The organism is Chitinophagales bacterium (assembly GCA_013816805.1).
Classification (GTDB): Bacteria; Bacteroidota; Bacteroidia; order Chitinophagales; family UBA10324; genus MGR-bin340.
This window is the reverse complement of the sequence record JACDDS010000012.1, coordinates 57672-115342: the sequence shown is the minus strand read 5'-3', so window position 1 is coordinate 115342 and position 57671 is coordinate 57672. Positions and strand designations below refer to the sequence as shown.

Annotated in this window: 54 protein-coding genes and 2 tRNA genes (2 of these 56 cut by a window edge); 27 read left to right on the top strand and 29 right to left on the bottom strand. The window is 38.5% G+C overall.

The genetic code is table 11. From position 1 onward, the window contains the following. The 4 genes from H0W62_11435 to H0W62_11420 form a co-directional block, all read right to left on the bottom strand. Positions 1-145, bottom strand: the 5' end (the start) of a protein-coding gene (locus H0W62_11435; protein MBA3649141.1) for a glycosyltransferase. Its footprint begins 2726 nt before the window's first position; 145 of the gene's 2871 nt are visible here — the first part of the coding sequence; it begins with the start codon at positions 143-145; the stop codon falls past the left edge of the window. A gap of 78 nt (positions 146-223) precedes the next feature. After that, complete coding sequence (locus H0W62_11430) at positions 224-1138, bottom strand: D-glycero-beta-D-manno-heptose-7-phosphate kinase (GenBank protein MBA3649140.1); 915 nt, start codon at positions 1136-1138, stop codon at positions 224-226. Between the two features lie 106 nt (positions 1139-1244). Further along, the gene (locus tag H0W62_11425) at positions 1245-2438 is read right to left on the bottom strand and encodes a pyridoxal phosphate-dependent aminotransferase (protein ID MBA3649139.1); all 1194 of its coding nucleotides are present in this window, start codon (positions 2436-2438) and stop codon (positions 1245-1247) included. Between the two features lie 202 nt (positions 2439-2640). Further along, positions 2641-2714, bottom strand: a tRNA-Met gene (locus H0W62_11420). Positions 2715-2840: 126 nt separating this feature from the next. On the opposite strand from H0W62_11420, the gene H0W62_11415 reads away from it, so the two are divergent. The 6 genes from H0W62_11415 (at position 2841) to H0W62_11390 (ending at position 7910) form a co-directional block, all read left to right on the top strand. Then, a complete protein-coding gene (locus H0W62_11415) occupies positions 2841-4307 on the top strand; it encodes an HD domain-containing protein (GenBank protein ID MBA3649138.1) in 1467 nt (488 codons plus the stop codon). 63 nt (positions 4308-4370) lie between these two features. Beyond that, positions 4371-5063 (top strand): hypothetical protein, encoded by a 693-nt coding sequence (locus H0W62_11410; protein MBA3649137.1) that lies wholly within the window; start codon positions 4371-4373, stop codon positions 5061-5063. Positions 5064-5135: 72 nt separating this feature from the next. Beyond that, positions 5136-6041 carry a tRNA (adenosine(37)-N6)-dimethylallyltransferase MiaA gene (gene miaA, locus H0W62_11405; protein MBA3649136.1) on the top strand — a complete coding sequence of 302 codons (906 nt, stop codon included), beginning with the start codon at positions 5136-5138 and terminating at the stop codon, positions 6039-6041. A gap of 172 nt (positions 6042-6213) precedes the next feature. Then, entirely contained in the window at positions 6214-6543 is a 330-nt protein-coding gene (locus H0W62_11400) for a winged helix-turn-helix transcriptional regulator (protein ID MBA3649135.1), read from the top strand. 71 nt (positions 6544-6614) lie between these two features. Then, positions 6615-7457, top strand: a complete 843-nt coding sequence (locus H0W62_11395) for an arsenite methyltransferase (GenBank protein MBA3649134.1) — start codon at positions 6615-6617, stop codon at positions 7455-7457. Between the two features lie 96 nt (positions 7458-7553). After that, positions 7554-7910 carry a hypothetical protein gene (locus H0W62_11390; protein MBA3649133.1) on the top strand — a complete coding sequence of 119 codons (357 nt, stop codon included), beginning with the start codon at positions 7554-7556 and terminating at the stop codon, positions 7908-7910. A 186-nt stretch (positions 7911-8096) separates the two neighbouring features. On the opposite strand, the gene H0W62_11385 is transcribed toward H0W62_11390, so the two are convergent. Next, a tRNA-Arg gene (locus tag H0W62_11385) sits at positions 8097-8170 on the bottom strand. A 182-nt stretch (positions 8171-8352) separates the two neighbouring features. Between H0W62_11385 and H0W62_11380 the strand changes: the two genes are divergently transcribed. After that, a complete protein-coding gene (locus H0W62_11380) occupies positions 8353-8904 on the top strand; it encodes a YqgE/AlgH family protein (protein ID MBA3649132.1) in 552 nt (183 codons plus the stop codon). Between the two features lie 39 nt (positions 8905-8943). Here the strand turns inward: H0W62_11380 and pdeM are convergent, their stop codons facing one another. After that, positions 8944-9606: a ligase-associated DNA damage response endonuclease PdeM gene (gene pdeM, locus H0W62_11375; protein MBA3649131.1), complete on the bottom strand. Its 663-nt coding sequence runs from the start codon at positions 9604-9606 to the stop codon at positions 8944-8946. 59 nt (positions 9607-9665) lie between these two features. Beyond that, complete coding sequence (locus H0W62_11370) at positions 9666-12137, bottom strand: ligase-associated DNA damage response DEXH box helicase (protein MBA3649130.1); 2472 nt, start codon at positions 12135-12137, stop codon at positions 9666-9668. Between the two features lie 58 nt (positions 12138-12195). Between H0W62_11370 and H0W62_11365 the strand changes: the two genes are divergently transcribed. Next, positions 12196-12615, top strand: coding sequence for a clan AA aspartic protease (locus H0W62_11365; GenBank protein MBA3649129.1), 420 nt, complete (start codon positions 12196-12198; stop codon positions 12613-12615). Positions 12616-12641: 26 nt separating this feature from the next. Here the strand turns inward: H0W62_11365 and H0W62_11360 are convergent, their stop codons facing one another. The 6 genes from H0W62_11360 to H0W62_11335 all read right to left on the bottom strand — a co-directional run bounded on the left by H0W62_11360 (position 12642) and on the right by H0W62_11335 (position 18692). Next, positions 12642-13376: a carbohydrate binding domain-containing protein gene (locus H0W62_11360; GenBank protein MBA3649128.1), complete on the bottom strand. Its 735-nt coding sequence runs from the start codon at positions 13374-13376 to the stop codon at positions 12642-12644. A gap of 14 nt (positions 13377-13390) precedes the next feature. Continuing rightward, positions 13391-14395: a glycoside hydrolase family 16 protein gene (locus tag H0W62_11355; protein ID MBA3649127.1), complete on the bottom strand. Its 1005-nt coding sequence runs from the start codon at positions 14393-14395 to the stop codon at positions 13391-13393. Positions 14396-14460: 65 nt separating this feature from the next. Next, positions 14461-16047 carry an ATP-dependent DNA ligase gene (locus H0W62_11350; GenBank protein ID MBA3649126.1) on the bottom strand — a complete coding sequence of 529 codons (1587 nt, stop codon included), beginning with the start codon at positions 16045-16047 and terminating at the stop codon, positions 14461-14463. A gap of 60 nt (positions 16048-16107) precedes the next feature. After that, positions 16108-17154, bottom strand: a complete 1047-nt coding sequence (locus H0W62_11345) for a ligase-associated DNA damage response exonuclease (protein MBA3649125.1) — start codon at positions 17152-17154, stop codon at positions 16108-16110. Positions 17155-17307: 153 nt separating this feature from the next. Further along, a complete protein-coding gene (locus tag H0W62_11340; protein ID MBA3649124.1) occupies positions 17308-18195 on the bottom strand; it encodes a hypothetical protein in 888 nt (295 codons plus the stop codon). A 23-nt stretch (positions 18196-18218) separates the two neighbouring features. Next, positions 18219-18692, bottom strand: coding sequence for a redoxin domain-containing protein (locus tag H0W62_11335; protein MBA3649123.1), 474 nt, complete (start codon positions 18690-18692; stop codon positions 18219-18221). A 97-nt stretch (positions 18693-18789) separates the two neighbouring features. On the opposite strand from H0W62_11335, the gene H0W62_11330 reads away from it, so the two are divergent. Next, entirely contained in the window at positions 18790-19455 is a 666-nt protein-coding gene (locus H0W62_11330) for an aquaporin family protein (GenBank protein ID MBA3649122.1), read from the top strand. An 11-nt stretch (positions 19456-19466) separates the two neighbouring features. On the opposite strand, the gene H0W62_11325 is transcribed toward H0W62_11330, so the two are convergent. The 3 genes from H0W62_11325 to H0W62_11315 form a co-directional block, all read right to left on the bottom strand. Further along, the gene (locus H0W62_11325; protein MBA3649121.1) at positions 19467-21971 is read right to left on the bottom strand and encodes a T9SS type A sorting domain-containing protein; all 2505 of its coding nucleotides are present in this window, start codon (positions 21969-21971) and stop codon (positions 19467-19469) included. 192 nt (positions 21972-22163) lie between these two features. Further along, positions 22164-22907 (bottom strand): TerC family protein, encoded by a 744-nt coding sequence (locus H0W62_11320; protein MBA3649120.1) that lies wholly within the window; start codon positions 22905-22907, stop codon positions 22164-22166. Between the two features lie 40 nt (positions 22908-22947). Continuing rightward, the gene (locus H0W62_11315; protein ID MBA3649119.1) at positions 22948-24243 is read right to left on the bottom strand and encodes a hypothetical protein; all 1296 of its coding nucleotides are present in this window, start codon (positions 24241-24243) and stop codon (positions 22948-22950) included. 123 nt (positions 24244-24366) lie between these two features. Between H0W62_11315 and H0W62_11310 the strand changes: the two genes are divergently transcribed. Next, positions 24367-24777 (top strand): thiol-disulfide oxidoreductase DCC family protein, encoded by a 411-nt coding sequence (locus H0W62_11310; GenBank protein ID MBA3649118.1) that lies wholly within the window; start codon positions 24367-24369, stop codon positions 24775-24777. Between the two features lie 33 nt (positions 24778-24810). Here H0W62_11310 and H0W62_11305 read toward each other — a convergent pair whose 3' ends face one another. The 3 genes from H0W62_11305 to H0W62_11295 all read right to left on the bottom strand — a co-directional run bounded on the left by H0W62_11305 (position 24811) and on the right by H0W62_11295 (position 27303). Continuing rightward, positions 24811-25425 carry a bifunctional nuclease family protein gene (locus H0W62_11305; GenBank protein MBA3649117.1) on the bottom strand — a complete coding sequence of 205 codons (615 nt, stop codon included), beginning with the start codon at positions 25423-25425 and terminating at the stop codon, positions 24811-24813. Positions 25426-25445: 20 nt separating this feature from the next. Then, positions 25446-26423: an electron transfer flavoprotein subunit alpha/FixB family protein gene (locus H0W62_11300; GenBank protein MBA3649116.1), complete on the bottom strand. Its 978-nt coding sequence runs from the start codon at positions 26421-26423 to the stop codon at positions 25446-25448. 139 nt (positions 26424-26562) lie between these two features. Continuing rightward, entirely contained in the window at positions 26563-27303 is a 741-nt protein-coding gene (locus H0W62_11295) for an electron transfer flavoprotein subunit beta/FixA family protein (GenBank protein ID MBA3649115.1), read from the bottom strand. 83 nt (positions 27304-27386) lie between these two features. Between H0W62_11295 and H0W62_11290 the strand changes: the two genes are divergently transcribed. Beyond that, complete coding sequence (locus H0W62_11290; protein ID MBA3649114.1) at positions 27387-27704, top strand: tetratricopeptide repeat protein; 318 nt, start codon at positions 27387-27389, stop codon at positions 27702-27704. A gap of 38 nt (positions 27705-27742) precedes the next feature. After that, entirely contained in the window at positions 27743-28087 is a 345-nt protein-coding gene (locus H0W62_11285) for an MmcQ/YjbR family DNA-binding protein (protein ID MBA3649113.1), read from the top strand. 263 nt (positions 28088-28350) lie between these two features. Here the strand turns inward: H0W62_11285 and H0W62_11280 are convergent, their stop codons facing one another. After that, entirely contained in the window at positions 28351-28509 is a 159-nt protein-coding gene (locus H0W62_11280) for a hypothetical protein (protein ID MBA3649112.1), read from the bottom strand. A gap of 129 nt (positions 28510-28638) precedes the next feature. Between H0W62_11280 and H0W62_11275 the strand changes: the two genes are divergently transcribed. Next, positions 28639-29184, top strand: coding sequence for a cupredoxin domain-containing protein (locus H0W62_11275; protein ID MBA3649111.1), 546 nt, complete (start codon positions 28639-28641; stop codon positions 29182-29184). 48 nt (positions 29185-29232) lie between these two features. Here the strand turns inward: H0W62_11275 and ppk1 are convergent, their stop codons facing one another. Further along, the gene (gene ppk1, locus H0W62_11270) at positions 29233-31338 is read right to left on the bottom strand and encodes a polyphosphate kinase 1 (protein MBA3649110.1); all 2106 of its coding nucleotides are present in this window, start codon (positions 31336-31338) and stop codon (positions 29233-29235) included. A gap of 168 nt (positions 31339-31506) precedes the next feature. On the opposite strand from ppk1, the gene H0W62_11265 reads away from it, so the two are divergent. From H0W62_11265 to H0W62_11250, 4 genes are all read left to right on the top strand, one after another. Further along, a complete protein-coding gene (locus tag H0W62_11265; protein ID MBA3649109.1) occupies positions 31507-32106 on the top strand; it encodes a hypothetical protein in 600 nt (199 codons plus the stop codon). 175 nt (positions 32107-32281) lie between these two features. Further along, on the top strand, positions 32282-34459 hold the full coding sequence (locus H0W62_11260) for a T9SS type A sorting domain-containing protein (protein ID MBA3649108.1): 2178 nt from the start codon (positions 32282-32284) through the stop codon (positions 34457-34459). 86 nt (positions 34460-34545) lie between these two features. Continuing rightward, positions 34546-36720, top strand: coding sequence for a hypothetical protein (locus H0W62_11255; protein MBA3649107.1), 2175 nt, complete (start codon positions 34546-34548; stop codon positions 36718-36720). 116 nt (positions 36721-36836) lie between these two features. Further along, entirely contained in the window at positions 36837-39014 is a 2178-nt protein-coding gene (locus tag H0W62_11250) for a T9SS type A sorting domain-containing protein (GenBank protein MBA3649106.1), read from the top strand. Between the two features lie 405 nt (positions 39015-39419). On the opposite strand, the gene H0W62_11245 is transcribed toward H0W62_11250, so the two are convergent. Both H0W62_11245 and H0W62_11240 read right to left on the bottom strand, forming a co-directional pair. Next, positions 39420-40964 (bottom strand): hypothetical protein, encoded by a 1545-nt coding sequence (locus H0W62_11245; GenBank protein ID MBA3649105.1) that lies wholly within the window; start codon positions 40962-40964, stop codon positions 39420-39422. A 187-nt stretch (positions 40965-41151) separates the two neighbouring features. Further along, on the bottom strand, positions 41152-41565 hold the full coding sequence (locus tag H0W62_11240; GenBank protein ID MBA3649104.1) for a BrxA/BrxB family bacilliredoxin: 414 nt from the start codon (positions 41563-41565) through the stop codon (positions 41152-41154). A 180-nt stretch (positions 41566-41745) separates the two neighbouring features. Between H0W62_11240 and H0W62_11235 the strand changes: the two genes are divergently transcribed. The 3 genes from H0W62_11235 to H0W62_11225 all read left to right on the top strand — a co-directional run bounded on the left by H0W62_11235 (position 41746) and on the right by H0W62_11225 (position 46582). After that, entirely contained in the window at positions 41746-43086 is a 1341-nt protein-coding gene (locus H0W62_11235) for an adenosylhomocysteinase (protein MBA3649103.1), read from the top strand. A gap of 150 nt (positions 43087-43236) precedes the next feature. Beyond that, positions 43237-43980 carry a pyridoxine 5'-phosphate synthase gene (locus tag H0W62_11230; GenBank protein ID MBA3649102.1) on the top strand — a complete coding sequence of 248 codons (744 nt, stop codon included), beginning with the start codon at positions 43237-43239 and terminating at the stop codon, positions 43978-43980. Positions 43981-44149: 169 nt separating this feature from the next. After that, the gene (locus H0W62_11225; GenBank protein ID MBA3649101.1) at positions 44150-46582 is read left to right on the top strand and encodes a GAF domain-containing protein; all 2433 of its coding nucleotides are present in this window, start codon (positions 44150-44152) and stop codon (positions 46580-46582) included. A gap of 28 nt (positions 46583-46610) precedes the next feature. On the opposite strand, the gene H0W62_11220 is transcribed toward H0W62_11225, so the two are convergent. Next, positions 46611-47735, bottom strand: a complete 1125-nt coding sequence (locus H0W62_11220) for a mechanosensitive ion channel family protein (protein ID MBA3649100.1) — start codon at positions 47733-47735, stop codon at positions 46611-46613. A 466-nt stretch (positions 47736-48201) separates the two neighbouring features. Here H0W62_11220 and bshB1 point away from each other — a divergent pair, with 466 nt between their 5' ends. Then, on the top strand, positions 48202-48918 hold the full coding sequence (gene bshB1 / locus H0W62_11215; GenBank protein MBA3649099.1) for a bacillithiol biosynthesis deacetylase BshB1: 717 nt from the start codon (positions 48202-48204) through the stop codon (positions 48916-48918). 49 nt (positions 48919-48967) lie between these two features. On the opposite strand, the gene H0W62_11210 is transcribed toward bshB1, so the two are convergent. From H0W62_11210 to H0W62_11195, 4 genes are all read right to left on the bottom strand, one after another. Next, positions 48968-49579: a T9SS type A sorting domain-containing protein gene (locus H0W62_11210; protein MBA3649098.1), complete on the bottom strand. Its 612-nt coding sequence runs from the start codon at positions 49577-49579 to the stop codon at positions 48968-48970. A gap of 120 nt (positions 49580-49699) precedes the next feature. Continuing rightward, on the bottom strand, positions 49700-49933 hold the full coding sequence (locus tag H0W62_11205) for a hypothetical protein (GenBank protein MBA3649097.1): 234 nt from the start codon (positions 49931-49933) through the stop codon (positions 49700-49702). A 224-nt stretch (positions 49934-50157) separates the two neighbouring features. Then, a complete protein-coding gene (locus tag H0W62_11200; protein MBA3649096.1) occupies positions 50158-51822 on the bottom strand; it encodes an SBBP repeat-containing protein in 1665 nt (554 codons plus the stop codon). A gap of 246 nt (positions 51823-52068) precedes the next feature. Next, positions 52069-52482 carry a hypothetical protein gene (locus H0W62_11195; GenBank protein MBA3649095.1) on the bottom strand — a complete coding sequence of 138 codons (414 nt, stop codon included), beginning with the start codon at positions 52480-52482 and terminating at the stop codon, positions 52069-52071. A gap of 63 nt (positions 52483-52545) precedes the next feature. Here H0W62_11195 and H0W62_11190 point away from each other — a divergent pair, with 63 nt between their 5' ends. Continuing rightward, complete coding sequence (locus tag H0W62_11190) at positions 52546-52839, top strand: hypothetical protein (GenBank protein MBA3649094.1); 294 nt, start codon at positions 52546-52548, stop codon at positions 52837-52839. Positions 52840-52925: 86 nt separating this feature from the next. On the opposite strand, the gene H0W62_11185 is transcribed toward H0W62_11190, so the two are convergent. Then, positions 52926-54116 (bottom strand): winged helix-turn-helix domain-containing protein, encoded by a 1191-nt coding sequence (locus H0W62_11185; protein MBA3649093.1) that lies wholly within the window; start codon positions 54114-54116, stop codon positions 52926-52928. Positions 54117-54199: 83 nt separating this feature from the next. On the opposite strand from H0W62_11185, the gene H0W62_11180 reads away from it, so the two are divergent. The 5 genes from H0W62_11180 to H0W62_11160 form a co-directional block, all read left to right on the top strand. Next, positions 54200-54604 carry a ribonuclease E inhibitor RraB gene (locus tag H0W62_11180; GenBank protein MBA3649092.1) on the top strand — a complete coding sequence of 135 codons (405 nt, stop codon included), beginning with the start codon at positions 54200-54202 and terminating at the stop codon, positions 54602-54604. Positions 54605-54732: 128 nt separating this feature from the next. Next, positions 54733-55455, top strand: coding sequence for a hypothetical protein (locus H0W62_11175; protein ID MBA3649091.1), 723 nt, complete (start codon positions 54733-54735; stop codon positions 55453-55455). Between the two features lie 49 nt (positions 55456-55504). Next, entirely contained in the window at positions 55505-55885 is a 381-nt protein-coding gene (locus tag H0W62_11170; GenBank protein MBA3649090.1) for a DUF4288 domain-containing protein, read from the top strand. Between the two features lie 159 nt (positions 55886-56044). Beyond that, complete coding sequence (locus H0W62_11165; GenBank protein MBA3649089.1) at positions 56045-57013, top strand: histidine kinase; 969 nt, start codon at positions 56045-56047, stop codon at positions 57011-57013. Then, on the top strand, positions 57006-57671 hold the 5' portion of the coding sequence (locus H0W62_11160) for a response regulator (protein MBA3649088.1). Its footprint extends 78 nt past the window's final position; only the first 666 of its 744 coding nucleotides appear in the window; it begins with the start codon at positions 57006-57008; the stop codon falls past the right edge of the window. The genes H0W62_11165 and H0W62_11160 overlap by 8 nt, the downstream gene beginning before the upstream one ends.

Sequence of the window (57671 nt, the reverse complement as noted above, 5' to 3'; positions counted from 1 at the left end):
CATAATCGAAAGAACATTTCAATTCAAATTCCTGTAACCCTGAAATCATATCTTTTATACGCTGTTCTTCATTGTAACAAGGTATAATCAGCGATAATTTTCCGGAGAATTTTGATATGCCGGATGGTTTTTTCTGAACAGCCATAGCGTTTTTAAATGATCGCTTGTGTAGATCAGTTAAGTTATAAGATCAGACGATTTCATTAGAAGTGTATTAAATCAATTAACTGTTCCATTGCTCTATCAGCATTTCCCGTGTTATGGGTATCACACCCACATGTTCACATACTAAACCCCCTGCAATATTTGCAATGGAAGCAGCATATTCCAGTGGCATCCCTGCTGCCAGAGCAAGTGTTGCAGTTGCAATCACCGTGTCACCAGCGCCGGAGACATCTGCTATATCACGCATGTGCGCTGCAAGAATAGATCCCTTAGCACCGTTATGATAATATATTCCATCTTCCGATAATGTGATCAGCGTAATTTGCTGATGTAATTGTATTTTTAGAACATCCACTGCCTTATCCAGTTGATTCGTATCAGTCTCCAGGTGATCCATCTTCAGAGCATCTCTCAGCTCCCGCAAATTAGGTTTGAAGACATTAACATTCTTATAAGAAAAAAACCTTTTTTTCTTTGGATCAACTGAACAAAGAACTTTACTTTTCCTGCAGAAACCGATAACTTCATTTATAATAGGTTCGGTTAATACACCCTTATTGTAATCTTCAAAGATCAGTGCATGAGGTTTTTCCCGCATAATAGTATTTCTGATAATATTTAATAATTTCTTTTCATCGCCACTGTTTAAATCAGCCTCTGTTTCAGAATCAAATCGCATCATTTGCTGGTTACGGCTGATGATACGCGATTTTACGGTAGTTACTCTGGTATTACTAGAAAAAATGCCTTCAGTTCCAATTTGATAGGCATTAAGCATCTTTAAGAATGATCTACCCGATTCGTCATTACCAATAACAGAACAGAGAAAAGGAGTAGCTCCAAGCAGTTTAACATTTAGGGCCACATTTGCAGCACCTCCGGGTCGTTCATCTTTTTTTTCTATAGACACCACCGGCACAGGCGCTTCAGGGGAAATGCGGTTAACCTGCCCCCATAAATAAGTATCCAGCATCACATCGCCGACTACTACAACTTTCAAAGGCTTTATTTTCTTAAAAAAATCAATTGCTTTCAATAGAATAAAAATTTACAATTGTACTTTTAAATCTTACAATTGTTTAGTTAAGCATAGCAAGCGCTTTTTTAATCCGCCTGAGTGCTTCAGTTATTTTTTCTTCAGAAGTAGCATATGAAATACGAATGCATTCAGCGTCTCCAAAAGCTTTGCCGGTAACGACACTTACGTTGGCCTGTTCAATAAGATAGAAGCTTAAATCATCTGCATTGGTAATAGTGATGTGTCCGTTTGATTTTCCAAAAAAAGAACTTATATCAGGAAATACATAAAAGGCCCCGTGTGGATAGTTGGCTTTGATGCCTGGAATATCATTAAGTAATTGTAATACAAGATCTCTTCTTTTTTGAAAGGCATCCCGCATTTCCCAGGTTTTGTGCTGGTCAGAAGTTATAGCGGTAAGGGCAGCCCTCTGCGAGATAGTACAAGTTCCGGATGTAATTTGCCCTTGCATTTTATCGCATGCTTTAGCAATCCATAAAGGGGCCGCCATGTACCCGATGCGCCAGCCTGTCATCGCATAACCCTTGGAACAGCCATTAACCACCACCACGCGGTCTTTTAACACCTCAAACTGAGCAATGCTTTCATGTTTTCCTATATAGGAAATATACTCATAGATCTCATCAGCAACAACAATTATCCCCGGGTGTCTTTTAAGCACTTGAGAAAAATCCTTTAATTCCTGTTTTGTAAAGACGGACCCCGTGGGATTACACGGAGAGGAAAAGCAAAATATTTTTGTTTGTGGCGTTATTGCAGCCTCTAACTGTTCTGCAGTAATCTTAAAGTTGGATTCGACAGAAGATGGTATTGCTATCATTTTTCCTTCCGCCAGTTTAATTATCTCCCGGTAGCTCACCCAGTATGGGCTTGGAACAATTACTTCATCACCGGGATTAAGCAGAACCATCATCACATTTGCAAGAGATTGTTTGGCACCTGTAGATACAATTACCTGTTCAGCTGTAAAGCTCAGGTTATTGTCGCGCAAAAATTTATCGGAAATAGCCTGCCTCAAATCAAAAAAGCCGGCCACCGGTGAATACTTTGTATACCCTTCATCTATGGCCCTTTTTGCGGCATCCATAATATGCTGAGGAGTTTGAAAATCAGGCTCACCCAGTGAAAGATCTATAATGTCAAATCCCTTTGCTTTATATTCACGACTAAGCTTCGCCATCTGCAGCGTCTCCGATTCAGCAAGCTGAATAATGCGTTGGGAAGGATGCTCCATACAATAAATTAAAGCGACGAAAATAAGCAAATAAAATACTCTGTTTTTAGAGGAGCAAAGTGCAATGGGCTAGTTAAGTGCTTTATCGAACGCTTATGATTATTGTCTCAAGCACTGTATACACAGGCATTTAGCCATAGCCTTTGACAATAAGCTTGTTGCTTATATGGTGCTGTTTACTTTAAATAATAGCTAAGCAATGTAGCGAGAGAGGGAGTTGAACCCTCGACCTCCGGGTTATGAATCCGACGCTCTTACCAACTGAGCTACCTCGCCATAATTAAAAGAGAGCGCAAATATAAGGACACTTTCTATTTTGAATTCACAGTCAGCTTATGAAGTTTCAGGGTAACTTTGCACAGAACCTATATCTCAGAGCAATTCGCTGAAGAACAGTAACAAATGGAAATCAATAAACACCGCGTTTCACTTCCTTTTTCTTCTGAGGAAAGTGAAATTTTAGAAAAGATTTCATTGGCTGCAGGTCAACTGAAAATGGAGGCCTTTCTGGTGGGGGGCTATGTGCGTGATAAAATATTGAAACGCGATTCAAAGGATATGGATGTTACCGTAATTGGAAGTGGAATTGAACTTGCAGAAACGGTAGCCATGCAATTCACGCCATTGCCACCCATTGCAGTGTATAAAAATTTTGGTACTGCTTTACTTAAGTATAAGGATTTTCAGATTGAGTTTGTGGGAGCGAGAAAAGAATCGTACCGTGCAAATTCCCGAAAACCCATTATTGAAAATGGTAACCTGCCAGATGATCTCTCCAGGCGTGATTTTACTATAAATGCTTTGGCAATACCGCTGAAGCGCAACGGCGAAACAATAGTGCTTGACGCATTTAACGGGTTAGAAGACCTGCATAATAAAGTGATTCGTACACCACTTGATCCTGACATCACTTTTTCTGATGATCCTTTAAGAATGATGCGCGCCATCCGTTTTGCAACACAATTAAATTTCAAAATTAATTCCAGCACTTTTTTTTCAATTTCCAGTAATAAAGAACGCATACAAATTATTTCTGCGGAGCGTATTTCCGAAGAATTAAATAAAATATTACTGGCTCCGAAGCCATCTATAGGTTTCGATCTCTTATTTAAGTGCGGATTACTGGAGATTATTTTTCCTGAATTTGTAAAGTTGTTTGGGGTGGAAAACTATGAAGGTAAAGGCCACAAGGATAATTTTTACCATACTTTGCAGGTACTTGATAATGTGGCACAGCGCAGTGATAGCCTATGGCTTCGATGGGCTGCTCTTTTACATGATATTGCAAAGCCGGAAACCAAACGATTTGAAAAGCAAAAAGGATGGACATTCCATGGGCATGAGGTTTTAGGTGCTAAAAAAGTATCCGGACTTTTTAGAAAATTTCATCTGCCTTTGAATGATAAAATGAAGTTCGTTCAGAAAATGGTGCTATTGCACCTTAGGCCGATTAATGTCAGTAAAGAGGAAGTAACCGATTCTGCAATACGTCGCTTGTTGTTTGATGCTGGAGATGATATTGATTCACTGATGATTTTGTGCGAGTCAGATATTACTTCTAAAAATCAGCATAAGGTTAGAAACTATTTTGAAAATTTTAAATTAGTTCGCGCAAAGCTTAGAGAGGTAGAAGATAAAGATCGAATGCGCAATTGGCAGCCACCAATTACCGGTGAAATTATTATGAAGACTTTTAATAAATTACCCGGTAGAGAAATTGGCACTATAAAAGACGCAGTGAGAGAGGCAATTCTGGATGGCAGAATCGGCAATAATTATCAGGAAGCATTTAACTTTATGTTGGAAAAGGCAAAGGAAGCAGGGTGGGAGGCAGTTAATAAAAAGGATATATTGATGAATGAAACATAAATTTAAGATAAGAATGTACTGCAGGAGATTTAATGTTAATAATAAATTCCAAGATTAGCTAATATGGCTCTGTACAAATTCCGGGTAGTTTACGAAGAAGATGATAGCATCTTCAGAGATATTGAAGTGAAGCCTTCCAATACAATGATTGATTTTGAGGGCTCCATTGTCACCGCCTATAGCCTTCCTTCACCTTATAAAGGTTTATTCTATAAAGCTAATGACAGCTGGCAGCGGGTAAAGCAGATTGATATTGCTGCCAGGCCGGATGAACAAAAAATGAAGGGACGTACTAAGGCCAAGGCACAATCTTTTCCACTTTTGGTAACCTATATCGACGACCCGCATCAAAAATTTGTTTATGAATACAAAGGCAGCCAGGAATTTGTTTTTCTCCTGGAATTAATGTCACTTTCTGGTTCAGAAAAATCTCATATCGCATATCCTTTTTGCGTGAAGCAACAGGGACTTTCCCCATTTAAAAAGGAAGACCTGATGGCGCATTACGGACGTAAACGTGAGAGTATTAGAGAGGAGCAAGTGGTAGACGAAGAGGAGGTGGATATTGAAGAAATGAGCCTTATTGGAGAAGAGGATACTGCGATAGAAGCAGATGATGAAACAGAAAAAACTGAAAAAGAAGACACAGATATAGCAGATGAAACGGACGATCAGGAGGAGGAAGGGTTTATAAAAGAGGAAGACATACCGGATGATGGATTTGGAGAAGGGTTCAGCGAGGAGGATGCGTTGTAATCAGTTAAATGATAAAGTGCTGGCTGCTATCAGCTGTATTTAATTAAACTTTACCGGAAAGATTTATAGCAGGTGCAGCAAAATTACCTGATTGTTTTAGTTGGTCCGACCGCAGTAGGTAAAACACAGGTCAGCATCGAAATAGCAAAATATTTTAGTACTGAAGTTATTTCTGCGGATGCACGGCAATTTTACCGCGAATTAAATATAGGAACTGCCAAGCCTCTTGGCTATGAATTAAAACAGATTGATCATCACTTCATCAATAACCTTTCTATTATTGATAGATATAGTGTTGCTGATTTCGAAAAAGAAGCTTTAGCCGTAATCGAAAGGTTGTTTTTACACAAAAATATATTAGTAGTTACCGGCGGTTCCGGGTTATTCATTAAAGCCATACTGGAGGGTCTGGATTCCATTCCGGAAGTTAGTAATGATACCGAAGAGCATTTGAAAATTTTGTTCCGGGATAAAGGAATAGAAGCGTTACAGCTGTTATTGAAGCAGCATGATCCTGATTATTATAAAGCAGTCGACCTCAATAATCCGCATCGCCTGATTCGTGCGCTTTCTGTTTCCATATCAAGCGGCAAGCCTTTTTCTTCTTTCCTCACGTCAAAAGTGAAGAACCGTAATTTTATTCCTGTTAAAATCGGACTACAGTTGGAACGAAAGGATTTATATTCCAGAATTGATGAGCGCACCGATCGTATGATGAATGAAGGATTACTGGAAGAGGTAAAATTTTTATTAGCTCACCAGCACCGTAATTCCTTGCAAACAGTAGGTTACCGGGAACTCATTTCATATTTAAATCACAATTGCACCCTGGATGAAGCAGTACTAAAGATAAAGCAGCGCACCAGAAATTACGCAAAACGGCAAATGACATGGTTTAAAAAAGATAAAGAAATTAATTGGTTTGCACCAAATGAGATTGATAATATAATCATGCACATCGAGCGAGTTACGGCTTAGTGCTCATCATTTTTTATTTCTCTTGAAACTGATTTAACGATTCTCTGATCATTCTTAATTTTCGATTTTGTTGGCAGCTGAAGATAGTGCTTGCTTTCCTTTTTAAATTTCTTAGGTTTGAAAAAGTTGTAATTAGAAAAGTTAATCGTAATATTGCGATATAATTATAGAAATGGGTTTTGCCAAAATTGAAGAGTTTACGATAAGGGAAAATAAAATCGCTACTTATGCCAAGGCATTGGCGCATCCTGCGCGGGTCGCAATCATAGAACTTCTTCTCAAAAGACAATCATGCGTTTGCGGCGGCATAGTGGAAGAGCTTCCGTTGTCCCAATCTACAGTATCCCAACACTTGAAAGAGCTTAAGAACGCCGGACTCATCAAAGGAGAAATTGAAGGAGCTAGCATCTGCTACTGCATTGATGAAAAGGAATGGTTGCTGGCCAAGCAATACCTGGGTACATTGCTTAGTGTTACGGTTAAAGATAAAGAGTGTTGTTAAAATAATTTTTGATTACTATCGCATGATTACGATTATTAGAATCTGGAAAATCACTTTTAAAACTTAATAAAATGGAAACAGCAGAAGAAATTAAAAAAATGGTTAGAGAAAAGTATACTGAAATAGCACTGCAGGACAAAGTTACTAACGAATCATCTTGTTGCGGAAGTTCATGTTGCTCTGATGAGGTGTACAACATCATGACGGATGATTATAATGATATCGAAGGTTACAAAGCCGAAGCTGATCTTGGCCTGGGTTGCGGCTTGCCTACTCAGTTTGCAAAGATTAAAAAGGGGGATATAGTGATTGACCTTGGCTCAGGTGCAGGCAATGATTGTTTTATCGCAAGAGCAGAAACCGGTGAAACGGGAAAAATAATAGGTATTGATATGACGGAAGCAATGATCAATCGGGCAAGAATCAACGCGGAGAAATTAAATTTTCATAATGTAGAGTTTCGCCTTGGAGAAATAGAAAAAATGCCGGTTACTTCAAATGTTGCTGATGTGATAGTTAGTAACTGCGTCCTCAATTTGGTTACGGATAAGCGGAAAGCGTTTGAAGAGATATACCGGGTTTTAAAACCAGGCGGTCATTTCTCCATATCGGATATTGTTTTAGCAGGTGCTTTACCTTCTAAAATTTTGCATGCCGCAGAAATGTATGCAGGATGTATCTCAGGTGCAATACAAAAAGGCGAATATCTAGCTATAATCCGTGAATCAGGTTTTATAAACATCTCTTTGCAAAAAGAAAAGGTAATAACCGTGCCGGATGATATTCTTTCCAGCTATCTCAGTTCTGATGAGAACAAGCTGTATAAAGAAAGCGGTGCAGGAATTTTTAGCATTACCGTGTATGCCGAAAAAGCAAATGAGATTTGCTGCGACAAAGAAACCCGTTGTAAATAAGCGAATCTTAATTCATACCAAATGAATACAAAATTATTCGTTACAATACTTACAGTCGCAACCCTCTGCAGTTGTAATAATAAATCCCATAATTTGATGACGACCTACACAGCTTCTTCCATTTGTAATGACAATTGCGAAGTAAAGAATCAGCCGGCAAACCTGACTTGTAAGTTAACAACCCCGGAATTACAAAAACGCAAAGCCACTGTGATTGCAAGCTTGCAACAGCAGGTTCTTGAGAAGAAAGAGTTGAAAAATGGTTATGCTTTTAAATTCAATGGGAGTGATAAGATGATTGATGAGCTCACTGAATTTGCAAAAACGGAACGGCAATGCTGTGATTTTTTTACCTTCAATATCATTATTTCCGGTGATACCAGTAGTGTATGGCTTGAACTTACAGGTGTGCCCGAAGCAAAGGATTTTATCAAAACTGAATTGAATCTTTAAGTATTCTGATGAGCAGAATAAAAGTTTTATTTCTCTGCATTCATATACCTGCTTTTATAAGCGAATTGCTGATAATTGCAAAGCGATAGACACCGTTTGAAAGAATAAGCGAATTGAGGTTCGATATTGTGAGACAGTTCAAACTCTTGTGGAGAGCGAATTCTGTACTTTGCCCATATGTAAAAGTGATCCCGGAGGGAGTCAAACCCCCAACCTTCTGATCCGTAGTCAGATGCTCTATTCAGTTAAGCTACGGGACCATTAATCTTTCAATAGTCAATTAACAGAAATCAAAAATACCATTATAAAGGCGCAAAAATAGGTCTTCTTTCTGAAAGAAAAATCTTCTCCTTCCGTTATTATTCTTCCTCTTAAAATGAGTAGTATATTTTTGGAGGTTCAACGGTTATGATGTTATTTTATCACGTTAATTAAACGAGGAATGGAATCACTTTCATCAGGAAAAATTTTAATTGCCGAACCCTTTATGGAAGATCCGTTTTTTAAAGGATCGGTGGTTTTGCTTTGTGAGTACAAGTCGGAAGGAGCTTTTGGATTAATCGTCAATAAGCCTACTGAAATGAAAGTTCATGAGGTAGTTGAGGATTTTCCCGCTGTTGAGAATGTGATTTTCTACGGTGGTCCTGTTCAGCCGAATACGCTGCATTATTTACACAAGAGAGGTGATCTTTTAAATGACAGCATTGAGATATCGGATGGAATTTATTGGGGTGGAGATTTTGAAAAATTAATATTTCTGCTTGATACAAAGCAAATCAGCCCTGACGATATCCGTTTTTTCTTTGGTTATTCCGGTTGGGATCAGGATCAATTAACACAGGAATTAAAAGGAAATTCATGGTTTATTGGTAAAGGTTCTTCCGAATATCTTTTTAGGGAAGAGCCTCAGCAGCTTTGGCGCACCGCACTTCGCGATATGGGTGATCGCTATAAAGTAATTGCTAATTTTCCTGAAAATCCAAGCCTTAACTAATGAAATCAACACTGATATTTTTGCGCAGCACTTATCAAATTATTTATAGCCTTTCATTGGCAGCACTTTATTTTCCAGGATCATAAATACCTTATCATTTATTTTAGGTCGGATAACAGCGCCCGCTGTAAAATTGCCAAAGGCAGGTAAAACACAATAATTGTCGCTGAAATAAAAGCAAGGCAGCTTTATAGATTGTTTTCCCTTTCCTGTTAACCTGATGGCAGGGTGGAGGTGACCAGCCATCTGATATTTCGAAAGGTGCTCTTGCAGGATCATCTGATGTGTGAAGAAAAAAGGCTGGTGTTCAAAGTGTGATGTATGGTAATGAATTTCAGAAGTGATTATCCATTCACTATCCGGAGCATCATGGTTGCCTTTGATCCAGTGGATTTCAATCGGTAAAATGCTTTTTCGCCACGTCAAGAATTGAGTCCATTCATAGTTTTGATCACTGTGAAAAAGATCGCCAAGGAAAAATATTTTTTTTACAGGGAATTCTTTAAGAATTGCCGACAGACGTTTCAAATCATCGTGGTGGATTTCGGAAGAAACCGCAATACCGGCTTTCCTGAAGTGCCCGCTCTTTCCTAAATGCAAATCAGAAGCAAGTAAAATTTGCTGTTGTTCCCAATAAATCGCCCTTTGCGGTAACAGTACTAAATTTTCTCCCTGAAGCTGAATGGTCAAATGTTCACCCACAATACTTTCAATAAACCAAACAGGGTTAAAAAAGTTTGAAGATTAAATAAAATAGATTCTTACTTAAAAATTTTTTTCTCATTCAATTTTCTACTGCCAGGTTCTTCACCGAACTTCAATTGCATCTTCTTTACTCGCTCTTCCAGTTTTTCACTCGTAAGCTTTTCCCGCATGCGATCTACCATAATCGGAAATGCAAAAGGAGTAGGTCGCTGAGGATATTTCAAAATTATTTTTTGTGTATTGATGCGCATCAGCGCTTTTCTCAGGCGCAATTCCTCAAGCTGAAAATCAAGCACTTCCTGATAACATTGCCGCAGTAATAGATTTTTAGGATCATATTCAGAAAAGACCTTAAAGAGCAATGATGCAGAAGATTGCAGGTGCCGGTCTTTTTGCATTTTTCCTGGATAACCCGCGAATACTAATCCTGCCACACGCGCAATTTCCCTGAATTTTTTCATGGCCATTTCCGTAGAGTTGTTGCTTGCCTGTATGTAATCCAGTAAGCTTTCTGTTGAAAATAACTCCTGTTGCAACGCTTCTTCCAGTGGTATTTCGTGATCGGAGAGCAGTTCGAAACCATAATCATTCATGGCTATTGAAAATGAAATGGGTTTTATCAATGCAATGCGGTACGCAAGTAAAGCGGCCATTCCCTCATGCACCAGTCTTCCTTCGAAAGGAAAGAAAAAACAATGATAGCCTTCATCGGTCTCCAGCTTTTCGATCAGAAATTCATCGAGGGCAGGAAGTGCTGAACGCAGTTCCTGCAGATCAAATAAGGGCTTCAGCACTTTTACTTCTATCTCTTTTGATTCATGTCTTTTCGCCTCATCGATTTTTTTCCGGATCATGGCACTTAGCTGAGAAGAGAGCGGCATGCGGCCTCCTTGCCAGGAGGGAATCTGGCCTTTGGTCGGCTTAATTTTTCTAACGTACGCAACATTATTTCTTACTCGTACCAGCGAAAGACACCTACCTGCAAACCAAAAAACGTCACCCGGATTTAATCTTGAGATAAAATTTTCTTCTATACTTCCAATAGAACCGCCAGTCAGGTATTTGATAGCCATGCTGATATCGGCTACAATAGTTCCAATGGAAAGCCGGTGCCGAAGCGCTATACGACGGTCATTCACTTTAAAAATTCCATCTGCTTCATCAACTTTAGAAAACTCATTATAATGTTCCAACGAGCTTCCTCCCGTGGTGATAAATTGCAATACCCAGTCCCATTCTTCTTCATCCAAATCATGAAAAGCATAGGTGGTTCTCACTTCCCTGTAAATATCCTTATGATGAAATCCATCCCCTACAGCAAGAGTAACCAGGTATTGCACCAATACATCAAACGGCTTATGAAACGGAATCCGGTCTTCTAAGATTTTGTGCTCTATTGCATCTTTTAAGGCGGCGCCTTCAATAAGTTCAAGGGAATGAGTGGGTACAAAATAAATAGTGCTTTCTGCATCGGGCTGATGGCCGCTTCTGCCCGCACGCTGGAGAAAGCGTGCAACGCCTTTAGGGCTTCCTACCTGTATCACCAATTCAACAGGTGTAAAATCAACTCCTAAATCAAGCGAAGAAGTGCATACTACGAGCTTAAGCTTTTCATTATGTATTGAATTTTCTACCCAGGTGCGCACCTCTTTGCTCAAGGAGCCGTGGTGGATGGCAATGGTTCCCGCTAAATCAGGATCGAATTCCAATAGTTTCTGATACCAGATCTCTGCCTGTCCGCGTGTATTCGTAAAGAGAAGAGTAGACTTGCTTTTTTCTACAATCGGTAGAATGTTCGGAATTAATTTTATACCCAGATGACCGGCCCATGGAAAACGCTCGATCTCATCCGGAATAACAGAGTGAATGCAGATCTTTTTATGCAGGTCTGCAACCACGATTGTTTTTTTTCCTTTGAAGTCATTTCCCAAAAGTACTTCAAGCGATTGCTGTAAATTTCCTATGGTGGCGGAAATGCCCCAGATCTTCAAATGCGGTTTTATTGCCTTAATCCGTGATAAAGCCAATTCCACCAGTACACCTCTTTTGGATCCAAATAATTCATGCCATTCATCCACAATAATGGCGCTGAGGCTGGAAAATATTTTTTCAGAATTACCAAGTGAAAGAAGCACGTGCAAGCTTTCCGGCGTAATGATCAATGCTTCCGGCAGCTTTTCCAGTTGCTTCTTTTTTTTAGCTGCAGAAACATCACCGGTTCTTAATTCCACTTTCCAGGAAATGTTTAAATCTTTACTAACCTGCTGTACATTCTGATAAATATCTTTTGCAAGAGCCTTTAAAGGAGTGATCCAGAGAAACTGTAAACCTTTTGGTTTTTTTTCATGCTGCATCCAGTCTATTAGCGCGGGCATCCAGAGTGCAAGTGTTTTGCCGCTTCCGGTTGGTGCATTCAGTAGTCCTGAATATCCTTCGGCATATTTGTCCCAGCATTCATATTGAAAAGGGAATGGTGCCCAATTTTTAAATTGAAACCAGGATTCAATAGTTAATTCTGAAGGATTCACCAGGCAAACTTACCTGCTATTCAGTAAATTTGTTCTTAATCACAACAAACAATACGCAATGGGTACTATAAAAGCTGAGATTGAATTAGTAAATCCTTATGACCTGGTATTGCAGGATGAGGGAAAGAAAAAATCCGAAGAAGTGCGAAAAATGAAGATTACCGCACTGGTAGATACAGGAGCATATATGTTATGTATAAACCATTCAATTAATAAGCAGCTTGGTTTACGACATATCGGGTACCAAAATGCTGAGTTAGGTGATGGTAGCGTGACAACAATCGAAGTTGTAGGCCCCGTTACTATTAATTTTAAAAATAGGAATACGGCATGCCGGGCCTTAGTTTTACCTGGAAACGCTCAACCTTTGTTGGGTTCCATTCCAATGGAAGACTTAGATGTTGTTTTACAACCGCTGAAGCAAACCATCGATATAAATCCGGATCATCCCATAATAGCTCAAACAATTCTGAAATAGATCTATTACGGAATTAAAAACCTTTCCTATTGCTTTACCAGCTTCTGCTCAATTGTGTTACCGCAATTATCTGTTGCTACTAAAAGATAAGATCCCGATGGGAGGTTATCCAATGTCAGAGAAAAATTTTGATGGAATTGCATTTGGTTCAAAACAATTTTTCCATTCAGATTATATAATAAAAGATGCAATGGCAATAATCCTTTACTTTCATGAAGCATCACTGATCTATTAAAAGGATTTGGATAAGATAGTATTTCGAAATTATTATCAATATCCTTTTGTTCCAGCATTCCTTCATCTTTTGCTCCGGGATTTAAAGTTAAATCAACAAGAGAAGTGTTGTCAACCCAAATGGTACCTGTTTGAGCGCCGAAATCAAAAGTCAGCAGCCCGGTAATGCTTAAAGCGGAAGTAAATACATAGCTGAAATATTGCCAGGAGGTGCTAAGTATCACAGAAGTGGCACCAATTTGTGAATAACCCTCCGGGTTCAATACACTGCAATTAAAAACTTTACCGGTGGCATCTGCTTTTGCCCAGAAAGACATCCTGTACTGATGTTGTTTCTTAAGTGAAAAATCCTGTCGCATCAGCTGAACGTTCCATGGATCGGGTCCTATGGCACTTACATTCGTTCTGAAAGATTTACTGCCCGATTCAGAGGCGTTTGTAGTACTGCTAAAAGTTGCTGCCGCCCCGGAATTATATTGTGTCTGCCACCAGTGCAGGTCATCCTCAAAATCAGGATTTACAAGCATGTTCGGTGTAACAGTTATGGGAAAAGTGATAACAGAATTACCACAGGTAGTGGTAATTGCCGACGAAATGGTTCTGCTTCCTGTAGTAGTATCCCAGTTAATTTTACTGTTGAACCGGTTCCGCCTGATGCTATAGTGCCGCCACCTGAAACTGACCAGTTGTATGTCGCACCGGAAATGGAAGGTAATGAGTACGAAGCTTTCACATCTGGCTGCGCAAGGTTATTTCCTGTAATAGCAAGCTGATTATTCAGCTGATAAACTTTCACATAATCGACATACATGGTTTGAGGGTAATCATTTGGATCAGCAGGCTCTGCCCATCCGCCGCCGATTGCAAGATTCAGGATGATATAAAACGGCCGGTCAAAAGGCCAATTAAAATTCGGATAGGATGTTTTATTTTTTGTTCCAAATAAAACTCCATCCAGATAAAACCGGAATTGATCAGGATCCCATTCGCATGTAAAAACATGATACCCGTCAGAAAATTTACCGGATGAAAGGGTAGCAGATGATTGCGTGGAACCGTGTGTCCCATTATCAACATCAGTACAGTGAATAGTGCTGTACAGCGTAGAAGGATTTTGGCTGATCATTTCCATGATATCGATTCCACCGCTTTCAGGCCATGAGCCGTAATATAGATCCTGCGGCAATAGCCAGAAAGCGGGCCAGCACCCTTTGCCTGTGGGTAGCTTCATGCGGGCTTCTATCTTTCCATAAGAAAAAGAAAATTTTTCCTTGCTGATGATTTTTCCGGATGTATAGTTTTTACCGCTAAACATTTCGTGAAGCGCAGTGAGCTGAAGCTTATTATTTACAACGCTTACGTTTTGACTTCGGCTGGTATAGTATTCCTCCTCAGCGCTGTAAGTCATCGGGTCATCTGACGCCGACCATTTTGATGAGTTAAGAGCGCTGCCTTTGAATTCATCTTTCCAGACTAAATTCCAGCACTGCGCAGTAGCCTGCTGAAAGAAGATATATGTAAACAGAAAAATGGTAAATGGTTTCATATGTTTCTTTTTAGAATAAATATCCAGTGATTTAAAATTATTTAAATCCATACAAGATCTTTTTATTATTTACGTATTAACTTTTTTAGAGTTTCCAATGTATCGGCATCTTCCGCTTTTTTATCCAGTCTCCAGCGATGGATTCGGGGGAAGCGGACGGCAAGACCTGATTTATGGCGTGATGATAGCGCGATGCCTTCAAAGGCAAGTTCGAAAACCAACTCCGGCTTTACAGTTCTCACCGGGCCGAATCTTTCTAATGTGTGTTGCTTTACAAAACGGTCTACCTGCTTGATTTCCTCATTGGTTAGTCCGGAATAGGCCTTGGCAAATGGAATCAGCTTTCCGTCGTCCCAAAGGGCAAATGTGTAATCGGTAAATAAGCCTGACCTGATGCCGGAACCTGTTTGTGCGTAAATTAATACAGCATCGATAGTGTAAGGATCGATTTTCCATTTCCACCAAGCTCCTTTTTTTCTACCCACCAGATAAGGCGAATCTTGTTTCTTCAGCATCAATCCTTCGCTGATATTTTCTCTGGATAAGTTTCTTATTACAGTCAATTCACTCCAGCTTTGAAAAGATACAATTGGAGAGGCAATAAATAACTCTTTTAAATTTGATGTTGTTATTATTTCCTCTAATTTTTTTCTTCTTACTTGTAATGGTTTTTCCCTGTAGTCTTCATGACTCCATTCAATTAAATCATAAGCTAAAAAAGCAACCGGCGCATCTTTAAGGATTTTTGGCGTGACATTTTTTCTTCCGATGCGAGTTTGCAGAACCTGGAATCCAAGCGGCTTTCCATCGCGATACGGAAGTATTTCTCCGTCTAAAGCTGTTCCATCAGTAAGTGTTTTTGCAATTAAATGAAGCTCCGGAAATTTTTCAGTCACCAACTCTTCACCGCGTGACCATATGAATAAATTTCCCTTCCTCATAATTATCTGCGCACGTATTCCATCCCATTTCCATTCCACCTGCCAATCCTGAACATTCCCCAGTTCTTCTAAAGGCACCTCTAATGCATAAGCAAGACAAAATGGATAAGGCTTTGAAATATCTTCTGTTTCAGCATTGTAAGAAATAAGGTCGCTGAATGAAATTTTTTGAGGATCCCAGTTACCCATAAGGCGGTGCGCCAAAAATGTTTCCGGAAGATTTGTATGCAAAGCGAGCGCTTTAATCAAATTATTTTTGGAAACACCAATACGAAATGCAGCAGACATCAGCTTATTAAACACAAACTTTTCCTGCTGATCCAATTGAAACCACGTTTCAGTGATGAAGCGTTTTTTTTCATCATCATTGGTATCTTTCATTGTTATTAGCCGCTGCATCATCTGGGCAACAGAAAAATCCTCCGCACTATTTTTTTTTGGAACTACCAATGCTACCAATTCTGAAAAATCTCCTACCTGGCTATACGACTCTTCCAATAACCAGCCAGGAAGCTGTGAACACTCGGCAGCCCATTCCCAAAGTTTTCTGCTGTTCACTGTCCTTTTAGGCCTTCGGCCCGTAAATAAAGCAAGTGTCCAGAGCTTATCTGCATCTTCTACACGGTCAAAATATTCACGCATCAACTGGATCTTATCATTGGTACTGTTCGTTTGATCCAGGTCGTAAAATAGTTGTGCGAAGCGTTTCATTTGGAAAGGTGTGAGGTATCAGATGTCAGCTTTCAATTATCAGCCTTTAGCAATCAGTTATCATGAGGCAGTATTTTCAATGATGCTTTCGGTTCCAGTTTCATCTGTTGTTTCATCAATGCTTTCTCCTTTAAAAGCCGTTTTGACTTCATGTGCATCTAATCCCTGCTCACGTAGCCATTTTGCAAACTGATAAGTAAAGCCATGCGTCACAAAAACTTTCTGTGCACCGGTTGCTTTAACTGTTTCGTTTAATCCGCTCCAATCTGCATGATCACTTAAGACAAAGCCTGCATCTGCAGCTCTTCTTCTTTTGTTGCCGCGAACCTGCATCCATCCAGAGGCGTATCCAATTGAAAACGGGGCAAGCTTTCTTAGCCACGAAGTGTTCAACACCGATGATGTAGCGAGCACAAGAGCTTTTCGTAAATCGTCTTTGGTAGTTTCCGGAGTAATCCTTCGCACAGGCGGAATCGGTTCACCTGCTTTTCTTAAAATCTCATTAATGTTCTCGATTGCACCATGCGCATACACAGGTCCTATACCCAAATCAATACCGCATAGAATCCTCTGTGCTTTTCCCAGAGCATAACACATAATTATCGAACATACATTCTCTTCCTGGTTTTTTTGCCACCATCTTTTTATGTGATCAAAGATCTGTGACTGGGGTTTCCATTGATATATTGGTAAGCCAAAAGTAGATTCTGTAATAAATACATTGCATTGAACCGGTTCAAATCTAGGAGAAAGGCAATCGTTTTCAAGTTTGTAATCACCGCTCATTACCCATACTTCGCCATCCTTTTCAACCCGTACCTGAGCCGAGCCGATAATGTGCCCTGCAGGATGCAATGAAATTTTTACGCCGTTATGAAAGATCGTTTCATTATAGTCCATTGATTGAACATTAATGTCTTCTCCCAGCCTGTATTGTAAAACAGGAATGGATTGGCGATGTGCAAGGTACAGATCATGCCCGCGATAGGCATGGTCACTATGTGCATGAGTAATGAAAGCTCTGTTTACGGGTTTCCACGGATCGATATAAAAATCGCCGGCTTCACAATAGATTCCCCTGTTTGTAAATTGGAGTAATGGTGACATGATCTTTAAACAAAAATAAATGGAAAAGGATGAAACCTTAAATACTTTATATAACAGCTAAACCTGCTTCATGTGCTCAGAAGAATTGGAGAGGTATAATTAAAGGGTGATCAAACCCAATACCAATGAGAGAGCTGCAGTTACAATAATAAATTATTCTTTCACAAATTTAATGGACGAAACTGGCTTGCGATTTTGCGAAATAAAACAGAAAAAGATACCAGGCTGCATGGGCAGTTTTCCTATTTCAAAAAAATTTTGCCAAATTTTACTTTGATTAATAATTGTTCCAAGATCATTCACGATGATCATTTGACATTCCAGAAAATTCGGATTATCAAAACGCAGAATGGCTTGATCTGAAACAAGATTAGGGTTAATGAAAATATTTTGCTTAAGATATGTGATTGTATGTATTCCTATTGGAGTAACGAACACTTCGAAATGGTCCTGATCTTCCACAGCGCAGCCAAGTGAATCTGTTACCACGCAAGTATAAGCGATAGATGTATCCGGCCATGCAAAAGGTGTTTCAATATTTTGATTGGACAGATTATAGTCCGGTTCCCAATGGTATGAAAAGGGAGGAAAACTGCTGCCAATTCCTGAAGACAGCTGTACTGTGTCACCTTCCATAATATATACCCGGTCGTCGCCGAGATCACTGAGCCATCCGTCGATGACAACCATCACTGTATCGGTACAGAAGTGACCTTTTGAATCGGTAACATTCAAAATAAAATGAAGATATTCACTGGTGACAAGATTTATAATTTTTGGATTCGATTCAGTAGTGTCATCGAGTATTTCTGAGGCAGTAATGTTTTGAAAGAAGCCATATGGCGTCAGTGTTTTCCATTCATACCTGTATACACCAGAACCTCCGGAAGCCGATGGATGGCCTCCTATAGTAATGGGTTCATAATTAAAATCTAGACACACTATAGTATCTGCGCCTGCATCGGCAATGCATTGGGCACTGCTTTTTATTTGAAATGAAATTTGAATGGATAGAATGATAAGTAAGGTAACCTGTTTCATATATGATATTCAAATTACATAAATTAATAATTAAGAGAGGTAACGGCATCTTTCAATTTCTGCATATCAGGATAATCTCCAGGATTGGCAAGAATTTCGGCATATACAATTTTACCTTTCTTGTCTATTACAAATGTTGATCGCTTAGAAACTCCCTGATAGTCGAAGTTAAAATTTTCTATGAGTGAATCATATTTTCGGGATACTTCCTTATTGAAATCTGAAAGCAATAAGAAATTGAATTTATTTAATTCTTTGAATTTTGCATTCGTGTAAAGGGAATCCACGCTGATTGCAATAATTGGCGCATTCAGCTTTTCGTAAAAGCTATAATTGTCGCGGACCTCACATAATTCTTTCGAACAAACACTGGAAAATGCAAAAGGAAAAAATAGCAGCACTATATTTTTACCACGATAATCTTTTAAAGAAACTTTTTTCTTATCCGTATCATAAAGTGCGAAATCCGGAGCAAGCTCTCCTACAACAACTGGCATAAGCATTTATTTAAATCGATGTTGGTAAAATTATAATAATCACTCTCGCTCACTTAATATATTTTTCTATTTTTCCCGAACATTAAAAATTTTTGGAATGAAAAAAATGATCGTGGAATTTATCGGTACATTCTTTCTTGTTTTTGCGATTGGCTGTACGGTGGGATCGGGAAGTGCCATAGCAGGCTTGGCTTTTGGCTCAACGTTAATGGTAATGGTGTATGCCGGAGGTCACATCTCAGGTGCCCATTATAATCCGGCGGTTTCCCTTGCAATATATATCCGCGGAAGTATGACGGCATTGCAAATGTTTCAATATTGGGTCGTTCAGATTTTTGGAGGAATATTTGGCGGGATAATGAGCTACGTAGTTACCGGTTATAACCAGGTTGCCATAACACATGCACCCGGTGCTGACGTTACAGTGATGAATGCATTACTTGCGGAAATCTTCGGAACATTTGCATTGTGTTATGTGGTATTAAATGTGGCAACGGCAAAAGCCAATGCAGGAAATTCATTTTATGGGATGGCAATTGGCTTTACCGTGTTTGCTATGGCAGTTGGCTTAGGACCTATAAGTGGCGGAGCATTTAATCCGGCAGTAGGATTAGGAAGAAATATTACTGAAACGCTTATGAACGGCACAAGTACCTTAACACATATGTGGCTCTATGTTGTCGGGCCTTTCATAGGAGCTTTGCTCGCTGCCCTGGCATTTAAAACCGTAATCACCGAAGACGAAGCGAGCGACAAAAAATAACGAACTTCGAATTACATCACCTTCACAAACTTTTGAACAACATTTTCTTTTCCTGATAGAATATGGATGTAATAGATTCCAGGCATAAAATCTTTTAACGAAAAAGATACTAAACCAGCTGAGCTCCCTACTCGTTCAGGAAGCATCAATTGCCCCGCTGCATCATAGAAACTAATTTTGTTTGCTGAATTTTCCTCTAAATCAATAGTAATAACATTGGAAGCCGGATTCGGAAAAATCGACATCGCTTTCAGGCTTTTATCTACCGAAGCTATACCTACTTCTGTTTCTGCATCAATTGTCCAGATGCTCCGGGCAAATGTTCCGGCAATTACTTTATTGTTTGAAAGGTTAAACTCTATATCATAAACAGGAATAAAAGGCATATTACTGCCAAGCCTGTTCCAGTTTACGCCTCCATTTTCAGTTTTATAAACTCCGCCGTCTGTAGCAACATATATTATGGTTTCATCTGCCGGCGAAATAAGAATATCATTTGCGGCTAATTGCGGAAGATCGCCGGAAATGTCCAACCAGTTTTTTCCATTGTCAATACTCTTATGAACATGAGGTATATAATCATTATCCCGATACCCGCTATGGGTAACATAAACGGTATTAACCTCATTAGGTGATGCCTGGACGGATGTTACATATCTATCCGGTAAATTCGAGGAAACGAGGTTCCATGTGTTGCCGTCATCTGTAGTTGACCATACATTTCCATCACTGGTACCGCTGTATAAGATTAATCCATTAAGAGGTGATTGAGTCAGCGTTGTAATCACGTGAAACCGGTCATCAGTTCCATCTGTCAGATCCTCGCTAATGGGTAACCAGGATCCGAAAGGAGCATCGGTAAGCTTATTCATCTGGTATGTGCCGCAATAAAAGACCGTAGGATCAAGCGGACTCATCAGATAAGGCATGTCCCAGCTTTGACGCTCCAGGTCCAGATTATTGGTGAATGGAGTATAGGAATTACCCGCATCAGTGGTGTACCACAATCCTCCATTTTGTGTTTCTGCATATTGAACCATAGCATTGTTTGGATTGAAATACGGTTTAAACCCATCACCTCCGAAGGTGCGGTTCCATCCATTGAATGAAGCGTTACTGCCGGAGAGCGTTCCATTATCCTGGGCTCCTCCAAAATAATCGGAAGGATCATTTTCATTAAATGTGACATGATAAAATTGTGTATTCGGAATATTTTCACAATCTGTCCATGTATTACAATTATCAGTGGTCTTATACATGCCGCCATCGGTGCAATAGTAAAAATTATTTTGATCAACAAATTCCATATAATGACCGTCGGCATGCACTAAATAAGAGTACCAGGATGGTGTAGCAGGGTTCCATTTGTTACCTCCGTCTGTAGAGGTTTGCAGTTCTACTCCGGGCACATAGATTTGTTCATCATTAGCCGGGTTTACATAGATTTTTCCAAAGTACCAGCCTTGTGTTCCAAAAGTTTCCTGATCAAAATTTCCAAGTGCATTTGTCCATGTTGTTCCTCCATTAATCGTTTTGTAAATACCCTGAACGCCGAATTGAATGGTATCCACAATTATTGCATAGAGCTTTTCGGGATTTTGTTTTGATATAGCAAGGCCTATTCTGCAGGTTGTAAAATCTGGTAATCCATTGTTAAGGATGTTCCAGGTCGAGCCACCATCAGTGGTTTTATAAATGTGCGCATCTGGCCCATATACTTCACTAAAATAATTATTCCGTATGCGGTTCCAGCTTGCAGCATAAATTATGTTTGGATTTACAGGGTCTATCACCATGTCAATAATTCCAGCATCTACATCCACAAAAAGAATTTTGCTCCACGTTTCTCCGCCATCTATGGATTTGTAAAGCCCGCGATCAGTATTGGTTTCGAAGGGAAGCCCCATAGTGGCTGCGTACACAATATTTGAATTAGAGGAATCCACTATAATTTTTGAAATGATCTTCGTTTCACTCAATCCCATATTCTTCCAGGTTCCACCACCATCGGTGCTTTTATAAATACCATCTCCAATAAATACATAACCGCTGATATTAACATCTCCTGTACCGGCCCAAATGGTTTGAGGATTATTGGGATCAACAGTAATGGCTCCAATAGAAAGATAAGGCTCGTTATCAAAAATGGCATTCCACGTAATACCACCATCTGTAGTTTTAAAGATCCCACCTGCTGCATTCCCTTCATAAATTACATCAGGGTTGCCGGGTTCTATTGCCATGCAATTAATTCTGCCGCCGATATTTCCCGGACCTTCCACAGTCCACGCTGCACTTTCGCGTTGAGCGCTTTTTGGTGTCATTGCGTCTTTTAAAGCTGCATCGTACGCTTGCATATCTACAGCTGCATCGGGGTAAGCACGCATTAAAAAATAATCTTCACTCACATCCTCCTGTTCATTATGAGCGGCAGTTTTAATGGTTGGGTATTTAAAAAATAAAAAGCCCGATAAAAGGAGAATAGTAAGACTGAGGTATGGAATGGTTGATTTCATAAAATAGTTTGCTTTACGAAAATAAGGATTCGTTCCGTATATCTTCATAGTAAAGATGACTCAATAATGGTTTGAGGAAATATGTAGGTGATTATTGCTTTATAAATTTTTCTACCGGCAGATTAATTTTAGTCAACTGTAACATAGAATTTCAGTACATATTATCGAAAGTATTAAAGGTATTGTACATTATTATTTTATATCTTCCATTTCATTGTTTTCTATTCCTTTCGTCTTTCTACGTTGCTTCATATTTAAAAACTCCACGAGAAACGAAAAAGCCATAGCGAAATACAGATACTTTTTCTCGATGTGATAGTGAAGTCCATCTGCCACCAGCAAAAACCCGATCATGAGTAAAAAGGCAAGAGCCAGCATTTTTATGGTAGGATGCTTGTTAATGAATTCACTTACAAACCTGCTAAAAGAGATCATAAACAACATTGCAGCTATTACCGCAATCACCATGATGCTTAAATAATCTACCAGGCCAACCGCCGTTAATATTGAATCTACAGAAAAAATTACATCAATCAATACGATCTGCATGATTACGCTTTGCAGAGATACTTTTCCTTTTGAAGACAGGTGCTCGTCTTTTCCTTCAATACGATTATGTATCTCACGAGTGGTTTTGTATAAAAGGAATATTCCTCCAGCAAATAAAATAAGATCATGGATGCTTAATGCAAATTCCCCGAAGCTGGTTACCGGATTGGTAAGCTTTGTGAGTGAGGAAATGGAAAAGAGCAAGCCAATTCTAACCAGTAAAGCAATACTAAGCCCCACTAATCTTCCGCGTTGCTGCTCTTCTTTTTTAAGGCGATCGGTAATAAGGGAAATAAAAATGATGTTGTCGATACCAAGCACAATCTCCATTACAATAAGAGTTACAAGACTCACCCAGCCTTCGGCAGATGCAATAAAATCAAACATGGTGCAGGGAATTACTTAAGACTAGGGAACAAATTAAGGGTCAATGATACAACATGCCTGCTATTACAGCCGTCATCAGGCAGGCAACCGTTCCGCCGATCAGGGCCTTTAAGCCAAGTTCAGAGAGATTGGTTCGCTGGTTAGGAGCCAGCGCACCTATACCTCCAATCTGTATCCCTATTGAAGAAAAATTAGAGAAGCCGCACAATGCATATGTTGCAATTACAATGGATCGTGGATCTGAAAGCAAACCACTTTTAAGCATATCGCCCATTGTAACATAGGCTACAAATTCATTGATTACCGTTTTTTCACCAAGCAATTGCCCAATGGAAAGCATGTCGTGTATCGAAACTCCCATAAGCCAGGCAAGCGGCGCAAAGAGATATCCGAAAATAAATTCCAGAGAAAGTGCATCATAGCGGTTATTTGTTACTGCTTCTATATAGATATTGAGTCCTCCAATTCTGCCGATCAAATGAAACAGAGAATTTACCACAGCCATCAGTGCAATGAAAACCACCAGCATTCCGGCCACGTTCACTGCAAGCTTTAAACCATCAGTAGTTCCATTGGCAATGGCGTCTAGTACGTTACTGCCAATGTTTTCTTTTGGTACTTTCAAATCCCTGTTGACCTGTTCGGGATGTGTCTGGGGAAACAAAATTTTCGCACAGACAATAGCAGCAGGAGCACTCATTATAGATTGCGAAAGCATATGTAAAGCATAAAACTGCTGCTGCTGAATATCTGCGCCCCCCAGAAAGCTAACATAAGCTGCGAGCACGCTTCCTGCTGTATTTGCCATCCCGCCGATCATGATGCAGAGAATTTCTGACCGGGTCATTCCCGCCAGGTATGGACGAATCATCAATGGTGCTTCCGTTTGACCCAGGAAAATATTTGCGGCAGTGGATAAGCTTTCGGCCCCAGAGATCTGTTTCATGGTTTTACTCATTATCCAGGCAAAGCCAACGACAATAAATTGAAGAACCCCCAAATAATACATGAGTGATGAGAGCGCTGCAAAAAATACAATATTCGGCAATACCTGTATAGCAAAAACATAGCCCCACGATTTTGTCTGGTCTGCCAGGTTGCCAAACAGGAATTCAGTGCCACGGTGCGATAGTCCTATAAGTTTTACAAATCCATCGCTTATGAATTGAAAGGCGTCTTTAAAAAAAGGTACATAAAGAATCCCTACTGCGAAAATCATTTGAAGTGCAAGTCCTGCAGCAACTAATTTCCAGTCAATACCGCGGCGGTTGTTGCTGAACAGGAAACAGATAAAAATTAATGATGAAAGACCCAACAGCCCACGTAAGATTTCCATTCATCAAAGTTTGCAGGTAAGATGCAGATTTATTTGTGAATTTGAAAATGCAACTATTAATGATTTCTAACTTGTGAATTTTCTTTACGTGAAAAATGTATCTGTAATACAAACGATCAGTTTTTGAATACGGGTAACTTAAAATCGATTATTCTTTTCGACGGTGTTTGTAACCTGTGTAATGGCTTTGTACGGTTTATTATAAAACACGACAGCAAAGAGCGATTTGTTTTCAGTGCATTACAGTCTGATAAGGGGAAAGAAATTTTATCGCGTTATAATTTACCTATTAAAAATATTTCAACGGTGGTACTGGTGGAGAATGGTAAAGTCTTTTTACAATCGTCTGCTGTTTTAAGAATTGCAAGACGGTTAAATGGCGGCTGGAAATTGTTTTATTTTTTCCGCATATTTCCTAAGTTCATTCGTGATTTTGCATATAGCATGGTCTCAAAATACAGATATAGGATTTTTGGGAAAAAGGATGAATGCATGGTACCAACGGCTGAGTTGAAAACACGATTTTTAACTTAAAGATCACTCGCAATATTGTAAAAGACTGGAGGTTTAGGATTGTTTCTTCCTTCTGGATATTTCATCCCTTACTATTATTGCCTGCTCGTAATCTTCTTTCTCCAGGAATGACTGCAGCATCTGATTTAATTCCGGAAGGGATTGCTTCGCAAGGTCAATCGATTTCAGGCTGGCTGTAACCGTTGATTTTTTCTCCGCTTTTCTTTCTTTAATCTCTAATTTTTCTTCAGCAGCAGGCTCTTCCAGGATCAGGCCGGCAGAATCAAGAATAAATTCATAGGTATAAATAGGGCATTCAAAACGAACCGCCAAAGCAAGAGCATCCGATGTGCGAGAGTCAACTTCTATTAGCTCATTGCCCTTTTTACAAATTAGCTGCGAATAAAAAATACCATCCAGCAGGTTGTTGATAATAATTTCCTTTACTTCAATATGAAATGATTGACAAATGCTTCTCATTAAATCATGAGTGAGCGGCCGCGTAGGATTCATTTTCTCCAGTGCTACTGCAATTGCCTGGGCCTCAAAACCCCCAATAACAATTGGCAGCCTTCGAATACCATTCACTTCTCCCAACACCACTGCATAGCTGTGTGATTGCGTGATGCTGTGAGACAAAGCAACAATTTCGAGTTCAATCTTCTTCATTAAAATTTCATTAGCATGGTTTAAGCACCTTCTTTAAATTTTCGAAATGCAGCATTTAATTTCGGTACTACTTCAAGTGCATCGCCCACAATACCATAGTCAGCAGCTTTAAAAAAAGGTGCTTCTGCATCTTTATTTACTACAACCATTACTTTACTTCCATTCACTCCTGCTAAGTGCTGAATTGCTCCTGAAATGCCAATAGCAATATACAAATTAGGCCGTACGGTAAGTCCTGTCTGACCTACGTGTTCCTCGTGCGGGCGCCAGTGTATATCAGCTACTGGTCTTGAACAGGCAGTTGCCCCTCCCAGTATGTCCGCCATCTCTTCAATCATCTTCCAGTTCTCAGGTCCCTTTAATCCCCTGCCTCCCGAAATTATAATCTCTGCATCGGAAAGAGAAATTTTTTCTGAGGCTTTTTTTACTTCTTTCACCTGCAATTTAAAATCAGCGTCATCGAGCTCGGGTTGAAACTCGGCAATGGAGGCTGTATTTGAAATTTTTTCAGGAATAATAGAATTCGGCATCAGTGAAATGATCTTTTTGGGAGAATGCATTTCATAGGTAGCAAAAGCTTTTCCCGAGAACACATTTTTCTTAACGAGAAAAGATGCTCCTTCGATGCGCGGAAGATCAATTGCTCCCGACACCAATCCGGCATGAAGTCTGGCTGCCAGGATAGGTGCTATGGCTTTACCATCAAAATTCTGTATTAAGACCAATACATCTGAATCTATTTTTGATTCCAGTTGTGCAATCACTTTGGCATAAACCATGGGATCAACACTTTTTAACCGGGAATCATTTACATACCAGACTTTATTTGCACCGTATTCTCCAAGAACCTGCAGTTCATTTTCGCCTGGTTTATCTATGCACAATGCGTGTATTTCCACTTTAAGCATCGCACCGATTTTCGCTGCATAGGTAACGGCTTCAAAAGCCTGTTTTTTAAATGCTCCATTCGATGGTTCCACAAAAACAAGTATGCTCATAGAAATAAGAAATAATAAAATTTAAAGGATTGGTGCGTAAAAATCTTAGTTACTATAATTTATTATGAATATAATGGCTAAACATTTATAAAATTTTCATTTATCTCTATGGTATGATTACACATGAAATTGAATATGGTTAAATAACCTTTGCCTCTTCATGAAGCAGCTTTACTAATTCTTCAGGATGTTCAGCTGAAATCATTTTAGGACCACCTTTTTCTTTAGGTAACTGATATTCTTTTACTGATGTCAATTTTTCGGATTGATAGGGCGGCAACACTTTTACGGGTTTTGTTCGCGCGGCCATAATGCCACGCATGTTTGGAATTCTGGCTTCAGCCATTCCTTTCGATGCACTTATAACAAATGGTGTTTTAACGCTAATAATTTCATGACCACCAGCAATATCTCTTTCCACTGTAGCCATATTTCCTTCTAAATCCAGCCTCGAAGCCAGAGAAATGAATGGAATTTCCAAAAGTCCTGCAACCATACCCCCTACCTGCGATCCATTGTAGTCGATGGTTTCTTTACCCAGAAAAATGATTTCAAAATTTTCCTGTTTCGCGTATTGGGCAATTTGATCTGCTACAAAAAATGCATCATCCGGCTCTGCATCAATTCGCACCGCATCATCGCCGCCTATTGCAAGCGCTTTACGGATAATAGATTCGCTGTCGGATAAGCCAACATTTATTATTGTAACCTGTGCTCCTAATTTTTCCTTTAACTCTACAGCACGCACTAATGCGTACCATTCATCATACGGATTAATAATAAACTGAACTTTATCACTGTTGAACCGGGTGTTACCATTAATAAATGAAATTTTCGTTGTAGTGTCGGGCGTTTTAGAAATGCAAACTAAAATCTTCATCTATCTTTAGTATAATTAAAGGGTGAATGAAAAAGCCCTTTTTGTGAGGCGCAAAGGTAGCCAAAAAACTTTTTCCTGAAGGCATGAATACAAAGCGTATAGAACAGCTGAACTCTTTTCTTAAGCAAAATCCTGGTGATAGTTTTGTAAAGTTTGCGCTGGCCCTTGAATACATCAATGGTGGAGATAATGACAAGGCACTTGAGTATTTTAAAGATATACTGAGGCATGATCCCGATTACACAGGGTTATATTACCACCTCGGAAAATTGTATGAGAAATTGAATATGCTGGAGGAGGCAGAGGAAACTTACAAGGAAGGTTTATGGAGGACCTCAGGTAAAGATGTACATGCGCACAGAGAGCTGGAGGAAGCGATTAATCAGCTTACCATCGAATAATAACATGATAACCGCAGATAAAAAAATTATAAGGTAGCATGAACCATGAAATGCTGCGGGAATATTGCAAAAGAAAAAAGGGTGTTACTGAAGATTTTCCTTTTGATAATGATACCCTGGTCTATAGGGTAATGGGTAAAATTTTTTTACTTACCAGTCTGGAGTACCGGCCTTTCCGGTTAAATTTAAAATGTGATCCGGAAAGGGCGATAGAGCTGCGTGAAAAATATACGGCAGTATATCCGGCATATCATATGAATAAAAGGCATTGGAACAGCGTAGAGGATAACGGAACCATTCCTCAAAGTGAGATATTGGGCATGATCGATGATTCTTATAACCTTGTTTTAAATAATCTTCCTAAAAAATATAGAGAAGGATAGAGATAAGCCGATCTTTGAGACAGGCGTTGTAATCAGTAACCCGAATATCGGATTTCCAAATCTCCGGTTACAACCAGGATATTGTTTTCATCCCAAACCTTTATGCGATGAAAGCTTCTTTATAGAATACGACATTCCTTGTAAACCAGGCAAAGTCTGAATCTTCCTCCTGTACAAGTTCAATATCAAATATTCTTAACCTCGCTCAATACGATACATATTATACCTCACAATTCCTGATTGAGTATTATCCTTAGCACGTACTAAGTTTTTAAAGCACCGCCATTTTTTGAAATGATAAATGATGTAACCGAATAAACAGGATAGCCATCATCACTTACATTATCACAAAAATAAATAGCCTGAGCGCCACTATATAAAGTAAATAGCTGGAAGCAAATGAATAGCAGAGGCCCTTTCATTTCCTTTATAAACACAATTCGAAGTTAATGAAGCTAAATCTGTTTATAGTTGCATTTATTTAATGAAAAACATTCAGTGAACAAATTTTTATATCAGTTGTTTCTTTTATAATTCTCAAAATTATTACAATGACCATTAAATCAGCCTTTCCGGTATTTTCCACTTACATTGCATTGTTATACTTTACTGCTTGTAACAGCAATCAGCAACAAACTTCTTCTGATGCACAGGATACTTCTTCCTATCATTCGCAGCCATTAGTATACGACCCGGATAAAATTGATGCCAGTGCGCCAGTAATGGAATTTACATTAAATGCCATTGGAAATTCTATGGATGTAATGTCTTATTCAATGGCAGATATTCACGTAAAATCAGGTTCTACTATTAAGATCCATTTCAGCAATACAGCAAAAGATTCTGCTCTGAAGCATAATTTTTTTATTGTAAAAACCGGGACAATGGAACAAGTGGCAACCGCCGGTAATGCTGCTGGTCCTGCAAAAGAATTTGTTCCTGATGACCGATCCAATGTTTTATATCACTCTCCTCTGTTAAATCCAGGACAATCTGCAGATTTGGTTTTCGCCGCTCCACCTTTCGGTAACTATCAGTTTGTCTGTACTTACCCCGGACATTGGCAAAAAATGAATGGAAAATTTATTGTGGAATAAAGCAAAATGGATTTAGTATAATAGGATGCGCCATGCTGTATTGAATTATTACAGCTCCACAGGTTCTATCACCGGCTTATTCAACACCGATTCATGTATTTCCCGACTCTTTTCAAGCTTATTCTTTAGATAGAAATATATTTCTTCCTGTGAACGGAATGGTGGTTTATCGTTTCTAAGATAATAATTTTGCTGCTGGTCATCCAGAATGCGCGCTTTAACATTATCATGGAACTGAATATCAAGAAATTCAAGGATTTCTTTTCTGATATTGGTATCATAGATTGGAAGAGCCATTTCAACCCGGCTGTTTAAATTACGCATCATCCAATCGGCAGAGGAAATATATATAGCTTCTTTACCTTCATTATAGAAAACAAAAATTCTGGAATGTTCAAGGAATTTATCTACAATGCTGATAATATGGATATTCTTTTTTACTTCGTCTGAAATGGCTCCAATAGCACAAGTGCCCCTGATAAGCATGCGCACTGTAACTCCGGCCCTTGCAGCCTCGAGAACTTTTTCTACCATCGCCAAATCGGCAAAATTATTCAGCTTAATATCGATCCTGGCTAATCTTCCGTTCTTCGCTGCCTGTATTTCACGATCGATCAGTTTCTCAAGCCGCTTTCGCATATAGGTAGGAGCAACAATCAAATGTTTATATTCAGGAACCTTGTAGGTATTCTGAAAAAAAGTAAACATTTCTTCCAGCTCATTGGTTATTTTACTATCTGCTGTAAACAGGCTATGGTCTGAGTAAATTTTGGCTGTAGACTCATTATAGTTACCTGTGGAAACGTTTGCATACAATACATCCTTTCCTTTTTCTTTCCTGGTAATTAAACATATTTTACTATGCACTTTCAATCCCTGAACACCAAAAATTATATGCGCTCCTTCTTCTGTAAGGCGGTCGCTCCAGAAAATATTATGTTCCTCATCAAACCGTGCCTGCAGTTCCATTACCACCACTACTTTCTTTCCGTTACGTACCGCATTAATAAGTGAGTTGGCAACTTTGGAATTTTTTGCAAGGCGATACAGGGTAATCTTAATCTCTGAAACTTTAGGATCGATGGCTGCTTCCCGAAGGAAATCAATAAAATAATCAAAGGAGTGATAAGGGAAATGAAGCAGCACATCCTTTTGAGCAATTACGGGAAGCATGCGCTTATTTACAGGAAGATCGGGATGCAGCAACCGCTCGTTTTGCGGGTATAATAAATACATTTTGCCCAAGGAGGGAAAGCTGACAAAGTCTTTGAAGTTATGGTAGCGTGCTCCGGCCACGATATTATCATCTCCTTTTTTGAGATGCATTCTCTTTAACATGTAATCAAGCAGGTCTGAATCAATAGCGGCATCATAGATAAACCGCACGGGCTTACCACGCTTTCGCTGCTTTAATCCTTTCTCCACCTTACCCACAAAGCTCTCTGTATAATCTTCCAGTAAATCCAATTCAGCATCGCGGGTCATTTTTACCATAGCTGCTTTAAATGTATCGAACGAAAACATATAAAATACATCGTCAAGGCAATAGCGAATAATATCATCGAGAAGTATTACAGAGTTTTTATCGCCTTCTTTAGGTAAAACCAGAAATCGGGATACTACATCCGTAGGTACTTCAATAATGGAATATTTTGCTTTATGCTCACCGGTACTGTCGGAGAGATGTACCGCCAGATAAATTGCATGGTCCCTCAGATAGGGGAATTCTTCTATTGAATCTATCATTATAGGTACAAGAGCTGCACGCACTTCACGGTGAAAATAGTTCCTCACAAATGCTCCCTGTTCGGGACTAAGCTGCTTTTCATTAATGATAAATATATTCTCCTGCTCTAAGGCTTGTAACAATTGCTGATAGATCTGATTGAACCTGTTTTGCTGAGTAACAACCGTGTTAAAAATTTCACTCAATATCTTTTTAGGAGTATCACCAATTGTTTTCTTCGCCTTTTTCCCCAGCGGCATCATGCGCTTAAGAGTGGCCACGCGGACCCGGAAAAATTCATCAAGATTTGACGAAAAAATTCCAAGAAATCGCAATCGTTCAAGCAGAGGGACATTAAGATCTTCCGCTTCCTGCAACACCCGCTCATTAAATGAAAGCCAGCTTATTTCTCTGTTAATAAATCTCACAGTATCTTCTTTATTTTGGAATATATATATCGGCCCGAATATTTTTAATTAAACCGCATGATAGAAATTGCTAAAAAAACGTAAAAGTAAGAACAACTTTAATTCGCCCTAAATTTACGAATCCTATGTGATTGCTATTTTAGTGCCACTCAACCCGGGTTTCCATTTATGCTTTTAGAGCCCTTATTTATTCCCTATTTGAAGGAAGATGAGAAAATTATATGGACCGGGCAGCCCAAGCGTGGTGTACAACTCCGCGATGCAGATATGCTTCTGATACCCATGAGCATTATACTGGTGGGTTTTTCACTCATTCTCAATTATACACTGCTCTATTACGAATCTCCTTTTACCTTAAAAATAATCGGGGTTATGCTTGCATTAGCCAGTGTTTACATGTGCATCCTCAGATTTTTTCTTAGTGCCCGAAAAAGGGCACGGACTTTTTACTGCATTACTAATAAAAGAGTGCTGTTGAAAAATGAAAGAAAAAAATTAAACCTGAAAACCCTGCCGCTTAAAAATATTGAACGGCTTGATCTTACAGAAGAAAAGGATGGCTCCGGGTTTATCATATTGGGGAATACCAATCCTCTTTATCCATGGTTGCTTGGGGGTTTTTATTTTGTGCAGGAGGCCTTACCCGGCCTGGCGATGTTGCCAAACGTAAAGGAAGTTTATGATATTCTTTATTCGCTTGTTAAGATAAATATTACGCCTTCTTTACTAAATGAACTGAATAAAGAAGATCAAAAGGATTGGAACTAAATTGTCACTAATGCTCTATTCAAATAATAAGGGGCAGATACAAAAATCAAATAAGACATTACAATTGGAACTTAGTTTAACGGTGAAAATTAAATATTTGACAGCAGTCTTTCGTAAGGTATTCTCACTATAGTTATCTAATTTTACGCGCCAAAATTCAATCTCTTTTCCTTTTATGAGAAAATTTTTATTACTGTTAATTACCATTCTTTTTTCCGTTTGCTATCTGAAGGCGCAAGTAGTTACTAACCTGGTTGCTAATTACAGAAATGGTCAGACTTTTTTAGTTTGGAATAACATATCATCTTATGATTCCGGTTTTTACTACATCTACCGTTACAGTAGAGCTATCACCTCATCTAATCTTGACAGTTCAAAATATATAGGACGTATTCCCAATAACTCATCTTTTAATTATTTCTTAAATATTGGCGTAAATGGAGAAGGCGGTGCAAATACTTTCTATTTTGTTATCAATGATAATCCTATTCAGACCTTAACCCCGGAACAAGGGGTTTTTGTTACTACCTGCAGCGATAATAAAACCCGTTACTATGCAGTAACTGCTGACTCGGGCGGGATGGAAAACCGGCATATAAAATCCGGTGCTAATTCGCTAATCAATGGTGTGGCGGAACAGGTTGCACCTGTAAAAGCAATCTTACAGGTATCAGGTCTTCCGCTTCTGGACAACCCTGACCTATTTTATAATGCTTATGTAGTATTTGGGGGGAATATTCAGACACCATTTACTCCTGAAATGACTAATGAAGGATGCCTATCATTCAATTTCGGCATTGTTAAAGATGCTGATCCTTCCGGCCCTAACGGAGCCACATTTTTATTTTATGGGGGTGGCGGCAATGCTTATGCAAATTGTAATTCCGTAGATCTGCCGGGAAATTGGAAGATATCTATGGAAGATGATATACCGAATTTCAGCTGGGACCCGATCTATGGAGAAAATACCAAGTGGATCGGTTATCACGAAAATTTTGATGTTTATAATGCTAATAATGATACTCCATGGCCTACAACCGGAGTCGATAAAACATATACAATACAACGTGTCAAGTGGACTTACGACTGGTTGCTTCGCACTTTTCCCAGTGATATTGATCCGCATAGCATCTATACACAGGGCAGTTCTTCAGGCTGCACCGGCGCAATGCTTTTTGGTTACTTGTTTCCCGATAAAGTGGCAGCAGTGGATGTTACTAATGCGAAGGTGGACATCAATTACCTGCATGATGATAACCCTACCTGTAAATGGAATGTTGATGGAGCTACCCGGATTAAGCAAAACATTTTTATTGGAGATTATATTGCTAATCTGCCAACCGATATGCCAAAAATTAATGGGGATGGATATTATCATATGTATGATATGGCAGATTTTAATGTGCTTCTTGCTGATGACAAAAATATTTCACTACCTATTTATTTTATGACTTCAGGAAAGCTCGACAATGTAACGTGCTGGGATGAAAAAATTCCTTTCTACAATAGTGTAAACATTTACAAGAGCGGTGGATTTTATTATTGGGATTTAAGAATTCATAAGGGTGGTACTCATGAAATTCAGGATCGTTCTCTCAGCGATCTTACCAGATATCACACCAATCTTTCTTATCCGGCTTTCCAGTATTGTTCTGCAGACAGCTACTCTGGTGACACCATCAATCCTGCACCTCCTTATTATGACGGCGATACAGTAGGCACTAAATTCGGAACACTGGATTGGGTTGATTCATCAATTCATGAAACACCGGTTAGCTGGCAAGCTATTTTATACGCCCATCAAATAGTTTTGCTGGATGGATCTTTATTGCCTGTCCAGCTGCCAAACACAATAGAAACTGACATTACTCTCCGGCGCTTGCAGCAGTTCATAAATATACCCGATAAGGCTAAAATCTGTATGGACAATTATCAAAACGGAGTATTAATTCAGTCGCAATCTATAATCTATCATAGTAGCAGTGGGTTAATAACTTTCAAAAAAGTAAAGGTGAGTCAGGAATCGAACCTGGTGAAAGTTTATATCTGCGCTTCAGGAAGGTCTTCGGAATTAACCGGTATCAATGAGATAACCAATCCTGCGGCAGATATCATTTATCCTAATCCAACCAGTGGGTTATCAACTATCAATTTTTTTCTTCCCGAGAGCAAACAAGTAGTGTTAAGGATTAGGGATATGGCAGGAAGGCAGCTATCTTATACAAATCAGGGCGAGCTTTTGGAAGGCGAACACAGCATTCATTTTGATGTCTCATCCTTTAATTCAGGAATCTATATTGTTGAACTTCGGGCTGGGGATCGGGTTTCATTGGTTAAGGTCTTAAAAAATTAGACCTATAGGTTAATACCAATTGCTTTTAATTTTTTTTATAGTTATGGAAATGGTTATTTTTTTTCAGGTAGAATCTTTTAGTTGAAATGAAAATTAGTTTTTTTATTCTGCTAGTAATATTGCTTACAGTAAAAACAAAGGCTTCTACTGTAACAGACATTTCCGGCAGTTATCATGATGGACAGACGTTTATAACATGGACGGTGATTCCTGATTATAAGGGTTTTTATTATGCTTACCGCTATAATCGTCCGATAACCGCTTTAAATATCGATAGTGCAAAATATATGGGACGGGTACCCGGAAATTTTTCACTTAATTATTTTTTAAATCTTGGCCTTCAAGGCTCGGGCCAGCCAACCCCGTACCTGGTTATAAATAATAACCCCACAGAGCAACTCACCGCGTCTCAGGGACTATTTGTGATTACCTGCGCTGCAAATGGGAAGATATATTATTATGCAATAACTACCGATTCATTAAATGTTGAAAACAGAAACATAGTACCGGGGGCTAATGCATTAACGACTGCAATAGCGGAATCGGTAGACTTTGTACAGGCATACCTTCAGATAGCAGATATTCCTTTAAGGGATAACCGAAACTTATTGTATAATGCTTATGCAGTATTCGGGGGTAATGTAAAAACAGACCTTACTCCTGCTTTAACCAATGAAGGATGTCTGGTTTATAACTTTGGTATTGTTAAGGATATTGATCCGGGCAGTCCTAATGCGGCTACTTTCTTTTTTTATGGAGGCGGTGGTAATGCCTATGGAAGCTGCAATTCTGTTAATCAGCCGGGTATGTGGAAAATTTCTATGGAGGACGATATTCCAAATTTTAACTGGGATTCAATAAGCGGAGAAAATACCAAATGGATTGGTTATAACGAAAACTTTGATGTTTATTCCACAAATGATAGTTCCGCATGGCCCACAACCGGAATAAACCATGCTTATTCTATTACACGCATTAAATGGACGTACGATTGGCTCCTGAGAACCTTTCCTATTGATATTGACCTGCATAAAATTTATACTCAGGGCTCATCAGAAGGCACTACCGGCGCCTTGCTGTTTGGTCTTCTGTACCCTCATGTTGTAGCTGCCATAGATGTCACCAACGCCAAAGTAAACCTGGATTACCTTACAGACGATAATCCCGACTGTAAATGGTCAGAAGATGGTGGAGCACGTACGAAGGAAAATATTTTTATCGGAGATTACATTCATAACCTGCCAAGTGATGTTCCAAAATACAACAGCACTGATTATTACAGAACTTATGATTTCGGTAATTTTAGTACGTTATTAAAAGATAATAAGTACAATTCGCTTCCTTTGATATTTCTTACTTCCGGCCAGAGTGATTATGTGACGTGCTGGGAAGAAAAAATTGGATTTTACAATTCCCTGAATGCAAGCAGAAACGGCGGATTCTATTATTGGGATCAGCGGGAACACAAGAGCGGCACTAAAGAAATTCAAGACCGTAACCTGGGCAACTTTCTCCGTTACCGTACTGACCTCTCTTATCCTGCATTTCAGAATTGTTCAGGGGACAGCTATCCTGGTGATACCGTTAATCCGCAACCTCCCTATTTTGACGGTGATACAGTTGGCACCAGGTACGGTACGTTAGACTGGATTGATACCTCTATTCATGAAACTGCTGGTAGCTGGCAGGCCACTGTATATTCACACCAGATTGAACTGAATAATGGTCAATTGTATCCTTATAATCTTCCGCCGAGCGTGAGGACTGATATAACGCTGCGCCGTTTACAGCAATTCATTAATATACCGGATAACACTATACTATGTCTTGATAACTATCACGATGGTAAATTGATCCAAACCCAATCAATTAATTACTCCACTTCTGATCCTATAATTACATTTAATCAGATTGATATTTTTAATGGGACGGGCAGCCAAATCAAAGTCTACGAATGCATTTCCCCATTTAAGGACTATACACAAATACATAGTGAAACACAAAAAGCAGCTATAGAAAATATTTATCCAAATCCAACCTTTGGATCAGCTCAAATTAGTTTTTCACTGAAAAGTGATATGCACGTTATTTTAATTGTAAAGGATGTATTAGGAAACAAACTGCTTATTGTCGATGAAGGGATTAAGGAAAGCGGAGATCATGCCATTTCTTTCGATATAGGTAACTTTATGAGCGGCATTTACGTAGCGGAATTACATGCCGGAAATGAGGTGATTCCTTACAAATTATTCCGGAACTAATGCATTTTTTTATTTCCTGAATATGAAACTAATACCTATCAGATAGAGTTATCACAAATTATTGCTTTTAACTACAAATCATTGCTTTCAACTAAAATTTCCATTTAAAAATACTCATGAAAAGAATATTCCTACTTGCGGTGTTGGCTTTTGTGCTTGTTTCTGCACAGGCTGCCAAAGTTACTAACCTGGTAACTACATATAGAAACGGTCAAACCTTTGCCGTCTGGAAAATAATTACCGGGTATACGGGGTTTTACTATGTTTATAGATCCACGTCACCTATAACTAATGCGAACATTGATAATGCAACTTATCTTGGCCGTACACCGTATGATTTCTCTTTTAATTATTATTTAGATCTCAGCTTTAAAAATATTCAGAGCGCTCCAAGCCGGTATTTAGTAATCAATAATAATCCGACACAAAAGCTGGATGCCACTCAGGGACTATTTGTCGCTACCTGTGGTCAAAATAAAACCTATTATTACGCGGTTACTTCTGATAATGCAAACGGTAATGAAGATCGTACCATAACACCCGGAGCTAATGCTACTACCAACGGCGTTGCTGAATCCATAGCACCTATTAAAGGTATTTTGCAAATAGCCGGAACCCCTCTCATTAATGAGCCGAGCTTGTTATATGATGCTTACGTTGTTTTTGGGGGTAATGTGACTACCACCTATACACCCACAATGACTAATGAAGGCTGCCTTGATTTTAACTATGGAATTGTAAAGGATAAAAAAGCGGCTAATCCCAATGGTATTACTTTTTTTTATTACGGAGGAGGAGGAAATGCCTATACAAATTGCAATGATGAAGTGATAGATGGAATGTGGAAGCTTTCGTTAGAAGATGACATTCCTAACTTTAACTGGGATGCAACCAATGGAGAAAACACTAAGTGGATCGGTTATAATGAAAATTTTGATGTTTATACGGCGGGTCCCAGTACTCCGTGGCCTACCACAGGAACTGACCATCTTTATGCTTTGTCAAGGATAAAGTGGACTTACGACTGGCTTGTGGCGACTTTTCCTACTGAAATCGATTTTACTAAAGTGTATGGACAGGGTTCTTCAGAAGGAACCACGGGTGCGTTGTTATTCGCTTATAATTTCCCCGATTTAGTTGCTGCAGTAAGCGTAACCGTTGCTAAGGTAAACGGGCATTTTTTATATGATGATAATCCATCCTGTAAATGGAATCTAAATGGTACTACAAGAAAAAAACAAAACATTTTCATAGGCGATTACATACATAATCTACCTACTGACTATCCTAAGCTGAAAGGATCGGGGAACTATAAGATGTATGATATGATGGATTTCAATGTGCTGTTGAAAGATCAGCAGAAAACATCACTTCCAATTGTAACCATGGTTTCCGGGAAAAATGATGATGTTACCTGCTGGGATGAAAAAATTCCATACTATGAGACTGTGAACAATAATCAAAGCGGCGGTTTTTATTTCTGGGATTTAAGAAGTCATAACAGCGGGTCTGAAATGATACCCGACCAATCTACTGCTACATTCTTACGTTACCGTACTGATCTTTCTTACCCTGCATTTAGCAATTGTTCAGCCGATGGTTATCCCGGAGATACAATTAATCCTAACCCTCCTTATTATGATGGTGACTCAATAGGAACAAAGTATGGCACACTTGATTGGATTGATACATCCATTCATGAAACTAAAACCAGCTGGCAGGGCATTATTTATTCTCATCAGTTTAAGTTGAAAAACGGACAGATGTTTCCCTTTAATTTACCACAAACATCTACAACGGACATTACCCTGCGTCGCCTGCAAAAGTTTAAGAACGTTGCAAACAATACGAAAATTTGTATGGATAATTATAAAAATGGAAAAATTATCCAGACAAAATCCATTACTTATAGCACCAGCACAGGGTTAATAACTTTCAAAGGGGTAAAAATTAACCAGGGAGCAGGTGACCTGATAAAGATATATGAATGCGGAAGCTCGTCCAGGGAAAACTTTTCAACTGATGCCGGATTGCCCACTGCAGCTATTGAAAAAGTATATCCTAACCCAACAACAGGGCAAATGCAATTGTATTTTTCTACACAAAATGAGGAGAATGTAAGTATCGTGGTTAAGAACATTCTTGGTCAATCCGTTTTACAGATGAATGAAGGCGTAATGGCGGAAGGTGACCATACTATTTCTTTTAATCTGAGCTCTTTCGCCAGCAATATGTACATTGTTGAATTACACGCTGGCAAAAACATCCTTTCATATAAAATAATGAAGAACTGATAGTATACCGATTTAATCCTTTGCTTAAAGCCGTCTGATAAGGACGGCTTTTGCTTTATGCAACTGTGAAACAGGCGTATACGAAGCTATATATGATAACAAACTTGTAATCCCTAATCGAAAAAAATAAATTCTGATTATAAGTAATTAATGGTCAATTACTTATAAATAAAAATGACTTGATCAAAATGAGATTAAGGCTAAAAAAAGTATTATGCTTAACTCAATTAAGTATAACAGTATAGGTGCAACTTGCATCACCAAAACAACCATTCCACGGCGTGAATAATTACTTCGACTATCTAACTTTTTAATCAATGAGTTACGTTTATTTCACCCGCCTCCTGTAATTATTAATTGCAGAGCCATCTCATTTTTTAAAGGTGCTGATTATTGTAGAGAGCACTATAATTTGGCAGGCATTCCAGGATGTATACTTCTATTAAAGACCTCACCTGAAGATACAGGTACCATTATATTATTTAATTTATTTTCCATCCACAAGTTCACATATTCTGCCTCTAATGGAGAAAAAATTGCATTTTTTTTGTCTCCATTATGTAATGCCTTATATAATATTTTAAGGTTGTTAACACGCAGCTTTGAATTGGTATTTACATATTTCCCTAAGAAAATAAGTATTAATTTTTCATGTTTAAACAACCTGTTTTTTGAAAGAAGGAATTTTTGAGCCGAGTTTATTTTAGGGGTTAGTAAGCGGAAGTTTTCTAATTCAGTATGGATGAACAAATCAAGGATTCTCCCTGCACAAATAATATCAATATTATCAAATGTTATAGATCCGTTTAAAACCTTATTATTCCATTCTAAAGCTTCGCTGTAATGGCCTGCTATGAAATGGAGATGGCTGATGGAAGAAATAATTTGCAACTCAATTAATTCAGAAATCTGTGTTAGTTCTCCAAACGGCTGCTTATTAAATGCCTCTGATATAGCAAGCGCATTATCGTACATTTTTAAAGATGTATGCTTCAATATTTCCAGGTGAATAATCCGAAGTGATATTTCATACCGCTGTGCTTCAAAATTTACCTTTAAAGTTTTTAAGTAATCAATTTGATTCTGCGTTTCGTCCTGCTTTCCTAAGCTTATTGCAACGAGCCCGCTATGATAGATCGTTTGAATTCGCTCTATCACATATTCTTCAAATATTTCAGTCCGGCTATGAATAAGGTCACAGGCATTGTTAATGCATTTATAAGCATTATTAAAATCTTTAAGGCTGAAATATAGGTTCGATCGCATTACATGAAAGTGAAAAAGTGCTATCGTTGACGAGGGTTGCTGCACATCATTTAATAAAGGGCGTGCAAAGAATAACTGAATTCTTTCCCGGTCATTGTCGCTTCTAACCGTTCCATAGGGAATTATTGCTGAAGCAACTTCATTTTTTAGATTAAGATATTCCAGAAGGTTCTGGTATTTGCTTTGAACAAGTTGCAATTCCTGTTGTAGGTTTATTAAATATGCTGAAGCAATTTTCCTATTCTCTTCCTGAAAAAGATACTCCTCCTCAATACGTATCAAAACCAGGTGATGTCCAAATTTTTCATGGGCCTTGGCGTATTCCCTCGCTCTGTCAATAAGCTTATAAGCCTGCAGCTTTAATCCTTTATTAAAGAGAATATCTGCTTTGCAGATCAGTTTATTAATAATGACTTTGCTGCTTTGATAATATTGATCTAAAGAATCTAAAATTCGCTCATACAGATAAAATTTAAGATAAGGCAGCTGTTTGGCATCCTTGAGTGATAATTGATCAGCGATCTTTTGTTCATCATAATTCTCAAGCTTTTCAAAAATATTGAACAGCCTCATATACGCATTCTGGCCACCCTTTACATGGAATGCATTTGTCTTTTTAAAATAACCCTTTTCGGATTTATTGAGAGATTCAATTAACTCAAATAATCTGTCTTTCTGTTCCATATCTTACCCCTCCTGATTAAAAAGCTAAAATCTATTTCGCAGAAATATAAAAATTTGATCTGGCGTAATCGTACTAATTCAGACCAATCTTAACAAATATTTTACGTTATTTTTTATCATCCGGATTTAATTAAATAAAAAAAGAGTTGATTTTACAACCAACTCTTTAAACTAAAGAAAATATTTTTCAGCAGAAATGCTCATAAACCTGTTCAAGATGTTTGGCAATCACTACTGCAGGCCGGCCTTCAATTTGATGTCTTTCAATCATATGCACCACTTTATTATCCTTAAATAAAGCAATAGAAGGAGAGGAGGGAGGATAAGGCAACATAAATTCCCGCGCTTTAGCAGTGGCATCTGTATCAACGCCTGCAAATACTGTAAACAGGTTGTCAGGCTTTTTATTTCCGTGGAGTGATTCTATAACTCCGGGCCGTGCTGTACCTGCTGCGCAACCGCAAACAGAATTCACCATTAATAGCATAGTGCCCTGATTATTTTTAATGGCATTATTAACTTCTTCAGATGTTTTTAATTCTTTAAACCCTTCATTGGTGAGTTCACGGCTCATAGGCATTACCATTTCCTGAGGATACATTAGATTTTGGTTTTTGTAAAAATAATTGAAACATTGTAATAATGATTGAAGTGACAAAAAAGTTCGCGTGTTATTTTAATAACGGCAAATATTTTTCTTTCAGGTGCTTCCTTTTTTTGTTGGGTCTGTGAACATTTCGGTCCCCTATTTGTATTTTTACAGTTTTAAATTAAAATTACCATGATAAAAAGTTCCTTGAAATTAACCCTTCCATATAAAATAAAAGATATTTCATTGGCGGAATGGGGAAGAAAAGAAATTGAGCTTGCCGAAGCAGAGATGCCTGGTTTAATGGCAATGCGGGAAGAATATGCAATGACAAAGCCTTTAAAAGATGCAAGGATAGCGGGCTGTTTACACATGACCATACAAACCGCAGTGCTCATTGAAACACTGGTGGAGCTGGGCGCGGAAGTTCGATGGTCTTCATGTAATATTTTTTCTACACAGGATCATGCCGCTGCAGCCATTGCTGCTGCTCATATTCCCGTATTTGCATGGAAAGGAATGAATGAACCTGATTTTAACTGGTGTATAGAACAGACACTTTTTTTTGGAGATTCATCCCGCCCGTTGAACATGATTCTTGATGACGGTGGAGATCTTACTAATATGGTTTTTGACGTTTATCCGGAATTAATTGCAGGCATAAAAGGACTGTCAGAAGAAACTACTACCGGGGTTCATCGCTTATATGAGAGAATGGTAAAAGGCACCTTACCCATACCTGCTATTAATGTGAATGATTCAGTAACAAAATCAAAATTTGATAATAAATATGGTTGCCGCGAATCTTTAGTGGATGCTATTCGCCGTGGAACCGATCTAATGCTGGCTGGAAAAGTTGCGGTGGTGGCGGGTTTTGGTGATGTAGGTAAAGGATCTGCAGAGTCTTTACGCGGTGCCCATTGCCGGGTAATAGTTACCGAAATTGATCCTATTTGTGCCTTACAGGCTGCTATGGAAGGCTATGAAGTAAAAAAAATGGCTGATGCAGTAAAAGAGGCTGATATCATTGTTACTGCTACCGGATGCGAGGGTGTAATAAGAGAAGAGCATTTCAGGCTAATGAAGGATAAGGCAGTTGTTTGCAATATTGGTCACTTTGATGTGGAGATTGATATGGCATGGCTGAATGAAAATTATGGCCACACCAAAAATGTTATTAAACCACAGGTAGATAAATATACCATAGGTGGAAACGAAAATGGAACACGGGGAAAAGATATTATTGTTTTGGCTGAAGGGCGTCTTGTAAACCTGGGTGTTGCAATGGGTCATCCATCTTTTGTAATGTCAAATTCTTTTTCTAATCAGGTGCTTGCACAAATTGAATTATGGAATCATCCGGACTTTTACGAGAATAAAGTATATACGCTTCCCAAGCATCTCGATGAAAAGGTCGCCCGATTACATTTAGCTAAGATTGGTGTTGAACTGGACGAACTTTCAGAAGATCAGTCAAGGTACCTCGGTATTCCTAAAAATGGGCCTTTCAAACCAGAATATTATAGGTACTGATTGAACGATAAACCTGATTATATGGAAGCATCCTATTTGATGGGGCCATAAACCGTATTAGGTATCTTAGAAAATACAGTAGAAAAGATCAATGGGTGAAGAAATAAAAAGTTTGATATTATTAATCCGTTCACCCGTTAGATTACTTTATTGAAAACATTCACGACCAGGCTTTCAGTCAATATTAACAAATTCGCCACCCTGCGCAATGCACGTGGAGGAAATATTCCTGATATACTTGAAACGGCAAAAGACTGTGAACGGTTTGGCGCTGAGGGAATTACAGTCCATCCAAGACCGGACGAGCGCCATATTCGCTATCAGGATGTAATCGAATTAAAGGAAGTAGTTACCACAGAATTTAATATTGAAGGTTTTCCAGATGATCGTTTTATGCTGCTGGTGCTGCGTGTAAAGCCCGAGCAGTGTACTTTGGTGCCCGATGCACCCGGCGTGGTCACCAGTAACCAGGGTTGGGACACAGTTAAAAATGAATCTTTTTTAATGGAGCGCATTAGGGAATTGAACCGGGCGGGCATCCGCACTTCTCTTTTTGTTGACCCTATTGAACAATATATTGAGGGAGCTAAAGCAGTTAATGCACAGCGAATAGAATTTTATACCGGGCCTTATGCAGAGTGGTTTAAAGATGATATTGGAAAAGCGATCGGGAGATATAGAACTGCTGCAGAGCGTGCTGAAAAATTAGGCCTGGGTGTAAATGCAGGTCATGATCTCAATTTAAAAAATCTGCGGTTTTTTAAGGAAACTATACCAAACCTTTTGGAAGTTTCCATTGGGCATGCGTTAATCTGTGATGCACTTTATCTGGGCCTCGAAAATGCTATCCAGATTTACCTCCGACAATTAATAATACCTGAAGCATATCAATAATGCACCATCGCCAATGCGGCGCAACTCTTGCATGTAAATTGATGTAACTCTAAGGTTATAAGTCTGTGGTGATTAGCTCTCAGCCGGCTTTGAAATCTAATTTGTGTTCAGATTGATAAATATTCTTAAATCTGAAACGTTATGTAATTTTAAATGTTAATAATTTTTCATGGAAAAAAATTCAGAGAATGGTTCTCCGGTCAACCAGGATTTGCCGGAATTTGGGTTTCATAACCAGTTTGGTTTTCCTTATAAAACTACCCTCAGCTTTGTACCTCTTATAGAAAAGCTGGAAGAAACTGCGAGCGATCCATCCGTTCCTGAAGCATCCCTTATTCAGGAAGTGCTGAAAACTGTAAAGGCCATTCCGCAACTGTTACAGCCCATTGAAGACCTTTCGCTGCTTAAAAAATATCGGAAAGAAGTTAACCTATTGCTCTCCCTTGTTGTTCCTTCTACGATGATTGAAACGTCTGTGGTAGGCATCATTATTCCGTTTCAACCGGTAACCATTTATGGTTCTAAGAGGTTTAAGGAATTGTGCCATGTTAATGAAGAAGGAGTGTGGAACCTTCAAAATATCAATCCTGCAAAAAATATAAGTGAATTAATAGCACTATGCGGAATTGCTATTCTCAGCAAATACTATGGTTATTTTATCGAACGTCCCGGGATTTTAAAGAGTCGCGAACTGGATAAAGCAACCGGCATGATATCGTTCTTTCAACCGGAAGTTAACGGATCTTTTGCGCGAGTCGTGACAAAAAAAACTCCTAAAAAATTAAGCGAAATTGATTTGCGCCCTTTAAAAGATGATTTTTTTGATACTGAATTCTGGCTGAGAAATTTCCCCCCGGATACATTTGAGATTGAAGGTTTCGCTATTTACCGGATGTTCGATATAACAGACCGGGAATTGATTACACAGCTAGAATATACCCTGCTTCAGTCGGGTTCTATCATAATGCCTGAAATAGTGCAGGATATTGAAGAGAAGATGAGAATCTATTTCCGGTTGCCACAAATGAAAATAGGCGTAGCGCCTATGCTGAACTACCGGGGGCAGCTTTCGAAAAGCGGGATGGATAAATGGAACTGTTTTATTCCGCGGGACAAGCAGCAGATGATGTTCAGAAATTTTGAAAAATCAATCTATTCGAAAGCATTCGAGGGAGGTAAGCCTTATTTAGTGGAGGATATTGCAGCTTTGCCGGACCGGTCACCTGTTGAAGATGAATTATTAAATCAGGGAATCCGTACCATAATTATTGTTCCGGTATTTCAAAAGCGAGAATTGATTGGTGCATTTGAAATAGGAGAAGCAGAGCCCAATTCATTCAATTTTATTTCTTTACTCAAGCTCAATGAGATTATTCCGCTTATTTCCATCTCTTTTCAGCGTGCGGCCAAGGATTTTGACATGCAGGTGCAGGCAACTATAAAAGAAAATTTTACTTCCATTCACCCTGCCGTGGAGTGGAAATTTGCGCAGGCAGCACTGGATAAAATTTCTCAAAGTACGGACGATGAGGAGGCGGAGATTGGCCCTATTGAATTTAATGATGTAATGCCTATTTATGGTCAGATTGATATCCGTGGGTCTTCTGATACAAGAAACGAAGCCATCCGTTTAGATATGATCGATTATCTGATAGCTGCCAAAAAAATTTTAGACGAGGCACAAAAAGATTTGCCATTGGTAATTCTTGATGAGCTCAGCTTTCGTATAGACAAGTATTTAGGTAAGCTTTACCAAGCCATGGATTCGGGAGATGAAACCGGTATTCTTGAGTTCATGCGTACTGAGGTGGAGCCTGCATTGAAAATTATTTCGGAGCAGAACCCTGTTTTAAAGACTTCTGTTGATAATTTTCACGCCTCTCTTGATTCTGATCACGAGCATTATCATATGCGGCGGAAAAATTTTGAAGATAGCTTAACTATGATCAATGAAGTCGTTGCACGCGTGCTGGATGAGGAAGAAGATTACACTCAGGAATTATTACCCCATTATTTTGAAAAGTATAAAACAGATGGTGTAGAATATAACCTTTATATAGGGCAGTCCATTTTGCAGCATGGTACATTTGATCCGATTCTTCTGCGGAGCTTTCGTTTATGGCAGCTTATTACCATGGTGAAAATTGCCAGAGAGACGCATCGTTTAATACCCTACATGAGCACGCCTTTAGATACCACCCAATTAATTTTATGTTATAGCAATCCTTTCTCTATTATGTTTCGTATGGACGAAAAACGCTTTGATGTAGCAGGAGCTTATAACATCCGGTATGAAATCGTGAAAAAACGAATCGATAAATCTCATGTGAAGGATACTGAAGAACGAGTGACACAACCCCATAAAATTGCTGTGATCTATACACAGGATAAGGAAGCGAAAGAATATGAACGATATTTCGAGTACCTGCAATCAAAAAAATTGATTTCTGAGGAAATTGAATACCTGGAAGTGGAGGATCTGCAGGGCTTACATGGTTTGCGGGCTATGAGAATAGCAATAAATTATGATCCGATGATTGATGCTCCTTTAAACTATGATGAAGAGGAACTCTGGAAACAGGTAAAAGATGTGATGGTTTAACCGGGTTAAGGTAATTTTATTTTCCTGCTTAATTTTCAAATCCAGCACTGGCATTTCCATCAAATGACTCTGAGTTAAACCTGATATTTCGAACCGGGTATGCAAAGCTTGCTTTATTGTCAACAATCACTTCCATAATTTTAAAATTAACGTTCTCCTTCATTTTCAGAAAATCAAGCCATGGATTTATCGGTATAAAGTATTGGATGCGGATATTCAATGAGCTTTCTCCGAAAGAATCAAAAATCACAAAATTCTCTTCAGGGAACGTGTTCCTGTTACTAAAATAATCATTCAGCTCCGTTATTATTTTTTGTAATGTTTCGTGTTTTGTTTCATAAGTAATTCCTATGGTAATATCCACTTTCCTGTACGTTCTTAAAGTAAGATTATCAACATTTGAATCGACCATTTTTTTGTTTGGCATCGTCACAAATGTTTTATCAGCAGTTCGAATGCGGGTGCTTCGGATGCCCACCTTTTCGACTGTGCCGGTTACGTTTTCAATAGTTACTAAATCACCTGTTACAAAAGGCTTATCCCAAAAAATAGTGAATGATCCAAACAGATCTTTTATGCTTTCCTGAGCAGCAAACGCAACCGCCAGTCCGCCTATACCTAACCCAGCAAGTAAGGATGTAATATCGAAACCGAAAATAGCACTCAGGATTACAAAAAAACCACTCACTATAATTAAAATTTTAAGTGCATCCTTAATGAAGGGTACCAGCTGATCATCAACCCTCGATCCGGTTATCACCGTTCGCTGCTTTAGGATATAGCTTATAAAGTCAACCAGACGGAGCAATATCCATGCAAATGAAAGCAGCAAGACGCTTTCCATTAATTCATTAAGTATCAGATGCAGTGAATGGCCCATAATAGTCAAGTGCCATCGTCCAGGATAGGTAAGTTGCACGCCCATTTCTATTATTAAAAGCAATATGAATAATTCAATGGGTTTCAGCATCCTCTCTTCAAATATTGCAGCATATTCAGCGCTCCTGTAACGGCGGAATAATCGGAAAATTAAATTGCCTATAAGCCTGGAAACATAGCGTTTAAAAATAAATGCAATAAAGGCTATTAGCAGAAACCATAATATATTTTTAATGGAGTTGTCTAATATTCTATAATCCGGAAAAGAATACATAAATCTTGAGTTTTTCACAAAATAATAAACACAAAAAGAGTTTCGAATGAGAATATAAATGACGGTCTATTATGATTTGATAGCTTGCTTCACAATTTATAAAGGAAGGCTATGATATTTGGAAATAAAAAATCCCGAAGTTCTTGTACAGAAGCTGCCGGACGATCCTTTAAATGCCATTTATTCCACGCAAATAACCTTCTTCACAATTTGATTTTGGTTCTGTGAAGCCTTTATTAAATAAATACCAGGTGTCACTATTTGTTATTTTTCAATATTGACTCTGGATATATCAGAAAAATTTTAACTGGTAGTGTCACTTCTTTTAGCGATCGAATTGTTTTGTATCTAAATATAGGACAGAACGGGTGTGCATTAGATTTATAGTGATTTTTTTACTGTTTTAAGGCAGTGATAAATAACTTCTTTTATCTTCAAGCTCTTTTTTCCTTAATATATTACATTGTTGAAACTGGATATTCTTGCTTTTGGATCTCACCCGGACGATATTGAATTATCATGCGGAGGCACATTGATCAAGCATATTTTAGTTGGCAGGAAAGCTGGGATCATAGATTTAACCAAAGGGGAGCTTGGTACCCGTGGCACTCCTGAGATACGTGAACAGGAATCAGCTGCTGCAGCTCAAATTTTGGGTGTTAGCATCCGCGAAAACCTTGGGATGGACGATGGCTTTTTTGTGAATGATGAGAAGCACCAGAGGGAAATAATCAGAATGATACGGAAATATCAGCCTGAGATCATTTTAGCAAATGCTATTTATGATCGCCATCCGGACCATGGAAGGGGCGCAATGCTGGTTCAGGATGCATCTTTTCTGGCAGGGTTACGTAAAATTGAAACGAATGAAAATAATGTTGTGCAAAGCTCATGGAGACCAAAGGCAGTTTACCATTACATCCAGGATCAATTCATTATGCCTGATATATTGGTTGATATTACAGAAGTGATAGAGAAAAAAATGGAATCAGTGCGTGCTTACCGATCTCAGTTTTATAATCCGCAGTCTGATGAACCCATAACTTATATTGCCACTCCGGAATTCATGGATACGCTTATGGTGCGCGCAAAAGAATTTGGAAAGATGACAGGAGTGAAATATGCTGAAGGGTTTACATCAAACAGGAAAGCAGGGCTCGATGACTTGTTTTTGTTGAAATAAATTAAGAAAATCTATGGAGGCAATTGAAAGCATTAATTGCAATTAAGAACTAATGATTAACTATTACCTTTTTAGAAAAAATTGCGTTACTTCCTCTCAATATAAGAAAATATATTCCGTTTGGAAAATTAGATGTTTCCAAGTTTAAATTTGAGGTGATATCAAAGTCAACATCCTTTCTAAAAATCATCTGACCTTTTGAATTAATAAAAAGCAATTCTCCTTTTTCATTAGTTAGGCCTTTAATAAATTGTATAATGATTTTTTGCTCTGAAGGCAATTGATACACCTTCCAACTAAAACTAAAATCGAAAGACTTTTCAATTCTATTAAAATTATATTCTTTTAAAATTTTACAATCATTATTTGATCCGCACCCCTCACTTAATATATTATACTTACAGCGTAAGTAATTTTCAACAGACTTTCGTGCAGTACCCGTAAGTTTTTTATTGTATCCTATTACTTCTAATAGAGTACCATCAAAATACTCTTTTGCATTAAAGTCATCCCTGATTCCAATTGTAATTTTTCGATTGGTTTTAATAAAATCTGCTGTATCTCCTTGTGGCCCGGAATACTGAATTTCTTCATCAGATTTTTGGCCGTTTATAAAATATTTGAGATCGTCAGAGGTGGGTCCATATCTGGCATAAATCATCGCTGCTATTGAGTCAGGTACCTTCTTGTGGCTCGGCCAGTTTTTATAATAAAAAAACTGCTTTCCGGATTACTAAAGTTTGAATCGGCGGGATTGTGCTGAAGATACTGATTGCTACCATCAGCTGAAGATACTGATTGCTACCATCAACTGTATTCCGGGATGACCTTTATATGCGTTGGCTAAATAACGAGGTTGACGCCCTTGTATAGTACTCATATCATTTTGTGCACCTGAACGATCTCTCCATATATCTACCGTATGGCCGTCTATATTTGTACTTGGTCCATTGTCAGCTGTCAACCATAATCTTAAAATAGATTTTCCGGTTGTATCCCCAACTCCGCCAGGCACTTGTGAATGAGCTAATTTTGTAAAAAGAATCAAGAATAAAGTTCGGAAAAACTTCTCCATCTTAAAGACAAGATACCATTCTATTTATATATAATTATCACTACACTCAAAAATAAAGTGAGGGTTATTTTTTATTAATTTTTGCTTAAAAAATAGTTATAAATAAAATGCGTAACCGAATATCGATCGCGCATTTTAAAATTATTTTTATATATATATGGTATTTATTTTATTAACTCCATCTTTTGTATCTCAATAGATTCCCCCGAGAACAGCTTATAGAAATAAATTCCTCCGGGAAAATCACGAGCATTCCAATTCACTTCATAGCTCCCGCTTTTCAAAAATTCATTGATCAACGAGGCTACTTCCTTACCCTGTATATTGTAAACCATCAACTTTACATTTACCGGTGTATCACTGCCGGCATTCACATCGAATTTTATGGTTGTATTTTGACTGAAAGGGTTAGGATAATTATAGGAAATAGCAAATGGTTCATTTTCCTTCTCCGTAGAAATTTTGTCAGCAACAGGAGTACTTCCTGCAGGATATTTTATGGTGGTAAAGTCAACAGAATTTTTGGCAGTAGAAACCCCACCCACATATACATTGCCCAAAGCATCCACTGCAATGGCATTCCCAGCATCTACGCTGTCCCTTGGTCCATCATAGATTTTCACCCACTGTTCGACACCGGAAGAAGAATACTTAACAGTTCCTATATTAGAATTATAAACAAATCCATTCTCATTTCCAGTCACATACACGTTTCCACTTTTATCAACAGCAATTGCATAAGCTTCATCGTTGTCTCCACCAGAACCCGCATATCGTGCCGTCCATTTCACGTTACCTGAAGGACTGTATTTAATAGTGAGGTAATCCCCATTGTATGCTGTTTTTTCATCACCACCAGTTACATAAACATTCCCCGCATCGTCCACCGCTATTGCATAAGCAATGTCAAAGCCGTTTGCTGGTCCATTATAACGAGCTACCCATTTTTGTTTCCCGTTAGTATTGTATTTTATCGTAGCATAGTCAAAATCTGTAGTTCCATCACTGTATCCGGTTACATAGGCATTCCCGTTATTATCTACTGCAAGAGCTGTGGCTATATCCACTTCGCTTATAGGTCCATTATATTCTGCCGTCCACTGCCGAACACCCGAAGGATTGTATTTAATGGTAAAATAATTTTTTTCTCCTATTGGATCATTCCCTGAGAAATTGAAGCCGGTTACATATATATTTCCTGAGGGATCAAGGGACATAGCCACTGCATTATCATCTTCACTAACCGGACCATTATAAGTATCTTTCCACTGCATAACGCCATCAGAGTTATATTTTATGGTCAGGTAATCCTGGTCTGCATAGCCAAGATGAAAAATGGAGGTATATCCTGTAATATAAACGTTTCCTGCGGCGTCCACTTTTACTGAGTTTCCGGCGTCTTCCCGTCCAAACCCATCATCATAGATCGCCACCCAAAGTTGTTGTCCCTGAGGACTATATTTAATAGTGGCTGCATTACCATTGATAAAATCGCCGCTAAAGGCATCAATTGTTCCTGTTACATATACATTTCCTGAAGGATCAACAAAAATGGATTTGGCTTCATCCATTTCATTTGCGGGTCCATTGTAACGGGCTGTCCATTGTGTTGCACCATTTGAATTGTATTTAATAGTCAGGTAATCGAATCCATTTGAAGTGCTGGATGAATATCCGGTTACGTATACGTTACCTGCATCATCAACGACCAGCGCTTTAATAACATCAATGCCTTTTCTAATACCATTATAACGCGAAACCCAGCTTTGGGCAAACAGCATGGTAGCTGAAAATAAGGTGAAGATTAAAAGAAGTGAAATCTTTTTCATGTTGTAGATTTTAAGTATACAATTTGAATATAATTAAAATCTAAACGAGATATTAATCTTCTAACAAGCTTTTTTATATTCTGAACGGGAAGTAATTCATTCCAAGCCTAAAATGAAATAATTAAATTAACTGATAAAAAATTACTTTTAGTTTTTAGGCAGTATTAATAGGTCACAGTATGTCAATTACAATAAAAAAAGCCGATGATTTAAGCATCAGCTTTTAGTTTACAGTTTATTCTTTCTTTATTTCAATCCAAAAATCTCAACATGAGATTTATCGTCCTTAGCATTAGGAACTGTTTTATACATTAAAATAATTTTTTTAATAGCCCGCTCTTTTCCTTCCAAATCAAGTACCCTGGTTTCTCCGCCAGCCTTTATAAAATTCCTTACCGGAATTTCCTGCCGCGTGTCATTTTCATAAACCACTGTAAGATCTGTAATTTCAACAGGCTTATCAGTAACTTTTAATTTCAAAGATTTAAAGTGATCGTTTCCCAGTACAGCAATTTCATCACGATCACCTTTAAGATCCACTACTGTGGTTGCTATTCTATGCCATCCGGCATTGTCTTTTACTACAACCGCAGGTTTTTGTGCTATTGCTGCCTGTAAAGAAGCAATGGTAACAAGCACTATCCATAAGTTCTTTTTCATGGTTATTTAGGTTTTAAATTAAGCTTAACCACTTACCCTAAAAATATGCCAAAATTAAAGTTCATGAAATATTACAAGGCCAGTAATACAATCGGCATTATTTTAGAGATTAAAGCATTAAAAGCCACTATGAAAGAAAAAATCAATTTTTTCCTGATTGCTACGTTAATGACTGTGTTGCTTTCTTCATGTTTCGTCAGAGTACACGGAAGAAGATCACATGTGGTAGTTCACGACCGTGATCTTATTAATCCAGGTGATGATGGTACCCGCAGCGGATTTATTAATCCAAAGCCTTCGATTAATTCCTGGCAGGTTATGCAAAACACATTATCACAATTACATAGTACCTTTTGAAAAACGGAGCAAAAAGAATGGTAATAAACCTTATGCTTTAAACCGATTAAGGTATAATTAGAACAGAATTTTATGGAGTGAAAGAGTCATTTTAAATATTTTTTTACACCAGCTTCTCCTTTTTTATTGTTGCATTTTCCGACTAGTATATTATTGCAGCCATTAAATACAGCAAACAACTTTAATTTCTCTGCTAAAGAAAAAAGCATTTCATCTGTTAAAGACTCAGTATCCTCAAATAAAAGATTCCTAATCAAAAGTATTTCATCATCCCGGTCTGCCTTCGCATCCAACCGTGCTATAAACTTGTCTTCATAAATTACCGGAAGTATAAAGTAACCGTATTTGCGTTTATTTTCCGGAACATAGCATTCAATGATATATTCAAACTGAAATAATTGCTGTGTTCGTTTGCGTTGAATAAGCAAATTATCGAACGGCGAAAGAATATGAATTGAGTTTTTGAATGCACCGGATACATCTATTTGATGCTGCATACTTTTGAAAAAAATGCTGGAATCATTATTTTCCACAATCACCTTAGTAATTATGTTTTGTTTCAATAACCTGCGAATAGCCTTCCCAACTTCTGTTTTCCACCCGGGTCGCAAGTAGGTTATTTCTCTTTCCGTTACAATACCATTAGCTCTGATAGCGCTTGAAATAAGGTATTCAGCATATTCATTTTTTGACGGAAATTTCAGGTCTGTTTCTACCGGTAAAACTCTTTCAGTAAGGTCGTAAACCTTTTGAAACCCCTGGCGATGGCTGACCATCAGCTTTCCTTCCATAAATAATTGCTCAAGGGCACGCTTCGATGGCTTCCAATAATACCATTCCCTCGGGCCTTGAACGGACGCTTCAAAATCTTTTGACTGCAAGGGACCTTCATTCTTAATGCGTAGTAATACCAGTTTCTTTAACATTTTATCCTGCTCAAACCAGTGTGATTTCCCCCTTAAATACGCTCTCTTTCGCATTAATGAAAAGCGGTAATCTTTCATAGGAAGGTAGGATGCCGCATGGCTCCAGTATTCAAATACCAGCTTCTCTTTCTGTAACTGATCAAGCCAGGATTTTTTGTAATCAGCTACTCGTGACCAGAGGATATGGTGATGCGCACGCTCAACCACAGATATAGTATCAATCTGAATGTAGCTAAGATGCTCGATAGTTTTTAAAACACTTTCTTTTCCAGACAAGGGGAAAGGATGATCGAGTAACTGACTTTGCAAAACAATCTGCCTTGCCATCTGATTCGAAATTTTCTCCACCATAAAACAAGATTGAAAAAAAAATTTATTGTATTTGCATGCTTTAATTTTGAATGGTGACTAAAAAAAATTTTTCATTTTGGTGTATGATCGTAATCAATATAGTTTCCTGCGGGAAAAAAGAGATACGGTATTTCTCACCTGAAAGAATGACCGCTGATATGGAACACTTTCGAAAGTTAAATACTCAGAAATTAAAATTCCTTACCCAGTATGGAGTTAATGAAAGCAGCAACATTTCTCTTGAATTTTATTTTGCAACCGATGACTCGCTGAAGGCTCAGGGACTTGTTTCTGAATTACCTTCTCCGGCTTATCATTTTAACAAAGTGCATCGTTCATCAAAGGATAAAAAATTATGGGTAATAAGTGGCAGCGGTCCGCAAATTAAAATGGACTTGCAGGCACTAACCACCTGGACAAATAAATTATGCGAAATAGGTTATGCTCACGATTGTGAGCTTTTAGGATGGAACCCAGTGGCCGAATAAGGAAATAAAAACTCCTGCATCCTTATCTCACCGATTAAATTCCTGTTTTCACCGATTAAATACATTGGCTTACCCATTTACAATTGTACCATAGTGCAGACTTAATCAATTTTGTTCAAAATAAAATTATGGAAAACAGAGATGCAAGGAAACACCAGGGATCGATTTGGTTAGGGTTTCTTTTACTTATCGTAGGAATTGGTTTAATGCTTCAAAAAGCCGGAACCCCGATTCCTAACTGGCTATTTACCTGGAAAACTTTTCTGATACTTCTTGGAATTTTTATAGGTGTCCGCCATCAGTTCAAGGGTGCAGCCTGGCTGGTGCTTATTCTTATTGGTGGAATATCTATGATCGATGATGTATACCCATCGCTATCCCTTCATCAATTTTCTCTTCCGGTAATCATTATTGCCGTTGGCTTGTGGTTAATTATTCGCCCAAAAAATTATCGTCACTGGGATCAGGAATCAATGAAGTGGAAAAATGCCCGGCCACCCATAAATTCCGGTGAAGATTATCTTGATACCACCTCTGTATTCGGAGGAGTGCGAAAAATAATACTTTCAAAAGATTTTAAAGGAGGTGATGTTACGAGTTTTATGGGTGGTACTGAACTGGATTTAACGCAGGCTGATATCAATGGCCGGGTAACGCTCGATGTAACATCTATACTCGGTGGAACAAAGCTTATCCTTCCTACAAACTGGGATGTAAGATCTGAATTAGTCTCTGTATTCGGAGGCATTGAGGACAAGCGACCCCGGGAATCGATCACTGTCAATCCGGATAAAGTGCTGGTATTAAAAGGGACTTGTTTTTTAGGAGGAATAGATATCCGCAGCTTCTAGAAATTAAAGAATATAAATTTTCGATAATTAACACCTTAAATTTTATAACATGAAATGGTATTTAGCAAAAATCATTTTTCAAATTATTTGTGGAGAAGGAAAACACCGTCCGCAATTTGATGAACAGCTGCGGTTAATTAAAGCAGATAGTCAGCAGCAAGCTTATGAAAAAGCAAAAGCACTGGGAGAGCAGGAGCAGGAAATATTTTACAACAAGCAAAAGAAACCAGTGCAGTGGAAATTTATAGATGCTCCTGAAATTTATCTTATGGATCAACTGGTTGATGGTGCTGAAATGTATTCCAGGATACAAGAGCCGGAACAGCCTGAAAATTATAAAGCATTAATTCGTAAAAAAGCATCTCAATTTCAACCCGAGCATCTTTCGGAATTTTTGCAGCCTTTACGTGATGCAGTTTTGCTGTTTTAAGATCTCACCGATCAAAAAGAATTAACCCGGTAAGAGGTGTAGAATGATCATTTCCAATGAACAAAGCAACCATTATTTAACTCTGCCGTGACTACTTCGCCTTTATCGCAAACAAGGTTCCGCTGGCTCTTTGCTGCAGGATGGTTTACATGGGCCTGTATGCAGGTGAAAGCAATGGACTGGCTGGGAATTTCACTTAGAGAAGCCATAGCAGACAGTTTTGTTTCCAATGCATTGCTGGCCGCCGTCTGTATTCTTGTAAGTAACCATTTTCGATTTTACCTGCCTCAAAAAGAACGCGTTTGGTTTACCCTGGTAAGAAATGCAGGGTTAACTGCGGTGTGGTTAATGGTAACCTGGTGGCTTCTGGCACAAATCAATACAAGCAATTCCTATTCTTCTTTTCTCTATAAATCTTTGCCCGCACGTTTTTTGTTTGCTTTTTTGGTAATAGGGATTTCAGCTATGGTCAGTATGCTCTGGTATACCCTTGAAGAACAAAAATCAAATGAGCAGCGCAAAACAGATGCGGAAAAATTATCCCGGGAAGCGGAACTGTTCAAATTGCGGCAACAGCTTCAGCCTCATTTTCTCTTTAATAGCTTAAACTCGATAAGCGCATTGGTAGGTTCCCGCCCGGAGGAAGCGCGTCGAATGATACAGCAATTGAGTGATTTTTTAAGACGAACTCTTCGGAAAGATGAGCACCAATGGGTATCCCTTGCTGAAGAACTTCAGTATCTGGAATTATATCTGGATATAGAGAAAGTCAGATTCGGATACCGTCTTTCTACCATAATTGAAAGTGACGAAGAAAGCAGGCAAATGGAAATACCGGCAATGCTGCTGCAGCCAATTGTGGAAAACGCAATTAAATTCGGATTGTATGATACTATCGAAGCAATAACCATTCATGTTAGAATTAAAGCGGAGGAGCAGCATTTAGTTATTACTGTAGACAATCCTTTCGATCCGGAAACCTCGCAGCCAATTAAGGGAACAGGATTCGGTCTGGCATCCATACAACGGCGATTGTATTTATTATTTGCAAGGAACGATCTTTTGCAAACAGAGATTTCCGGTAAAAACTTTATAACCCTGATAAAAATACCGCAGCACCATGACTAAATGTATTATTATCGATGATGAACCGCTGGCACGTTCAATAGTGAAAGAATACCTGCAGAAGTACCCGCAGGTGAAGATTATCCAGGAATGCAATGATGGGTTTGAAGGAGTTAAGGCTATTCATGAACATCATCCTGACCTTCTGTTTCTCGATATTCAAATGCCTAAAATCAATGGATTCGAAATGCTGGAGCTTATTGACCAGCCCCCTGCAGTTATTTTCACTACTGCTTTTGATGAATTTGCAATCCGTGCCTTTGAAGCGCATGCAATTGATTATTTATTAAAACCTTTCAGTCAGGACCGTTTCGATAAGGCATTGCAAAAATGGGTTGCTCAAAATCCATCACAGCCGGCGACTGTGAAAACCGTATCGTTATTAGAAACTGCTGCCCTTTCGCCTATGCAAAGCCAGCGCATTGTGGTTAAGATTGCCGGAAAAATAAAAATTATTCCTATCCATGATATTCATTACCTGGAATCTGCTGATGATTATGTTAAAATATTTACGCGGGAAGGATATTTTTTAAAAAACAGAACGATGAACCACTTTGAGCAATTTATGGATACTCTTCATTTTGTACGAACTCACAGATCATATATGATTAATATTCATGAGATCACACGCATTGATCCTTATGAGAAGGAAAGTCATCTC

Excerpts from the sequence above, each read along its gene's own strand:
- H0W62_11430 (MBA3649140.1), bottom strand. The coding sequence starts at position 1,138 with ATGCTGGATACTTATTTATGGGGGCAGGTTAACCGCATTTCCCCTGAA.
- H0W62_11425 (MBA3649139.1), bottom strand. The coding sequence starts at position 2,438 with ATGGAGCATCCTTCCCAACGCATTATTCAGCTTGCTGAATCGGAGACG.
- H0W62_11415 (MBA3649138.1), top strand. The coding sequence starts at position 2,841 with ATGGAAATCAATAAACACCGCGTTTCACTTCCTTTTTCTTCTGAGGAA.
- H0W62_11410 (MBA3649137.1), top strand. The coding sequence starts at position 4,371 with ATGGCTCTGTACAAATTCCGGGTAGTTTACGAAGAAGATGATAGCATC.
- H0W62_11400 (MBA3649135.1), top strand. The coding sequence starts at position 6,214 with ATGGGTTTTGCCAAAATTGAAGAGTTTACGATAAGGGAAAATAAAATC.
- H0W62_11395 (MBA3649134.1), top strand. The coding sequence starts at position 6,615 with ATGGAAACAGCAGAAGAAATTAAAAAAATGGTTAGAGAAAAGTATACT.
- H0W62_11390 (MBA3649133.1), top strand. The coding sequence starts at position 7,554 with ATGACGACCTACACAGCTTCTTCCATTTGTAATGACAATTGCGAAGTA.
- H0W62_11380 (MBA3649132.1), top strand. The coding sequence starts at position 8,353 with ATGGAATCACTTTCATCAGGAAAAATTTTAATTGCCGAACCCTTTATG.
- H0W62_11365 (MBA3649129.1), top strand. The coding sequence starts at position 12,196 with ATGGGTACTATAAAAGCTGAGATTGAATTAGTAAATCCTTATGACCTG.
- H0W62_11360 (MBA3649128.1), bottom strand. The coding sequence starts at position 13,376 with ATGCTTGTAAATCCTGATTTTGAGGATGACCTGCACTGGTGGCAGACA.
- H0W62_11355 (MBA3649127.1), bottom strand. The coding sequence starts at position 14,395 with ATGAAACCATTTACCATTTTTCTGTTTACATATATCTTCTTTCAGCAG.
- H0W62_11350 (MBA3649126.1), bottom strand. The coding sequence starts at position 16,047 with ATGAAACGCTTCGCACAACTATTTTACGACCTGGATCAAACGAACAGT.
- H0W62_11345 (MBA3649125.1), bottom strand. The coding sequence starts at position 17,154 with ATGTCACCATTACTCCAATTTACAAACAGGGGAATCTATTGTGAAGCC.
- H0W62_11340 (MBA3649124.1), bottom strand. The coding sequence starts at position 18,195 with ATGAAACAGGTTACCTTACTTATCATTCTATCCATTCAAATTTCATTT.
- H0W62_11335 (MBA3649123.1), bottom strand. The coding sequence starts at position 18,692 with ATGCCAGTTGTTGTAGGAGAGCTTGCTCCGGATTTCGCACTTTATGAT.
- H0W62_11330 (MBA3649122.1), top strand. The coding sequence starts at position 18,790 with ATGAAAAAAATGATCGTGGAATTTATCGGTACATTCTTTCTTGTTTTT.
- H0W62_11325 (MBA3649121.1), bottom strand. The coding sequence starts at position 21,971 with ATGAAATCAACCATTCCATACCTCAGTCTTACTATTCTCCTTTTATCG.
- H0W62_11320 (MBA3649120.1), bottom strand. The coding sequence starts at position 22,907 with ATGTTTGATTTTATTGCATCTGCCGAAGGCTGGGTGAGTCTTGTAACT.
- H0W62_11315 (MBA3649119.1), bottom strand. The coding sequence starts at position 24,243 with ATGGAAATCTTACGTGGGCTGTTGGGTCTTTCATCATTAATTTTTATC.
- H0W62_11305 (MBA3649117.1), bottom strand. The coding sequence starts at position 25,425 with ATGAAGAAGATTGAACTCGAAATTGTTGCTTTGTCTCACAGCATCACG.
- H0W62_11300 (MBA3649116.1), bottom strand. The coding sequence starts at position 26,423 with ATGAGCATACTTGTTTTTGTGGAACCATCGAATGGAGCATTTAAAAAA.
- H0W62_11295 (MBA3649115.1), bottom strand. The coding sequence starts at position 27,303 with ATGAAGATTTTAGTTTGCATTTCTAAAACGCCCGACACTACAACGAAA.
- H0W62_11290 (MBA3649114.1), top strand. The coding sequence starts at position 27,387 with ATGAATACAAAGCGTATAGAACAGCTGAACTCTTTTCTTAAGCAAAAT.
- H0W62_11285 (MBA3649113.1), top strand. The coding sequence starts at position 27,743 with ATGAACCATGAAATGCTGCGGGAATATTGCAAAAGAAAAAAGGGTGTT.
- H0W62_11280 (MBA3649112.1), bottom strand. The coding sequence starts at position 28,509 with ATGAAAGGGCCTCTGCTATTCATTTGCTTCCAGCTATTTACTTTATAT.
- H0W62_11275 (MBA3649111.1), top strand. The coding sequence starts at position 28,639 with ATGACCATTAAATCAGCCTTTCCGGTATTTTCCACTTACATTGCATTG.
- H0W62_11265 (MBA3649109.1), top strand. The coding sequence starts at position 31,507 with ATGCTTTTAGAGCCCTTATTTATTCCCTATTTGAAGGAAGATGAGAAA.
- H0W62_11260 (MBA3649108.1), top strand. The coding sequence starts at position 32,282 with ATGAGAAAATTTTTATTACTGTTAATTACCATTCTTTTTTCCGTTTGC.
- H0W62_11255 (MBA3649107.1), top strand. The coding sequence starts at position 34,546 with ATGAAAATTAGTTTTTTTATTCTGCTAGTAATATTGCTTACAGTAAAA.
- H0W62_11250 (MBA3649106.1), top strand. The coding sequence starts at position 36,837 with ATGAAAAGAATATTCCTACTTGCGGTGTTGGCTTTTGTGCTTGTTTCT.
- H0W62_11245 (MBA3649105.1), bottom strand. The coding sequence starts at position 40,964 with ATGGAACAGAAAGACAGATTATTTGAGTTAATTGAATCTCTCAATAAA.
- H0W62_11240 (MBA3649104.1), bottom strand. The coding sequence starts at position 41,565 with ATGTATCCTCAGGAAATGGTAATGCCTATGAGCCGTGAACTCACCAAT.
- H0W62_11235 (MBA3649103.1), top strand. The coding sequence starts at position 41,746 with ATGATAAAAAGTTCCTTGAAATTAACCCTTCCATATAAAATAAAAGAT.
- H0W62_11225 (MBA3649101.1), top strand. The coding sequence starts at position 44,150 with ATGGAAAAAAATTCAGAGAATGGTTCTCCGGTCAACCAGGATTTGCCG.
- H0W62_11220 (MBA3649100.1), bottom strand. The coding sequence starts at position 47,735 with ATGTATTCTTTTCCGGATTATAGAATATTAGACAACTCCATTAAAAAT.
- H0W62_11210 (MBA3649098.1), bottom strand. The coding sequence starts at position 49,579 with ATGATTTATGCCAGATATGGACCCACCTCTGACGATCTCAAATATTTT.
- H0W62_11200 (MBA3649096.1), bottom strand. The coding sequence starts at position 51,822 with ATGAAAAAGATTTCACTTCTTTTAATCTTCACCTTATTTTCAGCTACC.
- H0W62_11195 (MBA3649095.1), bottom strand. The coding sequence starts at position 52,482 with ATGAAAAAGAACTTATGGATAGTGCTTGTTACCATTGCTTCTTTACAG.
- H0W62_11190 (MBA3649094.1), top strand. The coding sequence starts at position 52,546 with ATGAAATATTACAAGGCCAGTAATACAATCGGCATTATTTTAGAGATT.
- H0W62_11185 (MBA3649093.1), bottom strand. The coding sequence starts at position 54,116 with ATGGTGGAGAAAATTTCGAATCAGATGGCAAGGCAGATTGTTTTGCAA.
- H0W62_11180 (MBA3649092.1), top strand. The coding sequence starts at position 54,200 with ATGATCGTAATCAATATAGTTTCCTGCGGGAAAAAAGAGATACGGTAT.
- H0W62_11175 (MBA3649091.1), top strand. The coding sequence starts at position 54,733 with ATGGAAAACAGAGATGCAAGGAAACACCAGGGATCGATTTGGTTAGGG.
- H0W62_11170 (MBA3649090.1), top strand. The coding sequence starts at position 55,505 with ATGAAATGGTATTTAGCAAAAATCATTTTTCAAATTATTTGTGGAGAA.
- H0W62_11165 (MBA3649089.1), top strand. The coding sequence starts at position 56,045 with ATGCAGGTGAAAGCAATGGACTGGCTGGGAATTTCACTTAGAGAAGCC.